General features: G+C 72.3%; 60 protein-coding genes, 1 tRNA gene and 1 pseudogene (1 of these 62 cut by a window edge). 37 read left to right on the top strand and 25 right to left on the bottom strand.

Translation table 11 applies throughout. The features are described 5' to 3' along the window. Positions 1 to 107: 107 nt before the first annotated feature. From AC5L3Z_RS15620 to AC5L3Z_RS15560, 13 genes and pseudogenes are all read left to right on the top strand, one after another. Complete coding sequence (locus AC5L3Z_RS15620) at positions 108 to 1,937, top strand: S9 family peptidase (protein ID WP_494842616.1); 1,830 nt, start codon at positions 108 to 110, stop codon at positions 1,935 to 1,937. Between the two features lie 41 nt (positions 1,938 to 1,978). Further along, positions 1,979 to 2,452 (top strand): hypothetical protein, encoded by a 474-nt coding sequence (locus tag AC5L3Z_RS15615; protein ID WP_494842735.1) that lies wholly within the window; start codon positions 1,979 to 1,981, stop codon positions 2,450 to 2,452. Between the two features lie 73 nt (positions 2,453 to 2,525). Next, positions 2,526 to 3,584 (top strand): tryptophan--tRNA ligase, encoded by a 1,059-nt coding sequence (trpS, locus tag AC5L3Z_RS15610; RefSeq protein WP_494842614.1) that lies wholly within the window; start codon positions 2,526 to 2,528, stop codon positions 3,582 to 3,584. 98 nt (positions 3,585 to 3,682) lie between these two features. Further along, the gene (locus AC5L3Z_RS15605; RefSeq protein ID WP_494842612.1) at positions 3,683 to 4,210 is read left to right on the top strand and encodes a DUF6244 family protein; all 528 of its coding nucleotides are present in this window, start codon (positions 3,683 to 3,685) and stop codon (positions 4,208 to 4,210) included. Between the two features lie 191 nt (positions 4,211 to 4,401). Then, positions 4,402 to 4,803: a CdiA C-terminal domain-containing protein gene (locus AC5L3Z_RS15600; protein ID WP_494842610.1), complete on the top strand. Its 402-nt coding sequence runs from the start codon at positions 4,402 to 4,404 to the stop codon at positions 4,801 to 4,803. A gap of 15 nt (positions 4,804 to 4,818) precedes the next feature. Then, positions 4,819 to 5,271, top strand: a complete 453-nt coding sequence (locus tag AC5L3Z_RS15595; protein ID WP_494842608.1) for a SitI3 family protein — start codon at positions 4,819 to 4,821, stop codon at positions 5,269 to 5,271. Positions 5,272 to 5,703: 432 nt separating this feature from the next. Next, entirely contained in the window at positions 5,704 to 6,099 is a 396-nt protein-coding gene (locus tag AC5L3Z_RS15590) for a CdiA C-terminal domain-containing protein (RefSeq protein ID WP_494842606.1), read from the top strand. 13 nt (positions 6,100 to 6,112) lie between these two features. Beyond that, positions 6,113 to 6,562: a SitI3 family protein gene (locus tag AC5L3Z_RS15585; protein ID WP_494842731.1), complete on the top strand. Its 450-nt coding sequence runs from the start codon at positions 6,113 to 6,115 to the stop codon at positions 6,560 to 6,562. Positions 6,563 to 6,706: 144 nt separating this feature from the next. Then, positions 6,707 to 7,168, top strand: a pseudogene (locus tag AC5L3Z_RS15580) (SitI3 family protein). A gap of 207 nt (positions 7,169 to 7,375) precedes the next feature. Then, positions 7,376 to 7,912 (top strand): hypothetical protein, encoded by a 537-nt coding sequence (locus AC5L3Z_RS15575; protein WP_494842604.1) that lies wholly within the window; start codon positions 7,376 to 7,378, stop codon positions 7,910 to 7,912. A gap of 900 nt (positions 7,913 to 8,812) precedes the next feature. Beyond that, positions 8,813 to 8,888 (top strand) — tRNA-Arg (locus AC5L3Z_RS15570). Between the two features lie 172 nt (positions 8,889 to 9,060). Next, complete coding sequence (locus AC5L3Z_RS15565; protein WP_494842602.1) at positions 9,061 to 9,684, top strand: hypothetical protein; 624 nt, start codon at positions 9,061 to 9,063, stop codon at positions 9,682 to 9,684. A 107-nt stretch (positions 9,685 to 9,791) separates the two neighbouring features. Continuing rightward, entirely contained in the window at positions 9,792 to 10,400 is a 609-nt protein-coding gene (locus AC5L3Z_RS15560) for a class I SAM-dependent methyltransferase (protein WP_494842600.1), read from the top strand. A gap of 17 nt (positions 10,401 to 10,417) precedes the next feature. Here the strand turns inward: AC5L3Z_RS15560 and AC5L3Z_RS15555 are convergent, their stop codons facing one another. The 3 genes from AC5L3Z_RS15555 to AC5L3Z_RS15545 all read right to left on the bottom strand — a co-directional run bounded on the left by AC5L3Z_RS15555 (position 10,418) and on the right by AC5L3Z_RS15545 (position 12,564). Further along, positions 10,418 to 11,122, bottom strand: a complete 705-nt coding sequence (locus AC5L3Z_RS15555) for a VOC family protein (protein ID WP_494842598.1) — start codon at positions 11,120 to 11,122, stop codon at positions 10,418 to 10,420. Positions 11,123 to 11,231: 109 nt separating this feature from the next. Further along, the gene (locus tag AC5L3Z_RS15550) at positions 11,232 to 12,002 is read right to left on the bottom strand and encodes a hypothetical protein (RefSeq protein WP_494842596.1); all 771 of its coding nucleotides are present in this window, start codon (positions 12,000 to 12,002) and stop codon (positions 11,232 to 11,234) included. Between the two features lie 148 nt (positions 12,003 to 12,150). Continuing rightward, positions 12,151 to 12,564 (bottom strand): contact-dependent growth inhibition system immunity protein, encoded by a 414-nt coding sequence (locus AC5L3Z_RS15545; protein ID WP_494842594.1) that lies wholly within the window; start codon positions 12,562 to 12,564, stop codon positions 12,151 to 12,153. Positions 12,565 to 12,860: 296 nt separating this feature from the next. Here AC5L3Z_RS15545 and AC5L3Z_RS15540 point away from each other — a divergent pair, with 296 nt between their 5' ends. Continuing rightward, positions 12,861 to 13,040, top strand: coding sequence for a hypothetical protein (locus AC5L3Z_RS15540; RefSeq protein ID WP_494842592.1), 180 nt, complete (start codon positions 12,861 to 12,863; stop codon positions 13,038 to 13,040). 70 nt (positions 13,041 to 13,110) lie between these two features. On the opposite strand, the gene AC5L3Z_RS15535 is transcribed toward AC5L3Z_RS15540, so the two are convergent. Continuing rightward, positions 13,111 to 13,461: a hypothetical protein gene (locus tag AC5L3Z_RS15535; protein ID WP_494842590.1), complete on the bottom strand. Its 351-nt coding sequence runs from the start codon at positions 13,459 to 13,461 to the stop codon at positions 13,111 to 13,113. 579 nt (positions 13,462 to 14,040) lie between these two features. On the opposite strand from AC5L3Z_RS15535, the gene AC5L3Z_RS15530 reads away from it, so the two are divergent. The 5 genes from AC5L3Z_RS15530 to AC5L3Z_RS15510 all read left to right on the top strand — a co-directional run bounded on the left by AC5L3Z_RS15530 (position 14,041) and on the right by AC5L3Z_RS15510 (position 17,515). After that, positions 14,041 to 14,436 carry a nitroreductase family deazaflavin-dependent oxidoreductase gene (locus AC5L3Z_RS15530; protein WP_494842588.1) on the top strand — a complete coding sequence of 132 codons (396 nt, stop codon included), beginning with the start codon at positions 14,041 to 14,043 and terminating at the stop codon, positions 14,434 to 14,436. 49 nt (positions 14,437 to 14,485) lie between these two features. Continuing rightward, entirely contained in the window at positions 14,486 to 14,773 is a 288-nt protein-coding gene (locus AC5L3Z_RS15525) for a DUF1905 domain-containing protein (protein ID WP_494842586.1), read from the top strand. 78 nt (positions 14,774 to 14,851) lie between these two features. Further along, complete coding sequence (locus AC5L3Z_RS15520; protein WP_494842584.1) at positions 14,852 to 15,463, top strand: dihydrofolate reductase family protein; 612 nt, start codon at positions 14,852 to 14,854, stop codon at positions 15,461 to 15,463. A 64-nt stretch (positions 15,464 to 15,527) separates the two neighbouring features. Continuing rightward, positions 15,528 to 16,505: a zinc-binding dehydrogenase gene (locus tag AC5L3Z_RS15515; RefSeq protein WP_494842582.1), complete on the top strand. Its 978-nt coding sequence runs from the start codon at positions 15,528 to 15,530 to the stop codon at positions 16,503 to 16,505. A gap of 71 nt (positions 16,506 to 16,576) precedes the next feature. Further along, positions 16,577 to 17,515, top strand: a complete 939-nt coding sequence (locus tag AC5L3Z_RS15510) for a hypothetical protein (RefSeq protein ID WP_494842580.1) — start codon at positions 16,577 to 16,579, stop codon at positions 17,513 to 17,515. A 292-nt stretch (positions 17,516 to 17,807) separates the two neighbouring features. Here AC5L3Z_RS15510 and AC5L3Z_RS15505 read toward each other — a convergent pair whose 3' ends face one another. Next, on the bottom strand, positions 17,808 to 18,404 hold the full coding sequence (locus AC5L3Z_RS15505) for an ATP-dependent Clp protease proteolytic subunit (protein WP_494842578.1): 597 nt from the start codon (positions 18,402 to 18,404) through the stop codon (positions 17,808 to 17,810). 133 nt (positions 18,405 to 18,537) lie between these two features. After that, positions 18,538 to 19,188, bottom strand: coding sequence for a helix-turn-helix domain-containing protein (locus AC5L3Z_RS15500; RefSeq protein WP_494842576.1), 651 nt, complete (start codon positions 19,186 to 19,188; stop codon positions 18,538 to 18,540). Between the two features lie 146 nt (positions 19,189 to 19,334). Here AC5L3Z_RS15500 and AC5L3Z_RS15495 point away from each other — a divergent pair, with 146 nt between their 5' ends. After that, positions 19,335 to 20,348, top strand: a complete 1,014-nt coding sequence (locus AC5L3Z_RS15495; RefSeq protein WP_334529738.1) for a potassium channel family protein — start codon at positions 19,335 to 19,337, stop codon at positions 20,346 to 20,348. A 45-nt stretch (positions 20,349 to 20,393) separates the two neighbouring features. On the opposite strand, the gene AC5L3Z_RS15490 is transcribed toward AC5L3Z_RS15495, so the two are convergent. Next, positions 20,394 to 20,885: a MarR family winged helix-turn-helix transcriptional regulator gene (locus AC5L3Z_RS15490; RefSeq protein WP_494842573.1), complete on the bottom strand. Its 492-nt coding sequence runs from the start codon at positions 20,883 to 20,885 to the stop codon at positions 20,394 to 20,396. A gap of 82 nt (positions 20,886 to 20,967) precedes the next feature. On the opposite strand from AC5L3Z_RS15490, the gene AC5L3Z_RS15485 reads away from it, so the two are divergent. Then, on the top strand, positions 20,968 to 21,612 hold the full coding sequence (locus AC5L3Z_RS15485) for an FMN-dependent NADH-azoreductase (RefSeq protein ID WP_494842571.1): 645 nt from the start codon (positions 20,968 to 20,970) through the stop codon (positions 21,610 to 21,612). A 93-nt stretch (positions 21,613 to 21,705) separates the two neighbouring features. Here AC5L3Z_RS15485 and AC5L3Z_RS15480 read toward each other — a convergent pair whose 3' ends face one another. The 3 genes from AC5L3Z_RS15480 to AC5L3Z_RS15470 form a co-directional block, all read right to left on the bottom strand. Next, positions 21,706 to 22,740: a 2-oxoacid:ferredoxin oxidoreductase subunit beta gene (locus tag AC5L3Z_RS15480; protein ID WP_334529732.1), complete on the bottom strand. Its 1,035-nt coding sequence runs from the start codon at positions 22,738 to 22,740 to the stop codon at positions 21,706 to 21,708. Continuing rightward, on the bottom strand, positions 22,733 to 24,580 hold the full coding sequence (locus AC5L3Z_RS15475) for a 2-oxoacid:acceptor oxidoreductase subunit alpha (RefSeq protein WP_494842569.1): 1,848 nt from the start codon (positions 24,578 to 24,580) through the stop codon (positions 22,733 to 22,735). The genes AC5L3Z_RS15480 and AC5L3Z_RS15475 overlap by 8 nt, the downstream gene beginning before the upstream one ends. 318 nt (positions 24,581 to 24,898) lie before the next feature. Then, the gene (locus AC5L3Z_RS15470; protein WP_494842567.1) at positions 24,899 to 26,290 is read right to left on the bottom strand and encodes a hypothetical protein; all 1,392 of its coding nucleotides are present in this window, start codon (positions 26,288 to 26,290) and stop codon (positions 24,899 to 24,901) included. 149 nt (positions 26,291 to 26,439) lie between these two features. Here AC5L3Z_RS15470 and ndhC point away from each other — a divergent pair, with 149 nt between their 5' ends. Further along, positions 26,440 to 26,817 (top strand): NADH-quinone oxidoreductase subunit A, encoded by a 378-nt coding sequence (gene ndhC / locus AC5L3Z_RS15465; RefSeq protein WP_494842565.1) that lies wholly within the window; start codon positions 26,440 to 26,442, stop codon positions 26,815 to 26,817. A gap of 74 nt (positions 26,818 to 26,891) precedes the next feature. On the opposite strand, the gene folP is transcribed toward ndhC, so the two are convergent. Further along, complete coding sequence (gene folP, locus AC5L3Z_RS15460) at positions 26,892 to 27,761, bottom strand: dihydropteroate synthase (RefSeq protein ID WP_494842563.1); 870 nt, start codon at positions 27,759 to 27,761, stop codon at positions 26,892 to 26,894. Positions 27,762 to 27,918: 157 nt separating this feature from the next. Here folP and AC5L3Z_RS15455 point away from each other — a divergent pair, with 157 nt between their 5' ends. The 4 genes from AC5L3Z_RS15455 to AC5L3Z_RS15440 are packed head-to-tail and all read left to right on the top strand — an operon-like array spanning position 27,919 to position 30,248. After that, positions 27,919 to 28,539 carry a DivIVA domain-containing protein gene (locus tag AC5L3Z_RS15455; protein WP_494842561.1) on the top strand — a complete coding sequence of 207 codons (621 nt, stop codon included), beginning with the start codon at positions 27,919 to 27,921 and terminating at the stop codon, positions 28,537 to 28,539. Further along, a complete protein-coding gene (locus AC5L3Z_RS15450; protein ID WP_494842559.1) occupies positions 28,536 to 29,033 on the top strand; it encodes an SRPBCC family protein in 498 nt (165 codons plus the stop codon). Before AC5L3Z_RS15455 ends, AC5L3Z_RS15450 begins: the two co-directional genes overlap by 4 nt. A 40-nt stretch (positions 29,034 to 29,073) precedes the next feature. After that, positions 29,074 to 29,670 carry a DNA-3-methyladenine glycosylase I gene (locus AC5L3Z_RS15445; RefSeq protein WP_494842558.1) on the top strand — a complete coding sequence of 199 codons (597 nt, stop codon included), beginning with the start codon at positions 29,074 to 29,076 and terminating at the stop codon, positions 29,668 to 29,670. Then, complete coding sequence (locus AC5L3Z_RS15440) at positions 29,667 to 30,248, top strand: hypothetical protein (protein ID WP_494842557.1); 582 nt, start codon at positions 29,667 to 29,669, stop codon at positions 30,246 to 30,248. The genes AC5L3Z_RS15445 and AC5L3Z_RS15440 overlap by 4 nt, the downstream gene beginning before the upstream one ends. A gap of 134 nt (positions 30,249 to 30,382) precedes the next feature. Here the strand turns inward: AC5L3Z_RS15440 and AC5L3Z_RS15435 are convergent, their stop codons facing one another. Next, entirely contained in the window at positions 30,383 to 31,174 is a 792-nt protein-coding gene (locus tag AC5L3Z_RS15435; RefSeq protein ID WP_494842556.1) for an enoyl-CoA hydratase-related protein, read from the bottom strand. A 4-nt stretch (positions 31,175 to 31,178) separates the two neighbouring features. After that, on the bottom strand, positions 31,179 to 31,997 hold the full coding sequence (locus AC5L3Z_RS15430) for a PaaX family transcriptional regulator (protein WP_494842554.1): 819 nt from the start codon (positions 31,995 to 31,997) through the stop codon (positions 31,179 to 31,181). Positions 31,998 to 32,187: 190 nt separating this feature from the next. On the opposite strand from AC5L3Z_RS15430, the gene AC5L3Z_RS15425 reads away from it, so the two are divergent. Then, complete coding sequence (locus AC5L3Z_RS15425) at positions 32,188 to 32,355, top strand: DUF3117 domain-containing protein (RefSeq protein WP_007455245.1); 168 nt, start codon at positions 32,188 to 32,190, stop codon at positions 32,353 to 32,355. A 144-nt stretch (positions 32,356 to 32,499) separates the two neighbouring features. Continuing rightward, positions 32,500 to 33,975, top strand: coding sequence for a leucyl aminopeptidase family protein (locus AC5L3Z_RS15420; protein ID WP_494842553.1), 1,476 nt, complete (start codon positions 32,500 to 32,502; stop codon positions 33,973 to 33,975). Between the two features lie 47 nt (positions 33,976 to 34,022). Here the strand turns inward: AC5L3Z_RS15420 and AC5L3Z_RS15415 are convergent, their stop codons facing one another. Continuing rightward, positions 34,023 to 34,631 carry an O-methyltransferase gene (locus tag AC5L3Z_RS15415; RefSeq protein WP_334529696.1) on the bottom strand — a complete coding sequence of 203 codons (609 nt, stop codon included), beginning with the start codon at positions 34,629 to 34,631 and terminating at the stop codon, positions 34,023 to 34,025. A gap of 258 nt (positions 34,632 to 34,889) precedes the next feature. On the opposite strand from AC5L3Z_RS15415, the gene AC5L3Z_RS15410 reads away from it, so the two are divergent. Both AC5L3Z_RS15410 and AC5L3Z_RS15405 read left to right on the top strand, forming a co-directional pair. Continuing rightward, the gene (locus AC5L3Z_RS15410; protein ID WP_494842552.1) at positions 34,890 to 36,230 is read left to right on the top strand and encodes a S1C family serine protease; all 1,341 of its coding nucleotides are present in this window, start codon (positions 34,890 to 34,892) and stop codon (positions 36,228 to 36,230) included. Between the two features lie 74 nt (positions 36,231 to 36,304). Then, entirely contained in the window at positions 36,305 to 36,727 is a 423-nt protein-coding gene (locus AC5L3Z_RS15405; RefSeq protein ID WP_494842551.1) for a twin-arginine translocase TatA/TatE family subunit, read from the top strand. Positions 36,728 to 37,175: 448 nt separating this feature from the next. Here the strand turns inward: AC5L3Z_RS15405 and AC5L3Z_RS15400 are convergent, their stop codons facing one another. The 3 genes from AC5L3Z_RS15400 to AC5L3Z_RS15390 form a co-directional block, all read right to left on the bottom strand. Next, a complete protein-coding gene (locus AC5L3Z_RS15400; protein WP_334615452.1) occupies positions 37,176 to 38,324 on the bottom strand; it encodes an Mrp/NBP35 family ATP-binding protein in 1,149 nt (382 codons plus the stop codon). A 102-nt stretch (positions 38,325 to 38,426) separates the two neighbouring features. After that, positions 38,427 to 39,032, bottom strand: a complete 606-nt coding sequence (locus AC5L3Z_RS15395; RefSeq protein ID WP_494842549.1) for a DUF1003 domain-containing protein — start codon at positions 39,030 to 39,032, stop codon at positions 38,427 to 38,429. Continuing rightward, positions 39,025 to 40,305 (bottom strand): magnesium transporter MgtE N-terminal domain-containing protein, encoded by a 1,281-nt coding sequence (locus AC5L3Z_RS15390; protein WP_494842547.1) that lies wholly within the window; start codon positions 40,303 to 40,305, stop codon positions 39,025 to 39,027. The genes AC5L3Z_RS15395 and AC5L3Z_RS15390 overlap by 8 nt, the downstream gene beginning before the upstream one ends. Before the next feature lie 33 nt (positions 40,306 to 40,338). Here AC5L3Z_RS15390 and AC5L3Z_RS15385 point away from each other — a divergent pair, with 33 nt between their 5' ends. Next, positions 40,339 to 41,208 carry a PhzF family phenazine biosynthesis protein gene (locus AC5L3Z_RS15385; protein ID WP_494842545.1) on the top strand — a complete coding sequence of 290 codons (870 nt, stop codon included), beginning with the start codon at positions 40,339 to 40,341 and terminating at the stop codon, positions 41,206 to 41,208. A 79-nt stretch (positions 41,209 to 41,287) separates the two neighbouring features. After that, positions 41,288 to 41,821 carry a hypothetical protein gene (locus AC5L3Z_RS15380; protein ID WP_494842543.1) on the top strand — a complete coding sequence of 178 codons (534 nt, stop codon included), beginning with the start codon at positions 41,288 to 41,290 and terminating at the stop codon, positions 41,819 to 41,821. A gap of 43 nt (positions 41,822 to 41,864) precedes the next feature. On the opposite strand, the gene AC5L3Z_RS15375 is transcribed toward AC5L3Z_RS15380, so the two are convergent. Next, positions 41,865 to 42,563 (bottom strand): HAD family hydrolase, encoded by a 699-nt coding sequence (locus AC5L3Z_RS15375; RefSeq protein ID WP_494842541.1) that lies wholly within the window; start codon positions 42,561 to 42,563, stop codon positions 41,865 to 41,867. Positions 42,564 to 42,660: 97 nt separating this feature from the next. On the opposite strand from AC5L3Z_RS15375, the gene AC5L3Z_RS15370 reads away from it, so the two are divergent. Continuing rightward, entirely contained in the window at positions 42,661 to 43,626 is a 966-nt protein-coding gene (locus AC5L3Z_RS15370; RefSeq protein ID WP_494842539.1) for a DMT family transporter, read from the top strand. Positions 43,627 to 43,767: 141 nt separating this feature from the next. Beyond that, positions 43,768 to 45,918, top strand: coding sequence for an APC family permease (locus tag AC5L3Z_RS15365; protein WP_494842537.1), 2,151 nt, complete (start codon positions 43,768 to 43,770; stop codon positions 45,916 to 45,918). A 101-nt stretch (positions 45,919 to 46,019) separates the two neighbouring features. Here the strand turns inward: AC5L3Z_RS15365 and AC5L3Z_RS15360 are convergent, their stop codons facing one another. After that, entirely contained in the window at positions 46,020 to 46,844 is an 825-nt protein-coding gene (locus AC5L3Z_RS15360; protein WP_494842535.1) for an SDR family NAD(P)-dependent oxidoreductase, read from the bottom strand. Between the two features lie 126 nt (positions 46,845 to 46,970). On the opposite strand from AC5L3Z_RS15360, the gene AC5L3Z_RS15355 reads away from it, so the two are divergent. Then, positions 46,971 to 47,927: an HpcH/HpaI aldolase/citrate lyase family protein gene (locus AC5L3Z_RS15355; protein ID WP_334529663.1), complete on the top strand. Its 957-nt coding sequence runs from the start codon at positions 46,971 to 46,973 to the stop codon at positions 47,925 to 47,927. Positions 47,928 to 47,970: 43 nt separating this feature from the next. On the opposite strand, the gene AC5L3Z_RS15350 is transcribed toward AC5L3Z_RS15355, so the two are convergent. Beyond that, the gene (locus tag AC5L3Z_RS15350) at positions 47,971 to 48,474 is read right to left on the bottom strand and encodes a DUF4190 domain-containing protein (protein WP_494842533.1); all 504 of its coding nucleotides are present in this window, start codon (positions 48,472 to 48,474) and stop codon (positions 47,971 to 47,973) included. 117 nt (positions 48,475 to 48,591) lie between these two features. Here AC5L3Z_RS15350 and AC5L3Z_RS15345 point away from each other — a divergent pair, with 117 nt between their 5' ends. Then, entirely contained in the window at positions 48,592 to 49,497 is a 906-nt protein-coding gene (locus AC5L3Z_RS15345) for an SDR family NAD(P)-dependent oxidoreductase (RefSeq protein WP_494842532.1), read from the top strand. A 3-nt stretch (positions 49,498 to 49,500) separates the two neighbouring features. Here the strand turns inward: AC5L3Z_RS15345 and AC5L3Z_RS15340 are convergent, their stop codons facing one another. Further along, on the bottom strand, positions 49,501 to 50,076 hold the full coding sequence (locus AC5L3Z_RS15340; protein ID WP_494842530.1) for a DUF4190 domain-containing protein: 576 nt from the start codon (positions 50,074 to 50,076) through the stop codon (positions 49,501 to 49,503). A gap of 178 nt (positions 50,077 to 50,254) precedes the next feature. Between AC5L3Z_RS15340 and AC5L3Z_RS15335 the strand changes: the two genes are divergently transcribed. Further along, positions 50,255 to 51,451 carry an acyl-CoA dehydrogenase family protein gene (locus AC5L3Z_RS15335; RefSeq protein WP_494842529.1) on the top strand — a complete coding sequence of 399 codons (1,197 nt, stop codon included), beginning with the start codon at positions 50,255 to 50,257 and terminating at the stop codon, positions 51,449 to 51,451. 43 nt (positions 51,452 to 51,494) lie between these two features. Here the strand turns inward: AC5L3Z_RS15335 and AC5L3Z_RS15330 are convergent, their stop codons facing one another. The 4 genes from AC5L3Z_RS15330 to AC5L3Z_RS15315 all read right to left on the bottom strand — a co-directional run. Further along, complete coding sequence (locus AC5L3Z_RS15330) at positions 51,495 to 52,265, bottom strand: hypothetical protein (protein WP_494842527.1); 771 nt, start codon at positions 52,263 to 52,265, stop codon at positions 51,495 to 51,497. Positions 52,266 to 52,305: 40 nt separating this feature from the next. After that, complete coding sequence (locus AC5L3Z_RS15325) at positions 52,306 to 52,968, bottom strand: PH domain-containing protein (RefSeq protein WP_494842526.1); 663 nt, start codon at positions 52,966 to 52,968, stop codon at positions 52,306 to 52,308. 113 nt (positions 52,969 to 53,081) lie between these two features. Beyond that, positions 53,082 to 53,489: a CoA-binding protein gene (locus AC5L3Z_RS15320; protein WP_494842525.1), complete on the bottom strand. Its 408-nt coding sequence runs from the start codon at positions 53,487 to 53,489 to the stop codon at positions 53,082 to 53,084. 22 nt (positions 53,490 to 53,511) lie between these two features. Next, a protein-coding gene (locus AC5L3Z_RS15315; protein WP_494842523.1) for a hypothetical protein crosses the window boundary here: on the bottom strand, positions 53,512 to 54,130 show its 3' portion. Its footprint extends 95 nt past the window's final position; only the last 619 of its 714 coding nucleotides appear in the window; its start codon lies beyond the right edge, outside the window; the stop codon is at positions 53,512 to 53,514.

The raw sequence follows: 54,130 nt of genomic DNA, 5'->3' as shown, positions 1-54,130 counted from the left end.
GTCGGCGGACCGAGGATCGAGACTTCTGCTGGCTCTGCCGGTGCGCCGGCACCGGCTGACGTGCTCGCTGTCGTCCGGCCCGCGTCGAAGTTGTTCGAGGAGGGCCCGTGAGGCTGGGCGACAGAATCGCTGAAGTGTCGGTGCACGACGCCGTCCGCGCCTCGGTGAGCTATGACCAGCTGCGTACCGGTGATGACGGCCTGTACTGGCTGGAGACTCGCCCCGATGCTGGCGGGGGTACGACGGTGACACGGTGGCGGTCCGGCGAGGGCACGCGTGATGTCAGTCCGAAGGGCTTCGATGTCGCCAGCGGTGTTCACGCGTATGGGGGCGGGTCGTTCGCTGTCGCCGAGGGGACGTTGTGGTGCGTCGGCGGAGATGGCCTCTACCGCAGCCGTCGTCACGGCGATGATCTCGAATTGGTCAGCCATGGATGCTTTGGTGACCTGACGATCGGCGACGGCGAGTTGCTGGCTGTGCGGGAGTCGGGGCAGGGTGACGAACTCGTCGCGGTGTCGCGCACCGGTGCTCCGCAGGTGCGGACTCTCGTCTCGTCCCGGGGGTTTCTTGGTGCGCCTCGGCCGGATCCGGGTTGGTTGGCCTGGACCGCGTGGAGCGAGTACGACATGCCCTGGGACGCGTGTGAGGTGTGGGTGGCCTCCTACTCACCGCACGGTGGGGTCGAGGACCCAGTGAGGCTCGCCGGTGGTCCGGATGAGTCGGCGGTGGAGCCGCGGTGGGGACCCGACGGGGCGTTGTACTTCGTGTCGGACCGAAGCGGCTGGTGGAACCTCTACCGGTGGAACGGTCTCAAGGTGGAGGCGGTGGCGCCGATCGCGGGTGAGTGCGCTGCGGAGCCGTGGGAGCTGGGTTACGTGTCGTATGGCTTCCTAGACGACGGTCGGATCGTCGCAGTGGTGCAGGAGGGGCCACGACACCGCCTTGTCGTCATCGAGCCCGGCGGCACTGTCCGCCCGGTCGACCTCCTGTATACGTCAATCAAGCCGTACCTGGCCGTTCGAGGGACGACCGTGGCGTTGATCGGATCGTCGCCGACCGCAGCCCCGCAGGTCGCGCTCGTGGACCTGGGTGACGCTGACCCCCAGGTGGAGGTGCTTGCCAGGCCGGAGCATGCCGCACTCGACGGGACGCGAATATCGACGCCCACGGAGCTGCGCGTCCGACTGGCCAGTGGTCGGGAGGTGCTTGCCATGGTCTATCCGCCGACGGGCTCGACTGCGGACTGGCTCGCACCGGTGATTGTCCGGGCGCATCCCGGGCCTACCGCCTCCTGCCTGCTGCGCCTGGACTGGCAGGCGCAGTTCTTCACCAGTCGCGGGTTCGCCGTCGTTGATGTCGACTACCTCGGCAGCACCGGGTACGGCCGGGCCTTTCGGGAATCGCTGTACGGCCGGTGGGGTCTGGACGACGTCGATGACTGCGCGGCGGTGGCGGTGCACCTACTGTCGACGGGGCGGGCGGTGCCGGGGCAGGTGTTCATCCGTGGTGCCAGCGCCGGCGGATACACCGCGTTGCACGCGGTGGCCCAGGACGGCCCGTTCGCCGGTGCCACCGCCGTGTCGGCGATCGTGGATCCTGACCGGTGGGCGCAGACGGTGCCCCGGTTCCAGCGCGCGCACGCGATGCGGCTGCGAGGTGGTGCCGGCCGGGTCCGTGCCGCCGCTGTCCAGCGGCCGGTGCTGCTCATTCACGGCACTGCTGAGGAGGTGGCCGTGGTCGAGGATGTACGCGAACTCGCCGACGAGTTGACGTCTCTCGGCACGGCGCCCGAGGTGTTGCTTCTTGCAGATGTCGGCCACTACGTGGCGTCGTCCCGGCGAGCGGGCGCGGCGCTGAAGGCGGAGCTGGCTCACTACCGCTCGATGATGGCTGATGCGGCCAACGATAATCGGGGGCTACGCAGCCGCCAGCGGTAGCCGGTGACGAATGCGCTGCGTGCAGCTGTGTGAGGCGGTTCGTGAAGCGCCTCGACGATCCAAGCGGGACAATGCTGATCATTGATACCGTCTACGGTAAGTCCATGGCACACCCGCTCGCGCTGACGCCGCGGCCCATCCAGGAGCGCGATGACCTGGTGGTGTGCCGGTCGCCGTTCGAGGCCCACGTCACGTTCGGTGCCAGGGCTGACCACGCGCGCACCCCCGGCAACGCTGGCCGGCTGCTCCGCGTACTGACCAGCACAGCGACACAAGCGCCGCTGCACGCCGGCCGGAGTTCTCGGTCCACAACCGCCGCCCTCCCGCGAGCGTCCGAGACGCCGACTCCCGAGCTCGGCCGACTCCGGATCGGGTACGCCCAGCTGGGCGCAAGATTTCTTCCATTCGATCTCGGGGACCGGCGCGACCAGGTCCTCGCTCTGCTCCGGGCCTGCGGACTGCGGTTCCGTGATGGCTCACGATGGCGACTTCCGGCGATGATCCAGCTCTTCTGACCGACGTGGCCACCATCGCCCCGTCGGTGTGCGACCTTCGTCGACCCGTCACGCCGCGAAAGGCCCCATCGTCATGACCGCTCAGCGGATGCTCACCGGTGACCGTCCCACCGGAAAGCTGCACCTCGGCCACTACGTCGGCAGCATCGCCAACCGGGTGAAGCTGCACCGGCGGTACGAGAGCTTCTTCATCATCGCCGACCTGCACATGCTCACCACCAAGAACACCCGCGACGACATCGCGAAGGCCACCCAGAACGCCCGGGACATGGTCGTCGACTCCCTCGCCGCCGGGATCGACCCCGACACCGCCACCTTCTACCTCCAGTCGGCGATCCAGGAAGTCGGTGACCTCAACACCCTCTTCCAGAACCTGGTCACCGTGCCGCGCCTGGAGCGGGTGCCCTCGCTCAAGGACATGGCCCGTGACGCCGGCAAGGAGGAGATGCCGTACGGCCTTCTCGGGTACCCGGTCCTGCAGGCCGCCGACATCCTCTGCGTCAAGGCCCACGTGGTGCCCGTCGGTAAGGACAACGCCGCGCACGTCGAGGTCACCAGGGAGATCGCTCGCCGCTTCAACCACCTCTACGGCGAGGTATTCCCCGTCCCCGACCTGGTCAGCGCCGAGACTCCCACCCTGGTCGGCACCGACGGCCGGGCCAAGATGAGCAAGAGCCTCGGCAACGCCATCGCTCTCTCCGACGAGCCGGCCGAGGTGCGCCGCAAGGTCATGGGCATGTACACCGACCCGAATCGGGTCCGCGCGGACGTGCCCGGCACGGTCGAGGGCAACCCGGTGTTCCAGTACCACGACGTCTTCAACCCCAACCGGGCGCAGGTCGAGGATCTCAAGAGCCGCTACCGAGAGGGCAAGGTGGGCGACGTCGAGGTCAAGGAGAAACTGGCCGCCGCGCTGAACGCGTTCCTCGATCCGATGCGAGAGCGGCGCGCCCGCTACGAAACCGACAAGGGCCTGGTCGACGAGCTGATCGTGGAGGGCACGGAACGTACCCGGCGCGTGGTGCAGCAGACGGTGTTCGAGGCGCGCAAGGCGATGGGCCTCACCGGCGTCTACACCCAGCTCCGCCGTAAGGCCGAGCGGTCCCGCAAACCCGCGGCCACCAAGGCGTAGACAAAGACCGACGACAACCAAGTCAGGCTGGCCACCGACACGATCGCACTACGGGTGAGTGATCACGCAACATCGTCGCCGATTGGAGACCGCTCCACATGTCGAACATCGAGAAGGTTGACGCTGAACTGCGTGCCCTGACAGCCGGCGTCGACAGAGCTCGCGGCCTCACCGCCGCAGCCGGCACCCAGGCGCAGGAGGTCGGGGTTCGAGCCGCGGGCGCCGGCTTCGCCGCGGTGGCCGCCGGCATGGTCCGAATCCATAGCGCGATCGGTGAGATCCAGGCTGCTTTGGGCCGCCTCTCCACGTCGATCGGGGAGGCGGCGCAGGCCACCGCAGCGGTGCCCCGCCAAGGCACACCGCAGGAGACGATCTCCGGGCTCGCGCCGGTGCAGAGCGCGGTGGACGGCGCCCGCGACGCGGCGACCGCATTGATCAGTCAGGTCGGCGAGGCACAACAACTCGTCACAGCCGTTCTACTCGGCGGGCAGCCGGGACCCCTGTTACAAGCTTTGGACGGCGTCAAGCAGGTCATGGTGCTCATCGTCCAACGCACCGGCACCGCCCGGCAGCTCGTCGACGCGGCGACCGCCGACGCACGACAGCTGGGATCAGCGGGAAACTGACAGGGGCTGGCGGACTCTCCCCGGCCAGCCCTTCCCCCGACTCCACCGACAGCCCGGCCGCGACCACACCCACCAAGGAAGTCGCCGACCTGTCCGGATCGGCCTTTACCCGCTGGAGTAGGCCGCCCACGGGCGTTCCCAGCGGCTCGCCGACCGGACCACGAACCAGAATCCCACCCCGGGAGGACGAAGTGGTACGGCGTTCGCTGGAGTTGGAGAACGAGTGCGCCGACACGCTCGCTCACGACGGCTACCGCGTGCACCAGAACCCGACGCGGCGGGAGATTGCCGACGCGCGCCAGAGCACCGGCGACGTGGGCAAGCCGGACAAGGAACCTGACTACCTCATCGAGGGCCACGTCTTCGACTGCTACTCACCCACCCGCGGCAAGGCGGTACGGGGGGTGTGGACGGAGGTGGCGCAGAAGGTGGCGAGGCAGCAGACCCAACGGGTGGTGCTGAACCTGCAGGACTGGCGTGGTGACATCACCGCCCTGCAGAGGCAGTTCGACGACTGGCCGGTCCCGCAGCTCAAGGAACTGGCAGCGGTGACCCGAAGTGGTGCGATCATTCAGATCGTCCGACGAGACTGAGAAGGCAGGCAGCACGTGGGCATCGAGTACCGACTGACCCTGGCCGGCGACATCCCGCTGGAGGACCTCGCTCCCCTCGTCGCCCCGCACGGCGTCGAGGAGTCGACACAGCCCGGCTACCCCCGGCTGCTCAGCGCCGACCTCCGGGAGGAACTCGGCTACACGGTCACCATATACGCAGGCAACAACGGCTACTTCGACGCCGAAGACGACGACGGCACCCAATGGGAATGGGAACCCGACACGTACACCAACGTCGCGTTCGACCTGCGAAAGAACGACCCACCCGAGGACGTGGTCCCCACCATGGTGTCGGCCGTCGGCCGTATTCTCGCCAGCCGGCAGGAGGACGCCGCACTCGTGCTCAACGGCAACTGGCTCCTGCTGACGCGAGTCGCGGGAGAACTACGCGAACACCGGCCCTCGTGGTGGGACGCGTACGGCGTTGGGGAATTGATTGTGCGGTAAGCCGGTCCACGGCGTACACCACCCGTCGGCTGTTCCTGCCGGATCTGGCAGTAGGCAGCGACGGGGCACTGGGCCCTGACGATTTCGGGTGTACGCGGAACGGTGCTGTGCCGCCTCCGGACCGGCGGCTTAGGCTGTGGCCAGCTCGCCCGCGTACCCGACTGCTTCGGTCGACGTCCTGGTCGGCACGCTGCGACGCCGGCGGACCCGCGACCGACTGCGCTGAGTCCTCCTTTCTGCGACCGGCGGATCGAGCCGCCGGTCGTCGTCGGTCGTCCTCGGTCCGCCCACATCCTCGACCGGGTTCGGGCGGCGGACCCGAGCGAGAGCGACGTACCGAATGGATCTCGAAAAACTACTGACCGACCGCTGGCGCCGGCGCTCCGATGGTGGCCGGCGTACCGGTGGATCCGGTAGTGCGGCGCTCGGGGCGTGCAGACTTCCAGTCCGACGCGGCGCTGGTACGACAGGGTCGCCGGCAAGGGGTACCGGGTTCACCAGAACCCCACGAGGCAGGAGGTCGCGGACGCGCGACGCGAGACCGGGGATTCTGGGAGGCCTGAGAAGGCACCCGACTTCCTCATCGAGGGGCATGTGTTCGACTGCTATGCGCCCACTGCTCCTGTGCCGGCCCGCGCCGTCTGGAGCGCGGTGTCCAGGAAGGTCGACGCCGAGCAGACCCAACGCGTGATGGTGAACCTCCACGACTGGCGAGGAGACCTCGCTGCCCTGCACAAGCAGTTCCACGGCTGGCCCATCACAGGGCTGAAGGAACTAGCGGCGGTAACGCGCGACGGTGCGATCATTCAGGCCATCCGGCGAGACTGATCAAGGGATGCAGATGGCTGTCGAGTATCGGCTGACGCTGGCGGGCGACATCCCACTCGAGCAGGTGGCGGAGCTGGCTGCTCCCGGAGCGGTCGAGACTTCCACGGCGTCCGGCGGCAGGATGCTCAGCGCCGACCTGAACGACGAGCACGGGTACGTCGTGGACATCACCGGCGGCCGGCACGGCTACTACTGCGCTGAGGATGACGATGGTTCCCTGTGGCAGTGGGAGCCGGAGACCTACGTCGACGTCAGCTTCTACATGCGCAAGGACACCCTGGTCGACAAGGGCAAGCCCCACATGCTGGCGACCGTGGCCAGGATCCTCACCGGCAGGACCGAGGACGCGGCCCTGACCCTCAACGGCGACGTGCTGATGCTCACGCGCGTCGCGGGCACCCTTCGAAAGCACAACACCGACGGCTGGTACGACGAGGATTACAACAGGATTCTCCACCTCTGACGCTTTTATGAGTCGGGGCGGCGAGGGCGTGTTCTGGCTCGCCGCCGTGGGCTGCGTCGTCTGTAGCAGGCATCGCGCGTAACCCGCGAAGGAACTCGTTTTGGTAATGCCGGGTGGCGCGATCGTTCAGATCGTTGATCGAGGCTGAGGAGAGCTGTCGAGTTCAGGTTGACCCTGCCGGGTGACCTCCGCTTGGACGACGTGGCTGATCTCGTGGCAGCGGACGTCGCCGAGAGGCCGAGGCCGAGCGGCACCAATCCGCGACTGTTCAGTGCCCGCCTCTACGACACCCGCGGGTACGCGCTGAGCGTCTCCTCGGGAAATTAGGGCTACTTCGACGCCGGGGGCGACAACGGTGCCCGCTGGGAGTGGGAGCCAGAGACGTACGTCGACATCGACTTTTCCATGCGGGCGGACGACGTGGTGGACAAGGGGATCCTGAACATGATGAAGACCGTCGGTCGTGTGCTGGCTGCCCGGCAGGAGGACGCGGCGCTGGTCCAGAACGGCAACTGGCTGCTGCTAACCCGCGTCGGTGGCAAACTCCGCAGGCACCGCCCTACCCGGTGGAGCCACTACGGCGTGGACGGCCTCATCAACCAGTGAGCGAGCTGAGCGCACGGTGACCCGCTGACGACGATGTGAAGCCGCGTCGGCGGATGGACCAGTCTGGGGCAGTTCGTGTGGACTCAGCGCGGGGATGGCTCTTGGCCCCGGCGTGGCTAAAAACCGTCGCAGTTACTGCAGTACTGATGTACTGCTCTGCAAAATTGCAGACCCCATGGATTCGCCGTGTCCCTCTATCCTGCGGGGATGACCTTGGGGGAGGACGCGAAAAGTCGGCGGCCGCGTCGATGGGTGCTGTACCTCGCCGTCGTCCTTGCGCTGTGCGCCGGTGCGCCGGTGGCAGTTGCGGGCACGTGGGTGGCGGTCAAGACGTACCAGGCAGGCAAGGGGGAACCGACGCCGGTCGCGGCCGTAGACGTCTTCATGTTGGCCATGTCGTCCGGCGATGAGCTGAGGATAGGCGGAGCGCTGGCACCGCAGCGCCATGACCAGTTACTCGACGAGTGGCGCAGCATCCGGCGCGATATCGAGCGGACCGAACCCGCCGTGTCGAAGGTGGCCGCTGAGGATTTCGAGGTCGATAACCAGGACGACGACCGCGCCCAGGTCGTGATCCAGGTCCACGGAGTGTGGTTTCCGACCGATGGCAGCGGCCTCTTCATACACGGCACCTCGCACCCGTGGCGGTTCCAGGTGCGCCGTGACGCCGGCGGGTGGCGTGTGTGGTCTGTCGACGCATACCCATGGTGCGGTGGGCATGTCCGAGTCGATGCGTGCCGATGACCAAGAAGGGTCGGCCTCCCGCCAGTGGAAACCAGCCTTCTACCAGGTAACGAGCTGCGGAACCTGGTCCAGCGCGGCCCGGGGGCTGTCCCGGGCGCTGGGCATCGACCAGGACTCCGGCCTGCCGGAGTTCTGGATCAGCGCGGGGCACCATCCGCGATCTTCTCTGGCGTGAGCGGTATGGCGACGGCTTTGACTCGTCATCGGTGCGTGACGCTGATGCCGGCTTCCTCGCCCCGGACCTGAGCCTGAACAACGAGGACCAGGTCACCTGGCTGCTCGTGGCGAAATGACCGGGGAGCCGCCCTGGGAGGTGAAGAACCAGGCGCCGTGCACTCCTGGTATCCGGCAAAGTTCGGATGAGGCGGGTGTCCCGTTGCGGGCCATCGCTGACGCGGTCGATACCTGGTCCGAGTACGCCAACCCCGTGGCGGTGCGCCACGACGCGTCGCCGAGGTCGTGGTCTGCGCGCCGCACGGCCTCGACCGACCTGCTCGACGTGGTGTGGCGGGGCCTCCGGACCAGAGTCAGCCCGGAGATCTTCGGCAGCGACTGGCCTACCAGCGCGCCACCGAACGCTGACTCCGGTCCGGTTCATGCCCTGAGCCGGCGATCGAGCCCGGGAACGCCTCCCCGGGCCGGCGACACCCGGCCTAGGGGAGCGCGAGGTTATTCGTGATCTTGCATGATGTGCGCGGTGTGTGCTCTCCAGCGGATGCCAACCGGGGCCAACCGGTGCCAACGCGGGTCACCGCAGCCGACCGCCGGTCGCAAACCAGGGTTCGTGTGCTCGAGCTGTGGTCCTGGGCTGGGAGAACGGCGGTCCGGGCGACGCGGGCGAACGTGGGTCACTCCCTGCCACCCCAGGTGAACCCCCAGGTCGCTAGACTGGGCCCTCGCGCCCTCGTAGCTCAGGGGATAGAGCATCGGTTTCCTAAACCGTGTGTCGCAGGTTCGAATCCTGCCGGGGGCACCAGGTCACAGCCTTGATCAATGATCACTGTTCCGGCTTCCGGGGCTTTCGTGCCCGCTGGGTGCCCAATCGCCTCGCCACCTTCGCCCTGCTCACATCCAGATGTTGAGTGACCTCAGCGTCCCGGCCGTCGACGGCACGGGCGTAGTGACGAGTCGTCACGCTGGCAATTGGCGTGGCCGAGCCGACGAGCGGCCACCAGGACGCCGTGCGAGTCCGCAACCCAGCTCGCGTGCGTCGCCCGCACGTCGTGAGGCGTCACGTCGAACAACCCAGCCGACCGTGCCGCGACGATGAACCGGCGCCGGAAGCCGTGATAGCTCTTGTGTCGATGACCGTGGGTCAACGGACCGACGCCATGGGTGCCAGTATCGTTCCCCAGCGATCCACCGATCGAGAGCGGGCTCTGGTGACGACCGACGACTTCCTCGGCTCTTTCTGCGCATCCGTACAGCACGGGCTACTGATCTTCCGCGACGTCGAATCGGTGGACACGCACGAGGGCTGGGACAGCCGCGACGGCGTGCACGCGGTGACTGACTCCCTCTATCTGCGCGTCCAGTCCTCAGTGGAGGGGCCGGTCACGGCGGAGGTGTTCGCCTCGGAGCAGCTGACACACGAAGGCCTCACTCTCTACGACGGCACCATTTCGTCTGAGTACGGCGAGTTCATCCTGCACGACCCGAACGACTGGATCTCCATGCGGGTGATCACTGACGAACCCGGAACCGCCCGGCTCCGCATTTCGGGCGATCACGCGCTGATGCCATCCGTCGTCCGCCTCCAGATCTGGTACTGAGTCCCGATCGCAGGCCGAAGAGCTTCGGGTTGCACGGGCATCTGTCGCGATCAGCGCGCGTAGGTGTCGCAGATCAGTCGACGTACGAGAGCCCGTACAGTCGTTTGGTGAACATGGAGCAGGTCCGAAAGGCGTATGCGTCCGTCGCGGAGCTCTACATCGAGCTGTTCGGTACAAGCCAGCAGGTACACGCCGACGACCTCGCCTTCATCGGGCGACATCTGGCGGGCCGACCTGGCACGGTGCTCGATCTGGGCTGTGGGCCTGGACATCTCACCGATCACCTTCGCTCGCTGGGCGTCAACGCGACGGGAATCGACATGGTCCCCGAGTTCATCGCCCATGCGCGGGCAGCCCACCCGAGTGGTAGCTACCAACTCGGGTCGATGGAAAATCTCGCCGTTGCCAACCACTCCATCGCCGGCATCCTGGCCTGGGGCTCGTTGATCCATCTACCGCCGCGAGATCTCGACGGCGTCCTCGCTGAGTTCCGGCGAGCAATGGCCCCGGCCGGAACGTTGGTGCTTGCCCTCTTCGTAGGTGACGAGGTCGCCGCCTTCGACCACAAGGTCGTGACCGCCTACCGCTGGCCGGTGGACGAATTCAGCCAGCGACTGGCGCGCGCCGGCTTCACGGAAGTTGAGCGCCTGCAGCGGCCCAGCGAAGGCCCTCATCGGCCACACGCCGCCATCGCGGCAATCGCGACGGAAGGGTGAGTCTGGCCTCGCTGTGGTCAGTTCCCTCTTACGCAGAACTCGTTGCCGTCGGGATCGGCCAGCACGTCGGCGCCGTCCTCACCGACCTCGAGCCGAGTGGCCCCGAGGGAGACCAGCCGGTCGACCTCCGCCTGCTGGTCGCCACCGGCCGGGGCGAGGTCGAAGCGCTGCCGGTTCCTCGCCTCTTTCGGGGCCACGGGCGGGCCTCCCCACGCGACCTTTGTGCCGCCGTGCGGTGACTGGATCGCGGTCTCCTGGTCCTGGTCCCACACCAGCGGCCAGCCCAGCGCCTCGCTCCAGAAGAGGCCGACCTCCCGGGTGCCGTCGCAGGCGACTTCCCCGAGCAGGCCGCACCCGGCGAGGAAGGCGTTGCCCGATTCGATCACGCAGAACGCGTTGCTCTCGGGGTCGGCCAGGACGACGTGCCCCTCCTCGGGGCGCTGCCCGACGTCGAGGTGGCCGCCGCCGAGCCCCAGCGCCGTCGCCACCGTGTGCTGCTGGTCGGCGGGGCCGGCGCTGGTCAGGTGAAGGTGCATGCGGTTCGGCCCCACCTTCTCCGCGCGGCCCGGGACGAACCGGAGGCTGAGCTGGGTGTCCTCGCTTGGCAGGAGCGCACCGCCGGTCTCCTCGACGACCTCCCGGCCGAGCATTCCGGCCCAGAACTGCGCCAGGCGGGCCGGGTCGTGCGCATCGAAGGTCACCGTCAGCATTCGCGGAAGCATTGCTGCACCGTAGACACGGGCCAGCAAGACGACAAGGCGGTTTTTGAGAAGCCGGCGCGAGAAGAACAGATGGCCTCCCGGCCAGCTTGGCGGTGTGCTGGACGCCCCGTCAGCGGACGCCATCCACTGTCGAAGCTGAATCAGGCGTGGTGGCGTTGGACGTTGGGCCCCCCGGCTTCCGCCGCTTCAGCCAGGTCGCCCCGATGAGGTTCAGACCGACGCCCCAGATCAGCAGGACGACGAGCCACTGCGCCCAGTTCGCCGCGCTCATCTGGCCCGAGAGCAGGTTCCGGACTGTGGCGTACGGGGTGATGGCCTGTGCGGGCTGGAGGACGTCGACTCCGCCCAGCACGGCCCACAGGCCCAGCGGCAGCACGATGGTGGCGAGACACGCGACGACAACGGACCGCAGAAGCAACCCCAGCCCCGTCCCGACCAGCTGCGCGACCATCTGTACCAGGACGCCGCCCAGCGCGATGGTTGCGGCGTGCCGCCACGGGTCCGGGGTGGTGTTCGACGGTGCGAGTGCGAGAGCAGCGGCACAGACCAGGATCCCGAAGAGTCCGACCGCGGCGGCCAGGAGGGTGGCCGCCAGCAGGGTGGGGGTGAGCCGAGCGGTGCGAGGTGCCCGGCCCAGGTCGTGAGCCAGCAGGACGCCGAGGAACGGCACCGTCACCGACATCAGGCTCTGCACCATGTCTGAGAGGGTGGCGAAGGTGCGGTCGCCGGACTGCGCTGCCGCGGTCAATGCCAGGGCGGCCAACAGGCCCAGCAGCAGAGTGACCGCCACCAGCACCCGTCGAGGCCGCGTCCCGACGGAACGCCGGATCGCCTCGAGAGTCGCGTCAGCAAAGCTGGTCGACTCCCCGCTCTTGTCCACAGTGTGCTCTCTCAAATCGCCGCCTTCCTGTCGCCCCGTTCTGTCAGGTTCTCCTCTCCGCAGCAGGCAGTGTTGTCCCGATTACGGAATTGTGCTCGAACCGTGGCCGATCTCGGTGCCGCTTCAGCTCTGACGAGAAGGCGTGGCTTCATCGGCCGAGGAACCGCACGATGGCATCGCCAAGGAGTCGGTCCGGGTCGTGAGGCTTGAGGTCAGGGCCGGAGAACGGGGAACGGGCAACGAGTTCGGCCAGCAGAGAGGCCAGCCGCTGTCGTTCCGCTCGTAGGCTCGACCACGCCGAGTCGGGCAGCCGCAGCACGTTGAGGAGCAGGTCACCGGGGTGGTGGTCGCCCTCAGCCAACGGATCGCTGAGCAGCACCTGCACCGCGCGAGGCAGCAGGGCGGGCAGGCCAATTCCTTGCCCGAGCATGATGCGCAGGTCCTCGACCGTGAACTCAGCCAACGGCTTACGCCGCAGTTCGGCACAACGGCTGACGAGGAAGGTGGCGTCCGGACCAGGGTCCGGCCAGATCTCCCGCTCAAGCTGCTCGATGGTCGTCACGGCGGTCAGGGTAGTCCGCACCGCGTTTTTCTGGGGTGTGTATGGCTCGGCCCCACGGGCGGTGGTGTAAGTGAGGACGAAGTCGACGGCGGTCGCTCCTGGGCGTGTCGGCCGGCCCGGCGGCGCAGGTCGAGCGAGGCCGCTGGCTCGCTACTCGCGGTGGTGTGCACCCTCCTGAGCCGTGTGGCATCGTGACGGACGGGCGATCGACCGGGGGGCACATGAGCAAGAGGAATCGATACATCGGTCCCGGCATGAGCAGGCCATACCGGGGGACGCCCGAGCAGGCTGACCGCTTGACGCTGATCACTCATTGGCGGAACTTCGTGCCCGAGCGCCCCGTCCTGGTCCAGACCGGCGAGAGCATCTGGATCGAGGACCACGGACCAGCTGAACACCGAAGGCCGCAACGTCACCTCATGGTGGAGCGGAACAACGGCCGGCTCGACTCGTACCCCGGCGAGCTGTATCGCTGAGTGCTGCGGCCAGCGCGAGTCCGTGACCCGGCTCGTGAGCGGCCCGGAGATCCCGCAGATGCCCTGCGATCTACTTCTCTCGAATGATGAACGCACGGGCGGCCAGCGCGCTGAGCCCGGGCAGGATGCCAGGAACGAGCCCCATGACGCCGACGATCAGAAGCAGTCGTCGGACCACTTCGAGCTGCCCACGCAGATAGGCGACCGTTGCCCAACCGGCGAGGACGGCGACAATCACCGACCAGACGGCCAATGCCACGTTCAGTGGATGAACGGTGGTCTCCACCAGCACCTCGCCGGCCTGGTCCCCGCGATAGACGGCGGAGGACGTCGGCCTGGCGCCGGCTGACATGAGTGCTGCCACCCCGGAAAAGACGATCAGTGACGTCGTCAGAGCCCGACGCGAGATGCTGAGTGGCATCCGGAGATCTCCCCGTTGGGATCGACCAAGGCCCGAACTCCGGTTGTGCCGGAGCTCGGCCGATGTCTCGGAGTTGGCAGTGATTGCGCCGCGCGGCAGGACGCTGGCCGGTTACGAGGTGTCGCCGGCCGGTGGCGCCAACGTACCCGATCATCGACGAGGGTGATGCCCCGTGCGGATTCGACCCCGCGCCCCGGACGAGCGGCACGTGCTGTTCGAGGTGCTGGCCGCGCCGTTCGTGCCTGGGCCGACCCGCTCGGCCGGCCTGGTGGCAGGGGCGTCCCGGTCAAGGTGCTGCTCCTGTGTGACCAGGACGAAGACGCGGTGGAGCTGAAGCGGGAGATCCCCCGCCTCAAGCTCTGAGCCAATTCGCCGCGCGTTCGCACCGCCCGGTTACCGTCGAAGGGTCACCAGGCTGTCGGTCTCCGGTCCGTTGTGGTCGGTCGACCCGAGCACCGGAGACCTCACCACTGCCGGGGGCCGGCGGCGGTCGCGGCGGGAGGAAGGACCACCATGGGCGCGGAGAGGACTGCCAGGGAGTACCGACGCGGTCGGTGGTTCCGGCCGGAGAACGTCCTGATGAGCGCGATGGTGCGGGCCGGCCTGGTACCCAGCTCCTACCTGCTGACGACCAGGGGCCGCAGGACGGGTCGGTTGCGGTCGAACCCGGTCACCATCGTGGAGTACGACGGCCGACGGTGGCTGGTCGCGCCGTACGGGCCGGTGCCGTGGGTGCACAACGCACGCGCGGCGGGCCGGGTCAGCCTCAGCCGCCGGCGGGAGACGCGTGACTACGCGATCCGGGAGGTTTCCGCGGCGGAGGCCGGGCCGGTGCTGCGGCGCTACGTCGCCGTGGCGACGGCGACCCGGAAGTACTTCCAGGCCGACAAGGATGCTCCGGTCGAGCAGTTCGTCGCCGAGGCCGACCGGCATCCCGTCTTCGAGCTTCTTCCGATCGGCACGGAGGCGGCCTGACGGGGGCCGACGGGCATTCGTCGCTCGGGTCGGCTCGTAGCCTGGTCCGATGGATCTGGAGTTCACCGGTGAGCTGTGGTTCTGGAAGGGCCCCGCGCCGTGGCACTTCATCACGGTGCCGGAGCAGGAGTGCGGCGAGCTGGGCGCCGCCTCGTCGGCGGTGACGTACGGCTGGGGCATGATCCCGGTGACCGCGAGGGTCGGCGCCACCGCGTGGCGGACCTCGCTGTTTCCCAAGGACGGGCGGTACCTCGTGCCGGTGAGGGCGGGGGTGCGGCAGGCCGAGGGGATCGAGGTGGGCGACGCGGTGACGGTCCACCTGAGCATCGACGTCTGACCAGATCGAGGGCGCGCTCGCCGACGTCCCGCGCTGACCGCCACCCGAGCCCGACATCCGATCGGAAGGACACCACAGATGAGAAAGCTGATCGTGAGCACTTTCATGACCCTCGACGGGGTGATGCAGGCGCCGGGCGGCCCGGGGGAGGACGACAGCGGCGGCTTCGCGCACGGTGGCTGGTCGGTGAACTACTGGGATGAGCAGATGGGGCAGGTGATGGGGGAGGCGACGAGCAAGCCGTTCGCGCTCGTCCTGGGCCGCCGGACGTACGACATCTTCGCCGCGCACTGGCCGCACGCCCCCGAGGAGGAGGGCGGCCGGACGTTCAACGAGGCCACCAAGTACGTCGCGTCGCGCAGCCGGCCCACGCTGGAGTGGAGAAACTCGGTCCTGATCGAGGGGGACGCGGCCGACGGCATCGCGGCGCTCAAGCGCGAGGACGGGCCGGAGTTGCAGGTGCACGGCAGCGGCAACCTGGTCCAGACGCTGCTGCGGCACCAACTCGTCGACGAGTACCGCCTCTGGGTCTTCCCGCTCGTCATCGGGTCGGGCAAGCGCCTCTTCGCCGACGGTGCCGTCCCCGCGGGGCTGAAGCTCGTCGACAGCAGGGTCTCCAGCACCGGAGTGGTGATGGGCACGTACGAGCCGGCGGGAGAGATCGTCACCGGGTCGTTCGCGCTGGACTGACCACACGGTGCCGGGGGCGGGAACGGGTTGACCTCAACCTGGGTTCAGGTTGTCGGATGAGGCCATGCATGCCATCCGACTCCACGAATTCGGTCCCGCCCGCAACCTGGTCCTCGACGAACTGCCGGACCTGTCGCCCGGCCCCGGCCAGGTCCGGATCGCCGTGTCGGCGAGCGGGGTGCACCTGCTCGACACGGCGCTGCGCCGCGGTGAGGCCGGCGGCCCGATCCCGCTGCCGGAGCTGCCCACCGTCCCCGGCCGTGAGGTCGCCGGCGTCGTCGACCAGCTCGGCCCGGACGTGGACGGGTCCTGGCTCGGCCGAAGGGTCGTCGCCCACCTGGGCATGGTGCCGGGCGGGTACGCCGAACAGGCCGTCACCTCGGTCGACTCGCTGTACCCCGTACCGGAGCAGATGAGCTGGGCCGACGCGGTGGCCGCGGTCGGCACGGGGCGCACCGCCCTCGGCGTCTTCGAGCTGGAGCGGCCGACGGCCGACGACGTGGTCCTCGTGCCGTCGGCCGCCGGCGGCGTGGGGTGGCTGCTGGTCCAGGCCGCCGCGAGCACCGGCGCGACGGTGGTCGCCGCGGCGGGTGGCGCGGACCGGACGGCACGGCTGCGCGACCTCGGCGCGGACCTGGTGGTGGACTACGGGCAGCCGGAGTGGGTCGACCAGGTCCGGGACCGGTTCGGCGGACCGACCCTGGTGTACGACGGGGTGGGCGGACCGGTCGGCCGGGCCGCTCTGGAGCTGACCAGACCCGGCGGCCGGTTCATGATGTTCGGCTGGTCCGCCGGTGCGGCGACCCGGATCACCACCGAGGATCTGATCGGCCGCGGCCTGACCGCCGGTTGGCTCGGGCAGCGGATGCGCGCCCTGCCCGGCGGCATCCCCGGGCTCGCCGGGAGATCGCTGGAGCTGGCCGGTCGTGGCTGGTGGCGGCCGCTGGTGTCGACCTACCCGTTGGCCGAGGCCGCCCGCGCCCACGCGGACCTGGAGGGGCGCCGGGCGTTGGGCAAGGTGGTCCTCACCCCGAGCCGGTGAGCGGGTACCCGGCCGGGTGCCGCGACGAAAAGGAGACGACCGTCGGTGTCCTGCGTCCGTACCCTGACCGGGTGATCCGCACCGACCTGCCCGAGTCGCGAAGTGGGCGGTGGACGGGGTTGGCCCTCGACGTCGCGCGACCGGCACGACCCGGGCTGCGGGTAGAGGTCGCCGCCGGCCGGCGGCTGCTGCTGCGCCAGGCCGACCGTCCCGTCCTGTACGCGCGGCAGCGGGCCTCGCACTACGGCGTCCACTATGCCCGCACCGGCCGGTACCGCTCGCCGCTGCCGCCGATCGGGGCCGACGAGGCCCGGCGGGTGCGGGCGGCGAGCGCCGCCGACGACGCCCTGCTGGCGCGCTGGGCGCACTGGTTCCTCGACCGGCTGGCGACGGCCGCCGAGGGGCCGCTCCACGAGGGGCGGTGGGTGCTCGGACGCGGCATGCCCCGGTGGGCCGTGGACGGTAACTGGCCGCGCCTGACCGCCGTGGATCCAGACCGGGGGCACATCACCTGGTTCGGTTACGGCGACCCGGACGAGGACGTGCGGGACGTGCTGCCGATGCGTCGGCTCTCCCCGCCGGACGCGCCCCGGGTGCGGGCCCACCGGCGACGGCTGCGCGAGGGCGTTCCGGCGCCGGTGCTGCTCTGCTGGGTCAGCGGTCTGCACACCATGCTGGTGCTGGACGGGCACGACCGGATCGTCGCCGCGCTGGCCGAGGGGACGGTGCCGGAGGTGCTGGTGCTCTCGCCGGCCCCCGAGCCGGCGCACCTCTCGGCGCTCGAACAGTGGGCGGTGCGGCAGTACACCGGACGGATGGAGGGCCTGCGGGCCGCCGCACGGGGTGCCGACCGGCGGGTGGCGGCGGTGAACCGGCGGTTCGCCGAGGAGCTGGAACAGTTCGTCCGGATGCAGGGGCGGACCCGGGCCTGGCCGCTGCGCGGCGGTCCGGCCGCCTGGAACCGGCGGGTGGGCGCCGAGCTGCCCGGCTGGGCCCCCGCGGAAAACTGACGCCTCGACGAACCATGTAACGGTAATTGGCCGGAAAGCGCTGCGGCCGTTGCGTGAGCGCGCAGGTCGCTCCCGGCCATAGGCTCCCGTGTATCGGCGATGCAGGTCGCGGTTCCTCGTGACCCGGGTCCGGACGCGATCGAGGGGGCGCGTCCGGCTCCGCCCGTCGCCCGGCTCCATGATGGACATCGACAGCGCGCGGGGCGCCCTCGACGACCTCGTCGACCAGCCCCGACCCGACGCGCGAGCGACGGCCGGCGGGTTCTCCCCGCCGGCCATCGTCCGGTCCGGGTCAGACCCCGAGCTGGTCGGCGCGGGTGATGACGTGGTCGATCAGGCCGTAGTCGCGGGCCTGCTCGGCGGTGAACCAGCGGTCCCGGTCCCAGTCGCGCTGGATCTCGTCCAGGGTGCGCCCGCTGTGCTGGGCGATCAGCTCCTGCATGGTGCGCTTCACGTGCAGCATGTTCTCCGCCTGGATGGTGATGTCGGCGGCGGTGCCGCCCATCCCGCCGGAGGGCTGGTGCATCATGATCCGGGAGTGGGGGAGCGCGAAGCGCTTGCCCGCCGCGCCGGCGCAGAGCAGGAACTGGCCCATCGAGCCGGCGAAGCCCAGGGCCAGGGTGGCCACGTCGTTCTTCACGTACCGCATGGTGTCGTAGACGGCCATCCCCGCGCTCACCGAGCCGCCCGGCGAGTTGACGTAGAGGTAGATGTCCCGCTCGCTGTCCTCGGCGGCGAGCAGCAGGATCTGGGCGCAGATCTGGTTGGCCGAGGCGTCGGTGACCTCCGTGCCGAGGAAGATGATCCGTTCCCGCAGCAGCCGTTCGAACACCTGGTCACCGAAGGACACCTGCCCGCCGGCCAGCATCCGCACGTCGTACCCGATCATCGCGACCACCCTCCCGTCGCCGGCGGGCGAGGAGTACCGCCCGGGAACCGGCGCCTCCAGCGTGCGCCGGGGGGTGGTCGCGGCCCCAGGGTTTCTGCCGGCGGCAGATCCGCCCAGGGCAGAACCGGCCGGCCTACGCCGCGGTCAGCCGCCGCCGGCCCGCCCGGGCCCGCCGCCGGGCCAGCATCCGGGAGGTACGCGCACCGGGGCGCCCGGCCGGTGCGGAGGCGAACACCCGCACCCGGAGGCCGGCCCCGCCCACGGTCGACCCGACGTGCCACCCCGTCCCCACCGCCGGCAGACCGGCCCCGGTCGGGCCCAGCGTCGCCCCGCCGACGTGCAGCAGCCGTCCGGCCGGACCGAACGGCTCGCCGCCGGGGTGGGACCCGGCTCCGCTCGTCAGCGGCGTCGCGCCGTCGTGACCCATGTGCGGTCCCGCGTCGTCGGCGTGGAACCCGATCCGCAGGCGCGGGCCGGTGGCGTCGCCCCGGGCGGTCGGCACCCGTTCCAGCCGGGCCAGGGCGGCCCGGGGCGCGGTGGGGATCCTCGGCTCGACCCGGCGCAGGTCGTTGCGCGCCTCCTCCAGCAGGTCCGACAGGTTGATCCCGAGGGCGCGGCAGATCGCGGCGAGCACCTCCGACGAGGCCTCCTTGCGGCCCCGCTCCACCTCGGAGAGATAGGGCAGCGACACCCCGGCCGCCGCGGCCACCTCGCGCAGGGTGCGGCCCTGCCGCAGGCGTACCCGGCGGAGCACCGCACCGATCACCCGGCGCAGCAGCGACATGGGGGCCTCCTCGCGGTCCGGACTCCTCCCCATCATGCCCGGTGCCGGCCGGCCGTACCGTCCCGCTGGGCCACCCCGGCGTGCGGGCGCGCCGGGAGCGGCTATGTTGTGGGCGTGCAGGCGACCCAGGGGGAGCGGGACCGACGGTGATCCATTTCCCGGCGCAGCGGCGTGGCCCGCTCAGCGCGTTGAGCCTCCGCCTGGCCGCCGCCCTGGGCCTGGTGCTCCTGACGGTGGCGGTGGTCTACCTCGACCGGGACGGCTACCGCGACGTCGACGAGAACGGGCTGACCCTGCTCGACTGCGCCTACTACGCCGTGGTGACCCTGTCGACCACCGGGTACGGCGACATCACCCCGTACGCGCAGTCGGCCCGGCTGGTCAACGTCCTGTTCATCACCCCCGCCCGGGTGATCTTCCTGATCATCCTGGTCGGCACCACCCTCGAAGTCCTGACCGAGCAGTACCGGACCGGCCGTCGCCTGTCGCGGTGGAGGAGAACCGTGAAGGACCACGTCATCATCTGCGGCTACGGCACCAAGGGCCGTAGCGCGGTCTCCGCCCTGCTGGAGAACGGCCTGGACAAGTCCCGGATCGTGGTGGTGGAGCGCAGCGGCGCCGCGCTGCGGCAGGCCACCTCGGCCGGGCTGGTCGCGATCGAGGGCTCCGCCACCCGCTCGTCGGTGCTGGAGGAGGCGCACGTCCGCAACGCCAAGTCGGTGATCATCGCGACCGACAGCGACGACGCGTCGGTGCTGGTCGCGCTGACCGCCCGGCAGCTCACCGCCGGCCAGGTGCGGATCATCGCGGCGGTGCGTGAGGCGGAGAACGCCCCGCTGCTGCGGCAGAGCGGCGCCCACCACGTGATCGTCTCCTCGGCCACCGCCGGCCGGCTGCTGGGGCTCTCCACCTCCGCGCCGCCGCTGATCGACGTGGTGGAGGACCTGCTCACCCCCGGTCAGGGGATGGCGCTGGCGATGCGTTCGGCCGACCGGCACGAGGTCGGCAAGTCCCCGCGTGAGCTGGAGACGCTGGTCATCGCGCTGGTCCGGCGCGGCAAGGTGGTCACCCTGGCGGACCGGGCCGGCGCGGTGATCGAGACGGGCGACATGCTGGTCCACGTCCGCGACGACCGCCCCCAGTCGGCCACCACCGCCTGACCTCCCGGGACGGCACGGGTTCCTCCCGCACGCGCGCCTGGCGACTCAGCAGCCGTCGTCGGAGTCCCCGCTCTCGTCCCGGAGCGCCGCGGCGCAGTTGAGCGCGGACCCGGTGGCCGCCGTGCGGAGCAGTTCGTAGAGCGTCTCGCGCTGGTCGGCATCGAGCGCGCCGAGCACCTCCTCCTCGGCGGTGGCGAGGGCGCACTCCGCCTCACCGAGGCGTTTTCTCCCGGTATCGGTGATCTCTACCACATGGCGGCGTCGGTCCGCGGCTGAGCGACGCCGCTCCACCAGGTGCGCCTTCTCGAGCTCGTTGAGCAGCCCGACGACGTTCGTCCCGTCCATCTCCAGCTTGCCCGCCAGCGCCTGTTGGCTGATGCCCCCCTCCGCGCGCAGCACGGTGAGCGCGACGAGGTGACGAGGCCGCAGGCCGAGCGGCGCCAGCACCGACTCGGAGCGCAGCCGCATCCGTCGGGCCAGGTGATCGAGCAGGGCCCCGGAACGGTGCTCGGACTGGTCGACCGGCACGGCAGGCATGTGACCGAGTCTACCGGGGTGTCCATCGATCGGCCTGCTATAAATGATTGACGCAACACCAATCATCTGTAAGGGATAAATAATGCCCCACCTGTTGCACATCGACTCGAGCATTCAGGGCGAACGTTCGGTCAGCCGGCAGCTCACCGCCCGGGCCGCCGCCGCCTGGCGCGCCGCCCACCCGGGTGGCACGGTCACCTACCGGGACCTCGGCAGCGAGCCCCTGCCGCACCTGGACGAGGCCGGCGGCCTGGCCCGGATGGTCCCCGCCGACCAGCACACGCCGGCTCAGCAGGCATCCTGGGCGCTGACCGAGCGGCTGGTCGCCGAGGTGCAGCGGGCCGACACGATCCTGCTCGGTCTGCCGCTCTACAACTACTCCGCGCCGAGCAGCGTCAAGGCGTGGGTGGACCACCTCATCGCCCCCGGACTCGGGTACCACCCGGAGACGGGGCAGGGGCTGCTCGGCGGCCGCGAGTTCATCGTGCTGGCCAGCCGAGGTGGCGGCTACGGCTCGGGCACCCCGCGCGCCGGCTGGGACCACGCCGAGCCCTGGCTGCCGCACGGGCTCTCGATGACCGGCCTGGAGCCCCGCTTCATCACCGCCGAGCTGACCCTCGCGCCGGTGAACCCGGCCATGGCGACGCTGATCCCCCTGGCCGAGGAGAGCCGTGCGGCGGCCGAGCGCGCCATCGACGCGCTGTGGACGCCGGTGTCCGCCGCCTGACCGGTGCCACGGCACACGGAAGGGGTGGTCACTCCTCGGGAGTGACCACCCCTTCGCGGGCGGGCGTGCCGGTGTCCGGCGACCGGCGACCGGTCAGATGATCGTCCAGGTGTCGCCGCCGGCGAGCAGGCCGGCGAGCTGCTGCTCCGGGGTGTCGGTCACCGACGCCTTGGCCGTGGCGACCTGCTCCTGCACCACGCTGTCGTACGACGGGCGATCCACCGAGCGGAACACGCCGATCGGGGTGTTGCGCAGGTCCAGGCCGGGCAGCCGGGACAGGGCGAAGGCGTACGCCGGGTCGTTGACCGTGGCGTCGTGCACCACGATCTCCTCGGGCCGGGTCGCCGCGGTCTCCCGCACCTCCAGGCCGAAACCGCCCGGCGGGTGGACGACGCAGAACTGCCCGTCCTTGCCGAACGTGATCGGCTGCCCGTGCTCCAGCCGGATCAGGTAGTCGTCCCGGGTGCCCGGATCCTTGAGCTGGTCGAAGGCGCCGTCGTTGAAGATGTTGCAGTTCTGGTAGATCTCCACGAACGCCGAGCCCTGGTGCTCGGCGGCGGCCCGCAGCACCGACTGGAGGTGCTTGCGGTCGGAGTCGATGGTCCGGCCGACGAAGGTGGCCTCCGCGCCCAGCGCCAGCGACAGCGGGTTGAACGGGGCGTCCGCCGAGCCGGCCGGGGTCGACTTGGTGACCTTGCCGACCTCGGAGGTCGGGGAGTACTGCCCCTTGGTCAGGCCGTAGATCCGGTTGTTGAAGAGCAGGATCTTGAGGTTGACGTTGCGACGCAGCGCGTGGATCAGGTGGTTGCCGCCGATGGAGAGCGCGTCACCGTCACCGGTGACCACCCAGACCGACAGGTCCGGCCGGGAGACCGACAGGCCGGTCGCGATCGCCGGAGCGCGGCCGTGGATCGAGTGCAACCCGTAGGTGTTCATGTAGTACGGGAAGCGCGACGAGCAGCCGATCCCGGAGACGAAGACGGTGTTCTCCCGCGGGATGTTCAGCTCCGGCATGAACTGCTGGATCGCGGCGAGGATCGCGTAGTCGCCGCAGCCGGGGCACCAGCGCACCTCCTGGTCGGACTTGAAGTCCTTGGCGGTGAGCTTGAGGGCGACGGGCTCAGACATTCTTCAGCACCTCTTCCAGCATCGTCTCCAGCTCGGCGGCGGTGAACGGCAGGCCGCGGACCTGGTTGTAGCCGATGGCGTCGACCAGGTACTTGGCCCGGATCACGTGGGCCAGCTGGCCGAGGTTCATCTCGGGGATGACCACCCGGTCGTAGGCGCGCAGCACCTCGCCCAGGTTGGCCGGCATCGGGGCCAGGTGGCGCAGGTGCGCCTGGGCGACGGAGAGCCCGCGCTGGCGCAGGCCACGGCAGGCCGCGCCGATCGGGCCGTACGTCGAGCCCCAGCCGAGCACCAGCACCCGGGCGTCGCCGTCCGGGTCCTCCACCTCGACGTCCGGGACCGGGATCGTCTCGATCCGGGCCGCCCGGGTGCGGACCATGAAGTCGTGGTTCGCCGGGTCGTAGGAGATGTCACCGGTCTTGTCGGCCTTCTCCAGGCCGCCGATCCGGTGCTCCAGCCCCGGGGTGCCGGGGATGGCCCACGGCCGGGCCAGGGTCTGCGGGTCCCGCAGGTACGGCAGGAAGGTGGTGCCGTCCTCGCCGTTGGGCTTCGTGGCGAACTCGACCCGCAGGTCGGGCAGGGACTCCACGTCGGGCAGCAGCCACGGCTCGGAGCCGTTGGCGACGTAGTTGTCGGACAGCAGGATCACCGGGGTGCGGTAGGTCAGCGCGATCCGGGCCGCCTCCAGCGCCGCGTGGAAGCAGTCCGAAGGCGACTTCGGCGCGATCACCGCGACCGGGGCCTCACCGTGCCGCCCGTGCAGCGCCATGTTGAGGTCGGCCTGCTCGGTCTTGGTCGGCATGCCGGTGGACGGTCCGGCCCGCTGCACGTCGACGATGACCAGCGGCAGCTCCAGCGCCACCGCGAGGGAGATCGTCTCGCTCTTCAGCGCGACGCCGGGGCCGCTGGTGGTGGTGACGCCGAGCGCGCCGCCGTACGAGGCGCCCAGCGCGGCGCCGACCGCGGCGATCTCGTCCTCGGCCTGCATGGTGACCACACCGAACCGCTTGTGCTTGCTCAGCTCGTGCAGGATGTCCGAGGCCGGCGTGATCGGGTACGCCCCGAGGAAGACCGGCAGCCCGGAGCGGACGCCGGCGGCGACCAGACCGAGCGAGAGCGCCGCGTTGCCGGTGATGTTCCGGTAGGTGCCCGGCAGCATCTTCGCCGGCTTGACCTCGTACCGGACGGAGAAGTCCTCGGTGGTCTCGCCGAAGTTCCAGCCGGCCCGGAAGGCGGCCACGTTGGCGGCGACCAGCTCGGGGCGAGCGGCGAACTTGCGCTCCAGGAAGCGCAGCGTCGACTCGTAGGGCCGGGAGTACATCCAGGACAGCAGGCCGAGGGCGAACATGTTCTTGGCCCGCTCGGCGTCCTTCTTGGACACCGCGTGCTCGGCCAGCGCGCCGACCGTCATCGACGTCAACGCCACCGGGTGCACCACGTAGCCGGCGAGCGAGTCGTCGTCCAGCGGGCTGGCCTGGTAGCCCACCTTGGCCAGGTTGCGTCGGGTGAACTCGTCGGTGTTGACGATGATGTCCGCGCCGCGCGGCAGGTCGGCCAGGTTCGCCTTGAGCGCCGCCGGGTTCATCGCGACCAGGACGTTCGGCGCGTCGCCCGGGGTGAGGATGTCGTAGTCGGCGAAGTGCACCTGGAAGCTGGACACCCCGGGCAGGGTGCCGGCGGGCGCCCGGATCTCGGCCGGGAAGTTGGGCAACGTGGAGATGTCGTTGCCCAGCTGCGCCGTCTCCGAGGTGAACCGGTCGCCGGTCAACTGCATGCCGTCGCCGGAGTCCCCCGCGAAGCGGATGACCACCCGGTCGAGTTGACGGATCTGCTTGGTCACGCCTGCACCTCGCTTCGCTCAGCCCCGTCGCGCGGGCGGCTGAACCTGTTGGTGACCTCGCCGTGCCCCGCCACGTGACCTCCTTGACGCGCCGCTGCGCCCGGTCCACCCGTGGTTGGTCCGGCCCGCTGTCGATTCTCACCTCAGAGCCTACGTCGAGTCCTTAGGGCATCCTTGGTGGAGGTCCGACGAGTGGGATCGGATTTGGCGGCCTTCTGTCCGGCTTTGAGCCGTTTCGTGTTGGCCGCCGTAATCCAGATCACCGGGCGAGGGCCCGGGTCGGCGCCGCCGGGTCCACCCGGATCGGCGCCGCCGGGTTCAGTCGGCTGCCGGATTGCCGGCCGGGTCCGTCACCGGTCCGCTCATCCGCCGCCGCAGCGAGGCGGTGGCCAGCGCCAGCGCCAGCACCACCAGCACGCCGGAGACCCCGATCAGGGCCACCGCGATCTGCTGCACCGAACTCATCCCGTCGTCGCCGGAGGTCTGGCCGGCCGCGGCGAGCACCCCCTGCGAGCCGGTCGGCGTGGGGGTGGACGCGGCCGGGGTGGCCAGCGCGGCGGCGGCGTTGATCCGGAAGCTCATCTGCATCTGCCGCGTCCGGCCACTCTGCGGCTCCAGCTTGCCGAGCAGCGCTCCGGCCAGCGGCGCCTGCCGCTGGGCCTCCGGGGACGCCGCGACCGGCAGCCGCAGCGCGGCGGTCCGGCCCGCCGCGACCGTCCCCACGTCGCAGCGGGTCCGGGTCGGCCCGGCGGCCTCGCAGCCGGCCGGCGGGTTCGGCACGCTGACCCCGGCGGGCAGGATCACCTCGATCCGGCCGGCGGCGTCCACCTTGCCGGTGTTGCCCAGCCGGACGGCCAGCTCGGTCGGGGTGCCGCTGATGTCGAAGGCGACCTCGTCGGCGGCGAGCTTGATCCCCGGCACCGGCGGGCCGGGCGGGAAGAGCACGGCGAAGCCCTCGTCGTCCGCGGCGACGGCGCCCGTGTCCGCCCCCGTCGCGGTCACCCGCACCGAGCCGCTCAACGGCATCTGCCGCCAGGCGGTGCCGCCGACCCGTACCTTGATCACGCTGCTGAACCGGGCGCCGGCGGCGGCGGTCCACTCGCCGCAGCGCCATGCTCCGCCGCCCGCGGCGGCGCAGCCCGGGGTGCCGGCGTCGGTGATGCCGGCGGGCAGGGTGTAGCCGAGGCGGATCCGGGCCGACGCGGCGCCGGTGTTGGTGACGGTGACCCGCAGCGTGGTGACGGTGTTCCGGGCGTTCCAGTAGCCGGGGCCGAGCGAGATGTCGCCGGTGGTGACCCGGACCCCGGTCCGGTTTCCGCCCGGCGGGGGCGGGGGCGGCGCCGGCGCGGTGGTGGGCGGCCGGGTGGTGGTCGGGGCCGGTGCGGCGGGGGCGCTGGTCGTCGGCGCGACGGTGGTGGGCGCGGCATCGGACGGGGTCGGGTCCGGGTCCTGCGTCGGTGGTCCCGCGGTCGGCTCGGTCGTCGGCGCGGTCGGCTCCACCGGGGGCGTGGTCTCCTCCGTGGGCTCACCGGCCGGGGTGGTTTCGCCGGTCTCCGGGGTGGCGGCCCGCGTCACCGTCGGTGCCGCCGTCGCCAGGCCGGGCGCGACCGCCAGCGCCACTGCCAAACCTGTCGCCAGTGCCGCCCCGACCAGGGAAGAGGTGCGCTGGTCAAGGGTCCGCCTAGCGAAGCGCAGGTCCACGCGGGCCATCTGTCCTCCGTGACACTGGGTGAGGGTTCATTATTCGGCAACAGTTGCCTCGGGGCACCAGTCCCGTCGGGAAACGAATTCGTAACGTGTTCGGTACTGCGCCCGCTCCGGGCGGGACGGGGTCGGGGCGCCCGGTAGGCTGACCCACCGTGACCGGTTACCTGGGCTCGTACGCGACGCTCGGGCTGCTGCTGCTCGCCAGCGCCCTCTTCTTCGTTATGGCGTTCTCGGCCAACCGGGTGTTACGTCCCAGCCGTCCGGCTGATCCGCCGGGCAAGCGGGCCAGCTACGAGTGCGGTCTCGACCCGGTCGGCGGCGACTGGGCCCAGATGCAGATCCGCTACTACGTGTACGCCTACCTGTACGTCCTGTTCGCCGTCGAGGCGGTCTTCCTCTTCCCCTGGGCGGTCGTCTTCGACCGGCCCGGCTTCGGCCTGATCACCGTCGCCGAGATGGGCATCTTCGTGGCGATCGTCGCGCTCGGCATCCTCTACGCCTGGCGCAAGAACATCCTCCGCTGGACCTGACCCGCCCCCGCTGCGGTCTCGCACTCCCGGCCCGGCTCCGGGCTCCGCGCAGCCGGAGATCGGCGTCGCCGGGGTCAGGCCAGGCCGCGGCGGGTCAGGGTGGGCGGACGGTCGCCGCGGATGGAGGCGACCATGTCCAGGACGCGGCGGGTGGGGAGCACCTGGTGGGCGCGGAACACCTGGGCGCCGAGCCAGGCCGAGACGGCGGTGGCGGCGAGGGTGCCCTCCAGCCGCTCCGGCACCGGCAGGTCCAGCGTCTCGCCGATGAAGTCCTTGTTCGAGAGCGCGACCAGCAGCGGCCAGCCGGTCCCGGAGAGCTCGTCGAGCCGACGGGTGATCTCCAACGAGTGACGGGTGTTCTTGCCGAAGTCGTGCGCCGGGTCGATCAGGACGCCGTCGGGGCGTACCCCCAGGGCGACCGCGCGCTCGGCGAGCCCGGTCACCGTCGTGACCACGTCGGCGACCACGTCGTCGAAGGCGGCGCGGTGCGGCCGGGTCCGCGGCGCGAGGCCCCCCGCGTGCGAGCAGACCAGCCCCGCCCCGGTCTGCGCCGCGACCCGGGCCAGCGCCGGGTCCGCGCCGGACCAGGTGTCGTTGAGCAGGTCGGCGCCCGCGGCCACCGCCTCCACCGCCACCTCGGCCCGCCAGGTGTCGATCGAGATGACCACCTCGGGGAAGGCGGCCCGGACGGCGGCGATGGTGTCCACCGTCCGGCGGATCTCCTCGGCCACGTCGACCTCGTCGCCCGGGCCGGCCTTGACCCCGCCGATGTCGATGATCTCCGCGCCCTCGGTCACCGCGCGCTCCACGGCGCGCAGCGCGCTGTCCTGGGCGAAGGTCGCGCCCTGGTCGAAGAACGAGTCCGGCGTGCGGTTGACGATCGCCATCACCACCAGCTCGCCCGGGGCGAACGTCCGCCCACCGAGCCGCAGCGCCCCGGCCATGCCCGCCTCCCCGCCCGTCGCCGGCCGGGTCGCCCGGCCGCTGACGACGCTATCCGGTCGGCCGCCACGCCGTCGGGCCGGGACGCGCACCAGACGATCGTCGGCGAGCCCGGTGTTGGGGTCGCTCGGGGACCGGTCCCCGTGCCACGATCTGTCCATGGGTCAGGTGCTGCTCGTACTGGTCATCGCGTTGACGGTTGCCGCGGTGGTGTTCGGGGTGACCGTGCTGATCTCCGGGCGGGATCCCGGCCTGGTGCCGGCCGAGCCGGACGGCCGGGCCGTCCCGCTGCCCGGCAGCCGTCCGCTGCGCGAGGCCGACCTCGGTGCGGTCCGGTTCGACACCACGCTGCGCGGCTACCGGATGGCGCAGGTCGACCAGGCGATGCGCCGGGCCGCCTACGACATCGGCTACAAGTCCGAGCTGATCGGGGTGCTGGAGGCCGAGGTCGCGGCGCTGCGCGAGGGCCGGACCGCCGACGCCGACGCGCTGCGCCGGGCCCGCGAGGAGGCGGCCGGGCGGGCCGAGCCGGGCCCGACCGCCACCGACGCCCCGGCGCACGCGGATCCGTCCGGCGCCGTGGCGTCCCCCGGTGAGCCCGTTCCGCTCACCAGCGACCGGCCCGACGGCGACCCGGTGTGGACCGGCGACGCCCCGGCCGGCGTGTTGCGGCCCGCCGACGGCACCGGGCCGGCCGAGCCCGGCGCCGACACCCCGACCGACGCGGCCGAACCGGCCGAGGGTCGGCCCGCGGCCAGGGTCCGCTCGGAGTCGCTGTGACCGGCCGGGAGGGCGTGGACGGGCTGGGCGAGGTGGCGCAGCCCGGCGCGGGCGAGTTCACCGCCACCGTGATCGTCGACGCCCCCGCCGACCGGGTCTTCGCCGCCCTCACCGACTGGGAGCGGCAGTCCGACTGGATCCCGTTCACCACGGTCCGGGTCGTCGAGGGCGACGGCGGGGAGGGCACCCTGGTCGAGGCGGTCACCGCGCTCGGGCCGGTGGCGCTGCGCGACGAGATGCGGGTGGTCCGGGTCGACGCGCCGTACGAGGTCGGGGTGGTGCACTGCGGCAAGCTGCTGCGCGGCCCCGGGGTGCTGCGCTGCACCCCGATCACCGGGGACCGCACCCAGGTGGTCTGGCACGAGTGGTTCCACCTGCCCGGCGGAGCCGCCGGGCGGGTGGCGTGGCCCCTGCTCTGGCCCGGCTCGAAGGCCAGCCTGACCCTGGCGCTGAAGCGGTTCGCCCGGCTGGTCGAGCAGGGCCGCCTGCCCTGACCCGTCCGGCCCGTCCGGCCCCTGCCCTAGCCTGTACGCCGTGAGCGACCTGGTGAGAGGCCCGGACGGGCTGCCCCGCTGTGCCTGGGGTGCGAGCACCCCGGACTACGCCGTCTACCACGACGAGGAGTGGGGCCGGCCGCTGCGCGGCGACGACGCGCTCTACGAACGGCTCACCCTGGAGGCGTTCCAGTCCGGCCTGTCCTGGCTGACCATCCTGCGCAAGCGCCCGGCGTTCCGGCTCGCCTTCGACGAGTTCCGGATCGAGCGGGTCGCCGGCTACGACGAGTCGGACGTGGCCCGCCTCCTCGCCGACGTCGGGATCGTCCGCAACCGCGCCAAGATCGAGGCGGCGGTCGCCAACGCCCGCGCCGCACTGGAGCTGCCCGACGGCCTCTCCGCCCTGCTCTGGTCGTACGCGCCGCCGCCGCGGGCCGCCCGGCCGGAGTCCTTCGCCCAGGTGCCGGCCCTGACCCCGGAGTCCACCGCGCTGGCCAAGGCGCTCAAGAAGCGCGGCTTCCGCTTCGTCGGCCCCACCACCGCGTACGCGCTGATGCAGGCCACCGGGATGGTGGACGACCATCTCGCGGGCTGCCACGTCGCCGCCACGGCGGCCCGTGATGGGATGGGTGCATGACCGCGACCGACCACCGCAGCACCGGCAGCGCCGATGTCGACGGGCGGGACGACGGCGCCTGGGCGGTGCTGCTCCCGGCCGGGCGTCTCGACGCCGAACGCCTCGTCCACCACGACACCCTGGAGCTTCCCGCCCCGGCCGGGGAGCCGGGACCGCGCCCCGGCGCCCCGGTGGCCGTGCTGGCCGACGGCCCGCTGCGCCTGGTGGCGCTGGGTCGGGTGGCCCGCCGCGAGGACGGGACGCTGGCCGTGGCGTACACCCGCCGGGCCTTCGACGAGCCGGTGCCGGCGGAGCCGGTGCGGGTCACCGGGCCGGTCACCGCGCTCGACGCCGACGTCTACCGGGACCTGGTCGACCGGCTCGGCCCGCCCCCGCTGCGCCGCACCTGGCTGGTCAGCCTGGATCTGCCCATCGAGGCGGACTCGCGCGCCGAGGCGGTCCGGCTCTTCTGGTCCTACGTGCAGGAGCTGGGCCCGGCGGAGCTGCCCGCGTTCGTCTCGCCCTCCGGCGACGAACTGGCCATGCAGGCGTTCGTGCTCGGCGCCGAGGCCAACCAGGACCCGGAGGAGGACGACTAGCCCGCCGGCGGTCGTCCGGGGACGTCCACTGTGGCGGTGACCCGGGCAGGGGGCCTGTCGCAGCCGGCGTGCGGCCGCCTGCCGGTCGGCGACGCGGCCGGCGGCCGGGCGTCCGGCCGAGGCGCGGAAGTCGCTCAGTGTCCCTCGAAGACCGGCTCCTGCTTGTTGACGAAGGCCATCGTGGCGGCGCGGTGGTCGGCGGTGGCCCCGCAGATCGACTGGGCCTGCGCCTCGGCCGCCAGGGCGTCGGCGAGGGTGCCCGCGTCGGCGATGGAGAGCTGCCGCTTGATCGCCCCGTACGCGATGGTCGGACCGGCGGCGAGCCGGGCGGCCAGCTCCTGCGCGGTCGGCAGCACCTGCTCGTCGTCGTCGACCAGCCTGGTGAGCAGCCCCAGCCGGCAGGCCTCCTCGGCGCCCACCGGCTCGGCGAGCATGAGCAGCTCGACGGCCTTGGCGTGGCCGACCAGCCGGGGCAGCGTCCAGGACGCCCCGGTGTCGGCGGCCAGGCCCACCCCGGCGAACGCCATCAGGAACTTCGTCTTCGGCCCGCCGACCCGGAAGTCGGCGAGGAACGCCAGCGAGGCGCCCGCCCCGGCGGCCATCCCGCGCACCGCGGCGATCACCGGCTTGGGCAGGTTGGCCAGCCGGGCGGCGATCGGGTTGTAGTGCGCCCGCACGGTGTCCAGCGGGTTCGCGGCGGCGGACTGGAGGGTCTGCACGTGCTCGCGCAGGTCCTGGCCGGCGCTGAACTGCCCGCCCGCCCCGGCCAGCACCACCGCCCGGCAGGACCGGTCGGTCTCCAGCTGTGCCAGGGTGTCCCGGAGCGCCTCCTTGAGCGCCACGTCGAGCGAGTTCATCGCCGTGGGTCGGTTCAGCGTCAGGGTGACCACGGCGTCGGTCCGGTCGACGAGCAGCGGCTCGGTCACGTTGTCAACGACCCTTCTGTCGGACGAGGCGGTTGCCGGAGTCGAGGCACTGCTCGACGTACCGGTCGGCGGCCGGCCGCAGCCGGGCCGCGTGCCGGTCGAAGAAGCTGGCCGCGGCGGTGCCGGGCCAGCGCTCCGGGAGCAGCGCCGGCGGCAGCTGCGGGTCCCGGAAGAGGAAGGTACGCCACGCGTGCACCAGGCGGAACCGGGCCGCGTAGGCCTCCTCGTCCCCGCTGCGCACGGTGACCCCGGCCAGCTGTGGGCGCTGCTCGGCGACGAACCGCTCGTACGCGTGCCCGATCTCGGTGAGGTCCCAGGCGCGGCGGACGATGCCCATCGCGCCGGGGGTGCCGGCGGCGTGCGCGGCGGTGAACCGCTCGTAGCGCACCCCGGCCTCCTCCAGCAGCACGTCCACGTCCTCGCTGGCCCGGGTCGCCACCCAGGTGTGCTCGTCGAGGGTGCCGTAGCCGAGGAAGCTCAGGTTGGCGGCGAGCCGCTGCCGTTCCCGCCGACCGTTCGGCGTCTCCAGCACCAGCAGGTCGAACCGGCCGTCCCAGCTGATCCGGCCGGTGCGGTAGATCCGGGCGGCCGCCTCGTCGAGTCGGCGGGCGGCCTTCGGTGTGATCGAATATCCGGGTCCGGAGGCGAGACGGAGCGGGTCGAGCCAGCCCTGGCGGACCATGCGGGAGACCGCGGTCCGCACCGCCGGTGGTGCGATGCCCAACGGCGCCAGCAGCTTGACCAGGGCGGCGACGGGTGCGCGCCCACCCCTCGGTCGGAGGTAGTCGCCGTACAGGTCGAAGAGTGCCGACCGTGCCTGCATGACCGCACATTGTGACAGGCCTTCTCAAGATAAGCTAGATGCTGTTACATCAATGCTGCTCCGGTTTGGGTCCGGCGGTGTTCATCAGGGAAAATCATTGGTCGACACCCCCGCGTACCTTGCGGGTGGTCATGACGAAATGGCTGTGGGGCAACCCACCGACCCTGGTGTAGGTCTGAGGGGAGACAACATGGCGGCGATGAAGCCGCGGACTGGCGACGGTCCGCTGGAAGTCACCAAGGAGGGCCGGGGCATCGTCATGCGGGTCCCGCTGGAGGGCGGTGGCCGGCTCGTCGTCGAGATGACTCCCGACGAGGCCAACGCGCTCGGTGACGCACTGAAGGCGGCCGCCGGCTGAGCGACCGACGGTCCGCGCGAACCCGCGCGGACGGCACGTCGCGTCCCTGAGCCACCGGCACGGCCGGTGGCTCAGGGACTTCGCATGTCACTCGCGGGGCGCCCGGGCCCCGTCGCACCAACGTCATCGGAGGTACGGTCCAGCGTGCTCGCCATCCGTCTGACAGCCGGCGCCGACCGGCTGGACACTCTCGTCCTGCCCGTCCGGTCCGGCGACGCGACCGCCGGGTCCGAGGCCCCGGCGGAGCTGCTGGCCACCGGCGCCGGACTGCCCGCCGAGGCGCTGGCGGAGGCGGCCGAGCTGCTGCCCGCCACCCGGCTCACCGGCCGGTCCGGCGAGACCCGGGCCCACCTGCGCCCCGGTCGTACCCCCGCCCGGCTGCTCCTGCTCGGAGTGGGCGACGGCGGCGAGAAGGACTGGCGCACCGCCGGGGCGGGGCTCGCCCGCGCCGCCGCCGATGAGACACAGATCACTTTCGCGCTGCCGGTCGACGTCCCGGCCGGGGCGGTCGGTGCCCTCGTCGAGGGGCTGCTGCTCGCCTCCTACCGGTTCCGGATGACCGACGCCGGGAAGGCCCCCGCACTCGCCGAGGTGGACCTCCTCCTCGCCGACCCGGAGGCGTACCGGGACGCCGTCGAGACGGCCGAGACCGTCGCCCGGAACACCCGGCTGGCCCGGGACCTGACCAACACCCCCTCCTCGGTGAAGAACCCGCAGTGGTTCGCCGACCAGGTGGCGGCCGCCGCGGCCGAGCTGCCCGACCTGCACCTGCGGGTGCGCGGCCCGGAGGAGCTGGCGGCCGAGGGCTTCGGCGGCATCCTCGCCGTCGGCGCCGGCTCGGCCAGCGGTCCCCGCCTAGTCGAGCTGGAGTGGCGGCCCGCCGACGCCCGCACCCATGTGGTGCTGGTCGGCAAGGGGATCACCTTCGACACCGGCGGCATCTCGATCAAGCCGGTGCCGGCGATGAAGCTGATGCGCAAGGACATGGCCGGCGCGGCCGCGGTGGTCGCGGCGACCCTGGGCGCGGCGGCGCTGCGGCTCCCGGTGCGGATCACCACCCTCGCCCCACTGGCCGAGAACATGGTCAGCGGGTCGGCCTTCCGTCCCGGCGACGTCGTCCGCCACTACGGCGGGCTGACCAGCGAGACCACCAACTCCGACGCCGAGGGCCGGCTGGTGCTCGCCGACGCCCTGGCCTACGCCGAGCGGGAACTGCGGCCGGACCTGCTGATCGACCTGGCCACCCTCACCGGGGCCAACGCGGTGGCGCTCGGCAAGCGGATGGGCGCCCTCTACAGCGAGAACGAGCAGCTCGCCGCCGACCTGCTGGCGGCCATCGACGCGGCCGGCGAGGCAGCCTGGCGGATGCCGCTGCCCGCCGACTACGTCGAGCACCTCGGCAGCGACCTGGCCGACCTGCACAGCTCACCCGCCGTGGGCGGCGGATCGGTGACCGCCGCGCTCTACCTGCGCGAGTTCACCGGCGACCTGCGGGACCGCTGGCTGCACATCGACATGTCCGCGCCGTCCTGGTCGGACGGAGACGACGCCGAGCTGGCCCGGGGCGCGACCGGTTGGGGCGTACGCGGGCTGCTGCGCTGGCTGGCGACGCTGGACTGAGCCGCCGGTGCCGGCGCGGCGCCGGACCGCTGGGGGTCAGCGACGGGTCAGCACTTCACCGCGGCGAGCAGGCCGTCACCGACCGGCAGCAGCGCCGCCGTCCAGTGCTCGGACTCCCGGATCGCCTTGATCGTCTCGCGGATGGTGACGGTCTCGGCGTCCCGGGCGGTCGGGTCGCCGATCCGACCGCCGGCGAAGGCGCCGTTGAGGGCGAGCACCCCGCCGGGCCGCAGCAGCCGCAGCGCGGCGTCGGAGTAGGCGGCGAAGCCGGTCGGCTCGGCGTCGACGAAGACCAGGTCGTACGCGCCGTCGGCGAGGCGCGGCAGCACGTCCAGCGCCCGGCCGGTGATGATCCGGGTACGACCCGGCGGGAAGCCCGCCTCGACGAAGATCCGCCGGGCGATCCGTTGGTGCTCGACCTCCAGGTCGATGGTGGTGAGCACCCCGTCGACGCGCATGCCGCGCAGCAGCCAGACCCCGCTCACGCCGGTGCCGGTGCCGATCTCGACCACCGCGCGGGCGTTGCCCGCGGCGGCGAGCAGGCGCAGCGCCGCCCCGGCCCCCGGCGTCACCGCGTCGAGGCCCACCTCCCGGGCGAGGCTGCGGGCCGTCCGCAGCACGAGGTCCTCGCCGACGTACGACTCGGCGAACTGCAACGCCTGCGCCGTCGGACTGCCGGAACTGGCGACCGTGGCGATGGGACACCTCCGGGCGGCGGGAGTGGTGCGAGGGGCGGGTTGGCGGTATGAGCCTAGAGGCGAGCCCTCCGCCGCGCAGCCGCGCCGTCCGCCGATGACGATCACGCCCGGGCAAGAGCTGACTCCACCCGACGCATCCGTGCAATCCTGGAGGCGGTACCCCTCTCGCCGCGCCGGTCACCCCTGCAGGCCGTGGCACGGGGAACCGGGGACGGAGTGGGAGGCACCGACGTGACCGACGGCTGGGACTGGCGCCGGCCCGGTGGGGCACCGGCACCGGCGGGACCGCCGGCCGGGCCGCCGCCGGCTGTGCCGCCGACGGCGCCCCCCGGCGCCGGGCAGGGCGGGACATCACCGTGGTGGTCCGACGCGCTCGCCGACCCCTGGCGGGACCCGTACGCGCCCGCCGCGGTGGTCGTCCCGGTCGGGCCCACCCCCGGCGCCGGCCCCGAGCCGGTGACCGACCCGGACGCGCCGGGCCGGCCCGCGCTGCGGCAGCTGCTGCTCGTCCCGCTGGTCGTCGCGCTGCTCGCCGGCGCCCTCGGTGGCGCCCTCGGCTACGCCTTCGCGGTGCGCGGCGGGGCCGGTGGCGGCGTGGCGCTGGGCGCCCGCCCCGCCGAGGCGCCGGCGCTCGCCCAGCGTCGCCCCGAGTCGCTCGCCGGGGTCGCCGGGAAGATCCTGCCCAGCGTGGTGACCGTACGGGTGGCCAGCCTGGGCGGCACGAGCGAGGGCTCCGGCTTCATCGTCAGCGCCGACGGGCACGTGATCACCAACGACCACGTGGTCGCCGGTGGCACCGGCCGGGCCTCGGTGGTCTTCAACGACGGCAGCACCGCGCCGGCCCGGCTCGTCGGGCAGGACCCGGAGTCGGACATCGCGGTCATCAAGGTGGACCGCGCCGGCCTGCGCCCGGTCGAGTTCGGCGACTCCGACGCGCTCGCCGTCGGCGACCCGGTGCTCGCCGTCGGCTCCCCGCTCTCGCTGGCCAACACGGTCACCGCCGGCATCGTCAGCGCGCTGGACCGCACCATGCAGGCGGGCGAGCCCGGTGGTCCGGTGCGGTACTACGCGGCGATCCAGACCGACGCGGCGGTCAACCACGGCAACTCCGGTGGCCCGCTGGTGGACTCCGCGGGTCGGGTGATCGGGGTCAACTCGACGATCAAGTCGCTGGTCGGCGAGGGGCAGGAGGCGGGCAACATCGGGCTCGCCTTCGCCATCCCGATCAACCAGGCCAAGCGGATCACCCAGGACATCATCGGCACCGGCAAGGCCCGCCGTACGGTGATCGGCGCCCAGGTGGGCGGGACCGGGACCGCCACCACCGCCGGGGCCGGCGTACGCCTGGCGGCGGTGGAGCCGGCCGGCCCGGCGGCCGGCGCCGGCCTCAAGGCCGGGGACGTGATCGTCAAGCTCAACGGCCGGCCGATGACCGAGCCGACCGACCTGATCGCGCTGGTCCGCAAGTACGCGCCGGGCTCGGTGGTGACGGTGGAGTACCGGCGGGGCTCGGCCCGGCAGAACGCCTCGGTGACGCTCGCCGCAGACGCCAAGTGAGCAGCGGTCACCCCCTCCCGGTTGGCGGTCCGACGTGCGTAGTCTTGGCGTGACGCCGACGAGGAGGCCCAGCAGTGTTCGAGAACCTGAACTGGTGGGAGATCGGTGCGCTGCTGCTCCTGGCGCTGCTGATCTTCGGTGACCGGCTGCCCGCCGTGATCAACGACGGCCTGCGGCTGGTGCGCAACCTGCGCAACATGGCCCGCAACGCCACCGGCGACCTGAGCCGCGAGCTGGGTACCGACATCCAGCTGGAGGACCTCCACCCGAAGGCGTTCATCCGCAAGCACCTCCTCAGCGAGGAGGACGAGGCGGCCATCCGCAAGCCGTTGCAGGGCGTCTACGACAACATCCGTTCCGACGTGACCGGCGTGCACGACGAGTTGAAGGATGTGGCCTCCGCCGCGGACCTGCGCTCCTCCGGTGCCCGCCCGGCCACCGCGACCGGCGGCTCGCCCGCGCCGGCCCCGCGCCCCAGCTACGACGACGCCACCTGACGCCTCCTTTCGCCCCGCGCCAGGAAACCTCTGCACGACCACTCCGCGCCGCAGTGCGGCCAACACCCCGCCCCGGCCCCGGCCCCTGCTCCGGCCCCGGCCCCGGCCTCTGCCCGGTTCCTGCCCCGGTCCCGTCCCGCCGGCCGGGGTGACGTCGACCCGTCAAGATCGTGCTATTTCCTGGAAGTAGTGGCTTCTCGCTGCACTGATGCCCCTACTTCCAGGAAATAGCACGATCTTGGGTGGTGGCCGGTGATCAACCAACGACGCGTGATTCGTTGGCGTCATCAGCTCCAAAGGGCGGTGAGGAACTCCTTCGCCTGACCCGTGCGGGGCGGCGCGAGGGCTGTGTGGGTACGGAAAGAGGGGCCTCCCTGACGTGGGAGGCCCCTCTTTCGGGTCTTGCGGCGGCCCGGCGGCCCCGGCCCGGCGGCCGGAACGGGAAAGGTCAGCGACCGGCGGGCTTGAGGCCCAGCGGCTTGCCGAGCAGGGACTCACGCCGGATGGCGAGCCGGTCGGCGACCTTGCCCAGCGCCTTGGCGGCCGGGGACTCCGGCGCGGCCAGCACGATCGGCTGGCCGGCGTCGCCGCCCTCGCGGACCCGGGTGTCCATCGGGATCTGACCGAGCAGCGGCACCTGCGCGCCGATCGTCCGGCTCAGCGACTCGGCGACCGCCTCGCCGCCACCGGCGCCGAAGACCTCCATCCGCGAGCCGTCCGGCAGCTCCAGCCAGGACATGTTCTCGATGACGCCGACCACCCGCTGATGGGTCTGCAGGGCGATCGCGCCGGCCCGCTCGGCGACCTCGGCGGCCGCCGCCTGCGGGGTGGTCACCACCAGGATCTCGGCGTTGGGGAGCAGCTGCGCCACCGAGATGGCGATGTCGCCGGTGCCCGGGGGGAGGTCCAGCAGGAGGACGTCCAGCTCGCCCCAGTAGACGTCACCGAGGAACTGCTGGAGCGCCCGGTGCAGCATCGGGCCGCGCCACACCACGGCCGCGTTGCCCGGGGTGAACATGCCGATCGAGATGACCTTCACGCCGTGCGACTGCGGCGGCATGATCATGTCCTCGACCCGGGTGGGCTTGCCCTCCGCGCCGAGCATCCGGGGCACCGAGTGGCCGTAGATGTCGGCGTCGACCACGCCGACGGAGAGGCCCCGGGCGGCCAGCGCGGCGGCCAGGTTGACCGTGACGCTGGACTTGCCGACGCCGCCCTTGCCGCTGGCCACCGCGTAGACGCGGGTGCGGGAGCCGGGCTGCGCGAACGGGATCACCGGCTCCTGCGAGGCGCTGCCGCCCCGCAGCTTCGACTGGAGGTCCTGGCGCTGCTCGGTGCTCATCACCCCGAAGTCGATCTCGACACCCGTCACACCGGGCACCGCGCCCACGGCGGCGGTGATGTCGGTGCGCAGCTTGTCCTTCAGCGGGCAGCCGGCCACGGTGAGCAGCAGCTCGACCCGGACCACGCCGTCGTCGCCGAGCACGGCGGAGCCGACCATGCCGAGGTCGGTGATGGGCCGGCGGATCTCCGGGTCGTTGACGGTGGCCAGGGCGGCCTGGATCGCGTCGTTGACGGTGCTGACGGGTGCTGACATGCGGGCAATGTTACGTCGGCGTGATCGGCGACCACGTCGAGCCGGGCCGGGGTGTGAGCGAATCGATGGCCCCGGTGCGGGTGCCCGGCCGGGACCGCGCCCTCAGCTCTCCGGGACGCCGTCCCGGGCGGCGCGGTCGCCGTCCAGGTCGTCGCGGGGCTCGTCGAGCCCCTCACCACCGCGCTGGACGGCCCTGCCCTGCTGCCGACGCTCCAGCCGCAGCCGGCGCTGGGCCGCCTCGTCCAGCTCCTCCGCCAGCCGGGCCAGCTCGGAGCGGAGGAAGTCCCGGGTGGCCACCTCGCCCATCGCGATCCGCAGCGTGGCGATCTCCCGGGCCAGGTACTCGGTGTCCGCCTTCTGGGCGGTCGCCCGCCGCCGGTCCTCCTCCAGCGCCACCCGGTCCCGGTCGGCCTGCCGGTTCTGCGCGAGCAGGATCAGCGGTGCGGCGTACGACGCCTGCAACGACAGGATCAGGGTCAGGAAGGTGAAGGTGTACGGGTCGAACCGCAGGTGCGCCGGGGCCAGCGTGTTCCAGCCGAACCAGAGCGCGATCACCACCGTCATGTAGACGATGAAGTTGGCCGTGCCCATGCCCCGGGCGATGCCCTCGGACCACCGGCCGAACGCCTCCGGATCGAACCGGGGCAGCTTGACGCCCCGGGGCTCGCGCGGCTGGTCCAGCCGCTCGGCCCGCCGCTGCTCAGCCATCGGCGCGGTCCACTGCCTCGGTGCTCGGGGCCGGTACGGCGTCCCGGTCCCGCCAGTCCGGGGGCAGCGAGTGGTCGAGCACGTCGTCCACGGTCACCGCGCCGACCAGCCGGTTGTTGCGGTCCACCACCGGCATCGCCACCAGGTCGTAGGTGGCCATCCGGCGGGTGATCTCGGGCAGCGGGGTGGTCGGGCGCAGCGGGTCGATGTCGTTGACCACCACCCCGCCCAGCAGGTCCGCCGGGGGCTCCCGGAGCAGCCGCTGGAAGTGCACCATGCCCAGGTAGCGGCCGGTGGGGGTGGTCATCGGGGCGCGGGTGACGAAGACCTGCGCCGCCACGGCCGGGGAGAGCTGCTCCTCCCGGATCCGGGCCAGCGCCTCCGCCACGGTCGCGTCCGGCGGCAGGATCACCGGCTCGGAGGTCATCACGCTGCCGGCCGTGCCGGAGGCGTAGCGCAGCAGCTGGCGGACCGGGTCGGCCTCGCCCGGCTCCATCAGGTCCAGCAGCACGTCCTGCTCCGGCGGGGGCAGCTCGTTGAGCAGGTCGGCGGCGTCGTCCGGGTCCATCTCCTCCAGCACGTCGGCGGCCCGTTCCCGGTCCAGCGCGGCGAGGATCTCCACCTGGTCGTGCTCGGGCAGCTCGCTGAGCACGTCGGCGAGGCGTTCGTCGTCCAGCGCCGCCGCGACCTCGTTGCGCCGGGTGTCCGGGAGGTCCTGGAGGGCGTTGGCCAGGTCGGCCGGGCGCATGTCCTCCAGCACGGCGAGGAGGTTGGCCGTACCCCGGTTGTCGGCGTTGATGCCGCTGAGCCCCCGCACCCGGTCCCACTCGACCTGGTGCAGGTGGCCGCGGCGGGTTAGCCGGCTGACCTGCTCCCGGACCGCGACCCGGGACAGCGACCACTCGCCGCCGCGGCTGCACTCCATCGCCACGTCGACGACCGCGCCGGGCTGGCCCGTGTCGAGCTGCACCCGCCGATCCAGCAGCTCCTGGAGGACCAGCAGCTCGTTCGGGCGCTTCTCGAAGCGACGCAGGTTGAGGGTGCCGCTGCCGAGGACCACCGCGTCGGCGTCGATGCTGGTGATCCGGTTGATGGACAGGAAGATCCGCCGGCGCATCGGCATCTCGGCGACCAGACCCACCACTTCGGGTGGGCGTTGGGTCGGCCGGAGCCGGGCAACCGCGTCGCGGACCCGCCCCACCTGGTCGCCGTTCGGGTCGAAGACGGCGACTCCGGCGAGTCGGGCGATGTAGACCCGGTTCGGCGTGCTCACGGGCACCAGCCTAAGCGCCTAGTGTTTATCAACATGTCGACCTTGGCCTACGAGATCGTGGACGTCTTCACCGACCGCCCGTTCGCCGGCAACCCGCTGGCCGTGCTCTTCGGCGCCGAAGGGCTGGCCACCGAACAGATGCAGGCGCTCGCGCGGGAGTTCAACCTGTCGGAGACGGTGTTCGTCCTGCCTCCCACCCAGGTCGGCGCCACCTACCGGGCCCGGATCTTCACCCCGGTCGCGGAGCTGCCGTTCGCCGGGCACCCCAGCGTGGGCGCGGCGGTGACCGCCGCCCGGCGCGGCATGTTCGGTGTGGGGCAGGTCACCCAGGAATGTGGGGCGGGAGTGCTTCCGATCGAGGTCACCGCCACCGGCGCCACCCTGACCGGCGGCACCCCCACCCTCGGGCCGGAGCTCGACCCGGAGCCGCTGCTGGAGATGGTCGGCCTCACCGCGGCCGACCACGCCGGCCCGGCGCCCCGGGTGGCCGGCTGCGGGCTGGAGTTCCCCTACCTCCCGGTACACCCGGACGCGGTGGCCCGCGCCCGGGTCAACGCGGCGGCGGCGGAGCGGTACGGGGTGGAGCATGTCAGCGTCTTCTCCTGGGACGCCGACGCGCAAACCGCGCACGCCCGGGTCTTCGTCCCCGGACTGGGTGTGCCGGAGGACCCGGCGACCGGCTCGGCCGCCCTCGGTCTGGGCGTCTGGCTGGTGGCCAGCGGGCTGCTCCCCGCGCGGGGACGCTCCGGGTACACCGTCCACCAGGGGCTCGAGATCCACCGCCCGTCCGTGCTGACCTGCACGGTGACCGCCGAGGGCGGTGCGGCGCTCGGCGCCACCGTCACCGGCCACGTGGTGCCGATCGCCCGGGGTGAGATCGCCGTACCACCCTTCGTCGGCTGACCCGCCCGGCCGGGCCGCTGGTCGACGCCCGCGGGGAGCAGGGGGCCCGGTCGGCGGCGATGGCGCGGGAGCGGCCGGAATGCGGGAGGATGCCGGGGTGACTGACGAGGTGGATGGACACGTCACCACGCCGCTGGTCGACGAGGCGATGAAGAAGGCCGCAGTGGCCTGGGTGAGCGTCTCCGACGGCCCGGCGCTGGCGTTGTGGTGCGTACCCCTGGAGGGGGCGCTCTTGGTGGTCAGCGGGCCCGGCGAGCAGTCCGCGCCGGGGCTGGCGGACGCGGCCGGGGCGCGGGTGAGCCTGCGCGGCGACCACGGGGGGCGGATCGTGACCTGGCCGGCCCGGGTGACCCGGGTGACGCCCGGCACGGAGGCGTGGGAGAACGCGGCGCCGATGGTCGCGGCGAAGCGGCTCAACGCCCCGGGCCCCACCGCCGACCTGGTCGCCCGCTGGGAGGCCGACGGCTGCGCGCTGAACCGGCTCGCCCCGGCCGGCACGCCGGAGGCCGGCGGGGAGCTGCCGGACGATTCGCAGGCCGAGACAACGCGCGGCGCCCCGGTGGTACGCGCGCCCCGCAAGCCGTTCCGCCTGCACCGGGTCCGCCGCCGCTGACCCGACGGCCGGGCTCGGGGCCCGGCTGCCCGGGGCGACCAGGTCAGCAGGTCGCCGGCAGCGCGCCGACCAGCTCGACCACCTCGCTGAGCGACTGGACCACCGGGCCCTCCCAGCCCTCCTCCGCGTCGAAGACCAGGTGGCCGGCCAGGTCGGGCGCGGCCAGCCGGACCGCCGTCATCCCGGCCCGCTGCGCGCCGGTCAGCTCCCGGCTGCCGCCGTCACCGACGTAGAGGCAGTCCTCGGGACGCACGTCGAGGCGTTGCGCGGCGGCGAGGTAGAGCGCCGCGTCCGGTTTGCACCGGCCGAGTTGGACGGAGAAGATCCAGACGTCGAGCAGGGGAGCGACCGCCAGCTCCGGCAGGAACGCCGGCAGCTCGTGGGTGCAGTCGCTGACGACGCCGGTGCGGACCCCGAGCCGGCGTAGGCCGGCGAGGGCGGACACCGCGTCCCGGCGCAGTCGGGTGTCGGTGCGTACCGCTTGGTGCCGGGCGGCCACCGCGGCCCGTACGGCGGTGTCGGAGGGGTGCACGCCGGCCTGCGCGCAGACCCAGCGCAGGGTCGCCTCGGCGTTGCCCTGCTCACCGCTGGCCCGCTGGTAGAAGGTCCGGTCGAGCACCGCGGCGAGGGTGTCGGCGGGGCAGCCGAGCAGGTCGGCGGTCCTCTGGTGGGCCGCGCCGCGCTGCACGCCGCGGGTGAGGGTGCCGAAGAAGTCGAACAGCACCGCCTGGACAGTGGTCATGGGGGAGCGCCTCCGGACGTCGAGGGGGTCGCCGGCGCGGACGCGCATGATCGTAACGGAGCGCTGACGGAACGTGGCGCCGGGTGCTGTGTGAGGATTGCTCTCCGTGTCGTCCCGCCCGTACCGCCCTCCCGTGGACCCGCTGACCGCCGGCGTCCTCGCCGTCGCCGTCGCCGCGGTCTCGTCGTCCGCCCCGCTGATCGCCTTCGCGGCGGCCCCGGCGCTGGCCGTCGCCTTCTGGCGCAATCTGCTCTCGGTCGGCGTGATCGGCCCGTTCTCGCTGGCCCGCCGTCGGTCGGAGTTCCGGGCGTTGACCGTCGGGGCGGGCCGGCGGGAGGGCCTCTACTGCGTGCTCTCCGGGGTGGCGCTGGCCGCCCACTTCGCCACCTGGATGCCGAGCGCGCAGCTCACCTCGGTCGCCGCGGCCACCGCGCTGGGCGCCACCCAGCCGGTGTGGCAGGGGCTGATCGCCCGCTGGCAGGGCCGGCACCTGCCGTACGCCGTCTGGGCCGGCATCGCCGTGGCCGTGACCGGCGCGGTGCTGGCCACCGGCGCCGACTTCGCCGCCTCCGGCCGGGCCTTCGCCGGTGACCTGCTGGCGGTGACCGGTGGCATGTTCGCGGCGGTCTACACCGCGTTCGGCGAGCGGGCCCGCGCCACCATCAGCACCGCCACCTACACCACCATCTGCTACGGCGTCTGCGCGCTGCTCCTGCTGGTGGTCTGCCTGGTCGGCGGGGTGCCGCTGACCGGCTACGCCACGAGCACCTGGCTGGCCATCCTCGGGCTGGTGGCCGGCGCCCAACTGCTCGGCCACTCGATGTTCAACTATGCCCTGCGGCGGGTCTCGGCGACCACGATCAGCGTGCTGGTCCTGTTGGAGGCGCCGGGCGCGGCGCTGATCGGCTGGGTGTGGCTGGGTCAGCTTCCCCGCCCGCTGGCCCTGCCGGGGCTGGCGCTGCTACTGGCCGGGGTGGCCGTGGTGGTGCTCGGCGGAGCCCGCGCCGGCCGCCGTCCCGCGCCGGCCCCGGTCCCGGCCGACGCCGCCCCACCCGCTCCCTGACCCCCCGCCGCGCGGAGGACCACCCGCACGGAGGTCCGGCCCGGCGCGGCGCGCGGTCGGCCGCTGCGGGGCGAGTACGGCTGTTCCGCCCCCGTGATCGCCTCCGCCGCGTGAGAGTGCCAGAGGGGGTGACGGCGGCGGATGGCGCGAGGGCAGCGGGGCGAGGACGGGGACGACAACGGCACGGTCGTCACCCCGTCGGCCGAGTTCCCGCCGTTGGCCCCCGCGGAGCTGGACACGCTGCGCCGCATCGGTCACCGCTGGCGCCCGGGGGACGCCGGTGAGCTGCCCGTCGATCCGACCCTCGGCCGGCGGCCGGGACGTCCTCAGCCGGGGCGGTTCGGCCGGCTGGCGCCGATCGCGCTGTTCCGCCCGGTGGAGCCGGACGAGCTGGTGGCGACCGAGCGGGCCAACCTGCCCGGCTCCCGCCTCGGCCGGGCGCTGACCCGGGCCCGGCGCGCGGTCCTCGGCCCGCCGCTGACCAGCGCCGCCGTGCTGTACGAGCGGATGCGCAAGCTGGTGGCGCTGCCGGTGCTCTCCTCCGACCTGCTCAGCTCGGTGGCGTACGGCCCGGAGGCGATGCTGGGCGTGCTGCTGCTCGCCGGCAGCGGCGCGTTGGCGCTGTCGTTGCCGCTGGCCGCCGTGCTGGTGGTGCTGATGGTCGCGGTGGGCGTGTCGTACCGGCAGACCATCGTGGCCTATCCGCACGGTGCCGGCTCCTACGTGGTGGCGGGGGAGAACCTCGGCGCCGGGGCGGGCCTGGCGGCCGCCGCCGGGCTGATGATCGACTACGTGCTGACCGTGGCCGTGTCGGTGGCCGCCGGGATGCACGCGGTCACCTCGGCGCTGCCCGGGCTCGTCCCGCTGACCGTGCCGCTGGGCGTGCTGGTGATCGCCGGCCTGCTCGCCGGCAACCTGCGGGGGGTCCGCACCGCAGGTCGGCTCTTCGTGCTCCCCACGTACGCGTTCGTGGTCGCGCTGGGCGCGGTGCTGGTGGTGGGCTGGCTCCAGGCGGCGGGCCGGGGATTCCGGCCGCTGCCCCCGCCGCCGGTGCCGGCGGTCGAGGGGCTCGGCCTGCTGCTGGTGCTGCGCGCGTTCGCCTCGGGGGCGGTGTCGATGGCGGGCATCGAGGCGGTGTCGAACGCGGTGCCGGCGTTCCGCCCGCCGGAGTGGCGCAACGCCCGCAGCACGCTCGGCTGGATGGTGGCCATGCTGGTGGTGCTCTTCGTCGGGCTGACCGGGCTGATCCACCTGACCGGTCTGGTGCCCGCCCCCGGCGAGACCCTGGTGTCCCGGCTGGCCCGGGTCACCTTCCCCACCGGCCCCTGGTACGCCCTGGTCCAGGCCGCGACGGCGCTGATCCTGCTGTTCGCGGCGAACACGGCGTTCAACGGCTTCCCCCGGCTGCTCTTCTTCATGGCCCGCGCCGGTCACGCGCCCCGCCGGTTCCTGCACATGGGGGACCGGTTGGCGTTCAGCAACGGGCTGACCGCCCTCGCGGTCGCCGCCGCGGTGGTCTTCGTGCTCTTCCGGGGGCGCACCGGGTCGCTGATCCCGCTCTACGCGGTGGGCGTCTTCCTGGCGTTCACCCTCTCCCAGACCGGCATGGTGGTGCACTGGCGCCGTCGGCGCGGGCCGGGCTGGCGGCGGCGGCTGGCGGTCAACGGGGTCGGGGCCGTCCTCTCCGGGCTGGTGCTGGTCACCGCCGCGGTCAGCAAGTTCACCGAGGGCGCCTGGCTGGTGGTGCTCGCCGTACCCCTGCTGGTGCTGCTCCTGCAACGGGTGCACCGGCACTACCGGACGCTGCACGCAGCCCTGGCCCCGCGCCCGCCCGCCGGTCCGGGGTTGCCGGCGGGGCCGGGCGAGGGGGAGGAGCTGCCCCAGCAGGTGCGGCACCTGGTGGTGGTTCCGGTGGCCCGGCTCAACCGGGCGTCGCTTCGCGCCCTGGCGTACGCGGTGTCGCTGGGCCGGCCGACGCTGGCCGTGCACCTGGCGCCGGAGGAGGCGGAGGCGGACCGGTTCCGGGAGCAGTGGCGCGCCTGGGGGGACCACGTCCGGCTGGAGACCATCGTGTCGCCGTACCGGGCGGTGATCGGGCCGTTGGCGCACTACCTGGAGGCGCTGCACGACGCGGCGCCGGAGCTGATGTTGACGGTGATCGTGCCGGAGGTGGTGCTGCGTCGTCGCTGGCACCGGCCGCTGCACAGCCGGGCGGAGCAGCGGCTGCGGCAGGCGTTACGGCCGCTGCCGGGGGTGGTGGTGACGAGCGTGCCGGTGCACCTCAGCGAGTGAGCGGGCTCGCGGGGTCGGCCGTGCTGCCGGTGGGGTCTGTGCCTGTGGTCATTGGGCGGAGTATGGCAGCGGCGCAGCGGCGGTCGACACCGGAAGAGCCGTCAGTCGCCGAGGCCGACGGCCTTGGCGCTGGCCTCCCAGAGCCGCGCGGCGAGCTGCGGGTCGGCCGCCTTGCGCAGCGGACGGCGCAGACGCCGGTCCGCGTGGTAGGCGCCGTTCACCAGCCGCGACGGGTCCTGGTTGGCCAGCCAGACCAGCGTCTCGGCGCCCTTCTCCGGGCTGCGGAACGGCAGGAGCCGCATGCCCAGGGCGACCAGCCGGCTGTCGTTGCCGAACCGGGTCCGCACCACGCCGGGATGGAAGGAGTACGCCGGGACGCCCGGCCAGCGTCGGGCCGCCTCGGCGGCGAAGAGGATGTTGGCCTGCTTGCTGGTGCCGTACGCCTGGATCGGGCGGTAGCGGCGCAGGGCGGCGTTGAGATCGTCCGGGTCCAGCACCCCGCTGCGGTGCGCACCGGAGGCGGTCACCACCAGCCGGCCGATCCGGTCGGCCAGCAGATTGCTGAGCAGGAACGGGGCGAGGTGGTTGGCCTGGATCGACAGCTCGAATCCGTCCACCGTGGTGAGCGGTTGCAGCACGATCGCCCCGGCGTTGTTGGCGAGCACGTCGATCCGGTCGTACGTGGACCGGAGCCGCTCGGCGAGCCCACGCACGTCGTCGAGCACGGCGAAGTCGGCGCGGAACAGCTCGGGGCGCTCGCCGGCGGCCTCGCGTACCCGGTCCCCGGCGGCCTGGAGGCGGGCCGGGTCCCGCCCGACCAGCACCACCTGGTCGCCGCGTCGGGCCAACTCCACGGCGGCGGCGAGGCCGATGCCGGAGCTGGCCCCGGTCACCACCACGATCCGGCGCCCAGTGAGATCTTCCACAGGTCCATTCACCCCGGTCACGGCACGAGGTTACCGTGGCGTCACAACGCCCTTTGGGATCGTTCAGTTCCCGGTTAATTTCAGGTGGCGTCGGCGGGACCGCCGGACGCTGGAAGGAGCGCATCCATGGCCGCTGTCGGTCGCCCCCGCCGGTCCTGCCTCGCGGTACCCGGTTCCAGCGTCAAGATGCTCGGCAAGGCCCAGGGCCTGCCGGCCGACCAGGTCTTCCTCGACCTGGAGGACGCGGTCGCCCCGCTGGCCAAGCCGGACGCGCGCAAGAACATCGTCGCCGCGCTCAACGAGGGCGACTGGGCCGGCAAGACCCGGGTGGTCCGGGTCAACGACCTCACCACCCCGTGGACCTACCGGGACGTCATCGAGGTGGTCGAGGGCGCCGGCGCCAACCTCGACTGCATCATGCTGCCGAAGGTGCAGAACGCGGCCCAGGTGCAGTGGTTGGACCTCACCCTGACCCAGATCGAGAAGACCCTCGGCCTGGAGGTCGGCCGGATCGGCATCGAGGCGCAGATCGAGAACGCCGCCGGCCTGGTCAACGTCGACGCCATCGCGGCCGCCTCGCCCCGGGTGGAGACCATCATCTTCGGCCCGGCCGACTTCATGGCCTCGATCAACATGAAGTCGCTGGTGGTCGGCGCGCTGATCCCCGACTACCCGGGCGACCCGTACCACTACATCCTGATGCGCATCCTGATGGCCGCGCGGATGCACGACAAGCAGGCCATCGACGGGCCGTTCCTCCAGATCCGCGACGTGGAGGCGTTCCGCGAGGTGGCGAAGCGCTCGGCGGCGCTCGGCTTCGACGGCAAGTGGGTGCTGCACCCGGGCCAGATCGACGCCGCCAACGAGGTCTACCAGCCGGCCCAGTCCGACTACGACCACGCCGAGCTGATCCTCGACGCGTACGAGCACTACACCTCGGAGGCCGGCGGCAAGCTCGGCGCGGTGATGCTCGGCGACGAGATGATCGACGAGGCGTCCCGGAAGATGGCCCTGGTGATCGCGGCCAAGGGACGCGCGGCCGGGATGAGCCGCACCTCCACCTTCACCCCGCCCTCGGAGTGAGCCGGCGGGCCGCCCCGGGCGCCCGGGGCGGCCCGCCGCTCGCTCAGAAGTCGCTGCCCCCGCTGCTGGTGTCGGCGATCGCCAGCACGATGATCACGATGTAGAAGGCGATGAGCAGCAGCAACAGGCCGGTGAGGATCCAGCCGACGATGATGGCGGCCTTCGCCATGCCCTCGCCGCCCTCACCGGTCTCCCGGATCTGCTTGCGGGCCACGTGGCCGAGGATCGCGCCGATCGGCGCCGTGATGCAGGAGGCGAAGCCGACCAGGGAGAGCACCAGGGCGGCGATCGCCATGCTGTTGGTCTTGGGCGCCGTCGGGTAGCCGTAGCCGGGGTAGGCCGGCCCGGTCGGGTAGGCAGCGGCGGCGGCGGCGTACGGGTCGGCCGGCGCGGCCTGGGGCGGGTACGGCGGCGCGCCCGGGTACGGGGCGGCCGGGGCGTACGGGTCCTGGCCGGTCGGCTGGGCGGGGATCGGCTGGCCGCTGACCGGGAGGGTCGGGTCGGCCGGGGGTTCGTTCCAGCCGCCGGCGGGCGGGGGATAGGTCATGAGGTCTCTCCGTCGCGTGTGGGTGCGCCGTCAGGGTAGCCACGGTGGGGCAAATCCGAGGTCCCCGGCACCGGGTGCCGCGTTGCCCGGGCCGTCCCGACCGGGCAGGATCGCGGCATGGCTATCGACGCGCGCGGCGCGGACCGTTCCGGCACCCGACCGAGGCGGGACGTGAGCCGTCCCGGGCTGCCCCGGCGGACCCGCGCCGTCGCCACCGCCGGGTCGGCCGACCAGGACGAGCCGGCGCCGCTGGCCGAGCCGGTGACCATGCGCCTCGACGGGCGGGTCGCCCTGGTCACCGGGGCGGGCAGCCCGGACGGCATCGGGTACGCCACGGCCCGCCGGCTCTCCGACCTCGGCGCCCGGGTCGCGATCGTCTCCACCACCCGGCGCATCCACGAGCGGGCCGGTGAGCTGGGCGTGACCGGCTTCGTCGCCGACCTCACCGACGAGTCGGAGGTCGGCGCGCTCGCCGACGCGGTGGCCGAGCAGCTCGGCGACGTCGAGGTACTGGTCAACAACGCCGGCCTGGCCAGCCGGGCCAGCCCCGAGGTGCTGCGCCCGGTGGTGCAGCTCAGCTACGACGAGTGGCGGGGCGAGATCGACCGGAACCTGACCACCGCCTTCCTGTGCAGCCGCGCCTTCATCGGCGGGATGGCCGAGCGGGGCTGGGGGCGGATCGTCAACCTGGCCGCCACCGCCGGGCCGGTCAACGCGCTGCCCACCGAGGCGGCGTACGCGGCGGCGAAGGCCGGGGTGGTCGGGCTGACCCGGGCGCTGGCGATGGAGATGATCGCCGACGGGGTGACCGTGAACTCGGTGGCCCCGGGGACCATCCACACCGCCGCCTCCACCGTGGCGGAGATCCGGCAGGGCCTCGGTACCCCGGTCGGCCGCCCCGGCACCCCGGACGAGGTGGCCGCGGCGATCGCCTTCCTCTGCTCGCCGGCCGCGTCGTACATCACCGGACAGATGCTGGTGGTCGACGGCGGCAACAGCGTGCGCGAGTCGCAGTTCCGCTGACGGTCAGTTGTAGGTGTTGCCGCCGTCCGGGTTGGCCCAGATGGCCAGGGCGATCCAGCCGCAGCAGATCAGCAGTCCGATCGCGGTGAAGACGTAGCTGAGGATCAGCCCCCAGGTGGCGAGCTGGTCGCCCTGCTCGCCGCTGCGCCGGATCTGTCGCTTGGCCAGGTGGCCGAGGACGATCCCGGCCGGGGCGAAGACGAACGCGAAGACCAGCGACAGGATCGCCAGCGCGTTGGGGCCGCCGCCACCGCCCGGAGGCGGCCCGTACTGCCCGTACGGGCCCTGCGGCGGGTAGGGCGGCTGCTGGCCCCACTGCGGGTGTTCGGGACGACCCCACTGCGGCTGGTCACCGCTCTGGCCCCACTGCTGGTCGCCGCCCTGCCCCCACTGCGCCTGGTCCCCCGGCCGGCCCCCGCCGGGCTGGTCGGCGGGCTGGCCCCACTGGGGTTGCTCGCCGGAGCGGCCCCACTGGTCGGACTCGGACGGGCGGTCCCAGCCGGACCGGTCGCCGGGGCGACCCGGCTGCTCGTACGGCGAGGGGGGCTGGTCCGGCTCGCCCGGTGGTGGATAGCTCACCCCGTCCGCCTCTCCGCCGCAGGTCACTGGGGTTCTCTCTTGCGGACGCTACCCGTAGCGGTGAACCTTTTCACAGCGGTTGTGTGGACTGGTCACCTTGGCGCGGCAGGCCCGGAGGCCGATACTGACCGAGCGTTCAGTTACCCATGAGTAATGCGCCGATCCCCCGGAGGCTGAGATGGCCCGACTCGCCCAGACGCCCGGCCTGACCGACGTGCAGCGGTCGATTCTGGAAACCGTCCGGGAGTTCGCGGACAAGGAGATCATCCCGCACGCCCAGCGCCTGGAGCACGCCGACGAGTACCCGACCGACATCCTCGACGGGATGCGCGAGATGGGCCTGTTCGGTCTCACCATCGACGAGGAGTATGGCGGCCTGGGCGAGTCCCTGCTGACCTACGCGCTGGTGGTCGAGCAGTTGTCGCGGGGCTGGATGTCGATCTCCGGCATCGTCAACACCCACTTCATCGTGGCGTACCTGATCTCCCAGCACGGCTCCGCCGAGCAGAAGGCCCGGCTGCTGCCGAGGATGGCCACCGGCGAGGTGCGCGGCGCCTTCTCCATGTCCGAGCCCGAGACCGGCTCCGACGTCTCGGCGATCAAGTCGAAGGCGGTCCGCGACGGCGACAACTACGTCCTCAACGGCCAGAAGATGTGGCTGACCAACGGGGCGTACTCCTCGGTGGTGGCCACCCTGGTCAAGACCGACACCGGCGCCGAGTCGGTCTACGGCAACATGAGCACCTTCCTGCTGGAGAAGGAGCCCGGTTTCGGCGAGACCGCGCCCGGCCTGACCATCCCCGGCAAGATCGACAAGATGGGCTACAAGGGCGTCGAGACCACCGAGATGGTGCTCGACGGCGTCACGGTCCCCGCGTCCGCCGTCCTCGGCGGCGCCGACCAGGTCGGCCGCGGCTTCTACCAGATGATGGACGGCATCGAGGTCGGCCGGGTCAACGTCGCCGCCCGCGCCTGCGGCATCTCCATCCGCGCCTTCGAACTGGCCGTGCAGTACGCCCAGCAGCGCCGCACCTTCGGCCAGCCCCTCGCCAAGCACCAGGCGATCGCCTTCAAGCTCGCCGAGATGGGCACCAAGATCGAGGCCGCGCACGCCCTCATGGTCAACGCCGCCCGGCTCAAGGACGCCGGCCAGCGCAACGACGTCGAGGCCGGGATGGCCAAGCTGCTCGCCTCCGAGTACTGCGCCGAGGTCGTCCAGGAGGCGTTCCGCATCCACGGCGGCTACGGCTACTCCAAGGAGTACGAGATCGAGCGACTGATGCGGGAGGCCCCGTTCCTGCTCATCGGCGAGGGGACGTCGGAGATCCAGAAGACGATCATCTCCCGCGGCCTGCTCAAGGAGTACAAGCTCTGACGGGTGCGGAGGGGCCGCTGTCGACGCGCAGGGGCCCCTCCGGTCACCTGTCGCTGGGCGCGGGGGGCGCAGCTTCCGGGTCCGCGATCGGCTCCGGCGCGGTGACCGGCCCGCCCGCGAGCACCTGCGCGCGCTGCCGGTACTCCTCGATCGCGGCCACGAGCCGCTCCTCCGGGACCGCCGTGTCCCGACCGCCGACCACCGGATCCAGCTCCAGCGGGCGTCGGATCACCTGCCGCAGCCGTACGCCGTCGAACCGGCCGTCCCTCCTGCGCGGGACGGCACGGTCGACGTTGGTCCAGTCGTACCGTCGAGAGCCGTACCGGATCCCGCTGGCGGTGAGCGCCAACCGCCCGGTGAAGCGGACCTCCCGGTAGGCGGCCCACCCCAGTCCCGCCGCCAGGCCGAGGATGAGCAGCACCCGCAGGACCCGGCCCCACTGCTGGTCGGCAGGCGGTAGGGAGATCGCGGTCAGCGCGCCCCCGCCGACCCAGGCCAGACCCGTCGCCAGGTCCGCCCAGCCCGCCAGCGACCGGCGGGCCACCAGCCCGGGCTCGACCGCGTCCCGGCCGGCCACCCGCGCCGTCCAGACCAGGCGGGCGTCCCGCCGCGGCCACCAGCGGTTCGCCAGTTGGTCCGCGCCCACCATCAGCCAGAACAGGCAGATGGCGCCGCCGAACTCGAATCGGGGCGCCCGCAGCAGCGGCGTGGCCACCGCCGCCGTCACCGCCGTGGCGACCGCGAGCGAGAGCAACCGCCGGGACCAGAGTCCGTCGCCGAGCGACGGTGCGCGGCCGGGCCGCAGGGAGGACATGGCTCGCAGGGTAGGGCCGGCGTGCCAGGCTCGCCGCTCCTCAACTCCCCGAGCCGGAGAGGTGGCCGGCCAGGTGCCGCCGGGCGCAGGCCACCAGCCCGGTCGGATCGTCGGCGTACAGGCGGAGTTCGGTCACCGGCTCGCTCGGGCCCTTGGCCAGCGGGACGGCGAGCGGCGCCCGAAGGGCGACGTCCACGCTGGTCTGGCTGCCCGTACCGACGTTCAGCACCAGCCCGCCGTCGCCGGTCTCCTCGAACTGGAGGGTCCGGCTGGAGGGCAGCGAGCGGTAGCGGGCGTCGAGCGTGGCGATCGCCGACCAGGGGAGGGTGAAGTCGACCGTGGTGCCGTTGCGGACCCGCAGGCCGGCGTCACCGACGACGTGCGGGTGCAGGCGCAGGCTGGCGAAGAGGCCGATCATCCAGAGCAGGCCCCAGGCGCCGAGGACCAGCGCCAGCGTCCGTACCCACTCCCAGGGCACGGTGCGGCTGATGATCAGGTCGAAGACCGGGATCTCGATCGCCGAGAGCCCGATGAAGACGCCGAGGATCGGCCGGACCACCCCGAGGTAGCTGAACGCCTCGGCCCCCGGTTCCAGGGCGGGCGGTCGGCGCAAAATCCACCGGTAGAGGCTGCGCCACATCCCCATTTCGTACGCGACCGCCCGCCGCAGCAGGGGCGGTACGGCGAGCCGGCTCTCGCGCACCGGTCACCCCCTCCCGAGAAGCTTTACATTGCAGTCGCAATGTTAACGGCTCCCGGGAGGGTGTCAATGCAGTTGCACTGTGAAAAACCGGGTGGCGTCGGCTGAGGACCGGCTCAGCCGAGCCGGGTGAGCCCGGCGGCGGCCCGCTCGACGATCAGGCAGCGATCCTCGACGTACTCCATCCCGGCCTCCTCGGCGATCCGCCGCGCCTCGGCCGAGACGATGCCCAGCTGCAACCAGACCGCCGGCGCTCCGATCGCCGCCGCGTCCCGGACCACCTGCACGGCGTCCGCCGCCGGCCGGAACACGTCCACCAGGTCGACCGGGTGCGGGATGTCCGCCAACGTCGGGTACGCCTTCTCACCGAAGAGCTCGTCGACCGTCGGGTTGACCGGGATGATCCGCCAGCCGTACCGCTGCATCTGCAACGGCACGCTGTGCGCGGCCTTGCGCGGGTCGCGGGACGCGCCCACGACGGCGATCACGGCCGAGTCGGCGAGGATCTGCTGAGCGGTACGCATCAGCCGACTCTATCCCCGCCGCTCAGGCCTCGCCGTCGAGCGCGCGGCGTAGCCGCGCCCACCCCTGCGGCGTGCCGATCTCCGCGCGCTCCCCGGGGTGGGTCAGGTAGTGCCGGATCGCGGCGGCGATCCGTTCGGGCGCCACGTCCAGGTCGCGGACCGCCACCGACCCGCGGCCCCGGCCCTCGCGGTTCGACCCGGGGCGGCCGAGCGGCAGCGAGACCACCCCCGACCCGCGCGGTGACCCCACCCGTCCCGCCGGGTCCAGGTCCGCCCACGGTACGAACCACTGCCGCTCGTGACGGCGGTGGGTGATCCCCTCCGGGGTCAGCTCCACCCCGGGCACCCGCTGCCAGAACAGCACGGCGAACACGACCGTGAGGAGCGCGAACGAGACCGCCAGCGCCAGCCGGAAGGAGCCGTCCCCGGCCCGGGGCCAGCTGTTCGCCGTCTGGTACGCCCCGAGGCCGACCAGCAGCGGGACCAGGGTGACACCGCCGCGGGGCGGGGCGTACAGGGCCCGTTCCCGCTCGTCCACCCGCAGGTCGTCACCGCTCGGCGGCAGCCGGAACTGCCTCACCAGGAAGCCGACGCAGACGATGAGTGGCAGCAGAGCCAGCAGATTCGCCGTGTCACGTCCC

The organism is Micromonospora sp. LZ37, assembly GCF_059359015.1.
Note: the sequence above shows the minus strand (reverse complement) of the source record. Positions and strands in the feature narration are given on the sequence as shown.

What these genes read in the sequence shown, in the direction of transcription:
- AC5L3Z_RS15355 (WP_334529663.1), top strand. Translation starts at nt 46,971, where the DNA reads ATGGCCGCTGTCGGTCGCCCCCGCCGGTCCTGCCTCGCGGTACCCGGT.
- AC5L3Z_RS15530 (WP_494842588.1), top strand. Translation starts at nt 14,041, where the DNA reads ATGAGCGCGATGGTGCGGGCCGGCCTGGTACCCAGCTCCTACCTGCTG.
- AC5L3Z_RS15375 (WP_494842541.1), bottom strand. Translation starts at nt 42,563, where the DNA reads ATGACCACTGTCCAGGCGGTGCTGTTCGACTTCTTCGGCACCCTCACC.
- AC5L3Z_RS15505 (WP_494842578.1), bottom strand. Translation starts at nt 18,404, where the DNA reads ATGATCGGGTACGACGTGCGGATGCTGGCCGGCGGGCAGGTGTCCTTC.
- AC5L3Z_RS15480 (WP_334529732.1), bottom strand. Translation starts at nt 22,740, where the DNA reads ATGTCTGAGCCCGTCGCCCTCAAGCTCACCGCCAAGGACTTCAAGTCC.
- AC5L3Z_RS15345 (WP_494842532.1), top strand. Translation starts at nt 48,592, where the DNA reads ATGGCTATCGACGCGCGCGGCGCGGACCGTTCCGGCACCCGACCGAGG.
- AC5L3Z_RS15535 (WP_494842590.1), bottom strand. Translation starts at nt 13,461, where the DNA reads ATGCCACTCAGCATCTCGCGTCGGGCTCTGACGACGTCACTGATCGTC.
- AC5L3Z_RS15500 (WP_494842576.1), bottom strand. Translation starts at nt 19,188, where the DNA reads ATGTCGCTGCTGCGCCGGGTGATCGGTGCGGTGCTCCGCCGGGTACGC.
- AC5L3Z_RS15385 (WP_494842545.1), top strand. Translation starts at nt 40,339, where the DNA reads ATGTCGACCTTGGCCTACGAGATCGTGGACGTCTTCACCGACCGCCCG.
- AC5L3Z_RS15455 (WP_494842561.1), top strand. Translation starts at nt 27,919, where the DNA reads ATGGGTCAGGTGCTGCTCGTACTGGTCATCGCGTTGACGGTTGCCGCG.
- AC5L3Z_RS15490 (WP_494842573.1), bottom strand. Translation starts at nt 20,885, where the DNA reads ATGCCTGCCGTGCCGGTCGACCAGTCCGAGCACCGTTCCGGGGCCCTG.
- AC5L3Z_RS15335 (WP_494842529.1), top strand. Translation starts at nt 50,255, where the DNA reads ATGGCCCGACTCGCCCAGACGCCCGGCCTGACCGACGTGCAGCGGTCG.
- AC5L3Z_RS15470 (WP_494842567.1), bottom strand. Translation starts at nt 26,290, where the DNA reads ATGGCCCGCGTGGACCTGCGCTTCGCTAGGCGGACCCTTGACCAGCGC.
- AC5L3Z_RS15525 (WP_494842586.1), top strand. Translation starts at nt 14,486, where the DNA reads ATGGATCTGGAGTTCACCGGTGAGCTGTGGTTCTGGAAGGGCCCCGCG.
- folP (WP_494842563.1), bottom strand. Translation starts at nt 27,761, where the DNA reads ATGGCCGGGGCGCTGCGGCTCGGTGGGCGGACGTTCGCCCCGGGCGAG.
- AC5L3Z_RS15575 (WP_494842604.1), top strand. Translation starts at nt 7,376, where the DNA reads ATGACCTTGGGGGAGGACGCGAAAAGTCGGCGGCCGCGTCGATGGGTG.
- AC5L3Z_RS15400 (WP_334615452.1), bottom strand. Translation starts at nt 38,324, where the DNA reads ATGTCAGCACCCGTCAGCACCGTCAACGACGCGATCCAGGCCGCCCTG.
- AC5L3Z_RS15520 (WP_494842584.1), top strand. Translation starts at nt 14,852, where the DNA reads ATGAGAAAGCTGATCGTGAGCACTTTCATGACCCTCGACGGGGTGATG.
- AC5L3Z_RS15380 (WP_494842543.1), top strand. Translation starts at nt 41,288, where the DNA reads ATGCGGGAGGATGCCGGGGTGACTGACGAGGTGGATGGACACGTCACC.
- trpS (WP_494842614.1), top strand. Translation starts at nt 2,526, where the DNA reads ATGACCGCTCAGCGGATGCTCACCGGTGACCGTCCCACCGGAAAGCTG.
- AC5L3Z_RS15365 (WP_494842537.1), top strand. Translation starts at nt 43,768, where the DNA reads ATGGCGCGAGGGCAGCGGGGCGAGGACGGGGACGACAACGGCACGGTC.
- AC5L3Z_RS15555 (WP_494842598.1), bottom strand. Translation starts at nt 11,122, where the DNA reads ATGCTTCCGCGAATGCTGACGGTGACCTTCGATGCGCACGACCCGGCC.
- AC5L3Z_RS15515 (WP_494842582.1), top strand. Translation starts at nt 15,528, where the DNA reads ATGCATGCCATCCGACTCCACGAATTCGGTCCCGCCCGCAACCTGGTC.
- AC5L3Z_RS15330 (WP_494842527.1), bottom strand. Translation starts at nt 52,265, where the DNA reads ATGTCCTCCCTGCGGCCCGGCCGCGCACCGTCGCTCGGCGACGGACTC.
- AC5L3Z_RS15350 (WP_494842533.1), bottom strand. Translation starts at nt 48,474, where the DNA reads ATGACCTATCCCCCGCCCGCCGGCGGCTGGAACGAACCCCCGGCCGAC.
- AC5L3Z_RS15320 (WP_494842525.1), bottom strand. Translation starts at nt 53,489, where the DNA reads ATGCGTACCGCTCAGCAGATCCTCGCCGACTCGGCCGTGATCGCCGTC.
- AC5L3Z_RS15485 (WP_494842571.1), top strand. Translation starts at nt 20,968, where the DNA reads ATGCCCCACCTGTTGCACATCGACTCGAGCATTCAGGGCGAACGTTCG.
- AC5L3Z_RS15440 (WP_494842557.1), top strand. Translation starts at nt 29,667, where the DNA reads ATGACCGCGACCGACCACCGCAGCACCGGCAGCGCCGATGTCGACGGG.
- AC5L3Z_RS15430 (WP_494842554.1), bottom strand. Translation starts at nt 31,997, where the DNA reads ATGCAGGCACGGTCGGCACTCTTCGACCTGTACGGCGACTACCTCCGA.
- AC5L3Z_RS15395 (WP_494842549.1), bottom strand. Translation starts at nt 39,032, where the DNA reads ATGGCTGAGCAGCGGCGGGCCGAGCGGCTGGACCAGCCGCGCGAGCCC.
- AC5L3Z_RS15425 (WP_007455245.1), top strand. Translation starts at nt 32,188, where the DNA reads ATGGCGGCGATGAAGCCGCGGACTGGCGACGGTCCGCTGGAAGTCACC.
- AC5L3Z_RS15585 (WP_494842731.1), top strand. Translation starts at nt 6,113, where the DNA reads ATGGCTGTCGAGTATCGGCTGACGCTGGCGGGCGACATCCCACTCGAG.
- AC5L3Z_RS15605 (WP_494842612.1), top strand. Translation starts at nt 3,683, where the DNA reads ATGTCGAACATCGAGAAGGTTGACGCTGAACTGCGTGCCCTGACAGCC.